This is a genomic window from Bradyrhizobium sp. UNPA324 (assembly GCF_006658635.1).
Classification (GTDB): domain Bacteria; phylum Pseudomonadota; class Alphaproteobacteria; order Rhizobiales; family Xanthobacteraceae; genus Bradyrhizobium; species Bradyrhizobium nanningense.
In genome coordinates this window covers 5,480,210-5,532,284 of sequence record NZ_LFJD01000004.1, presented here as the reverse complement: position 1 = coordinate 5,532,284, position 52,075 = coordinate 5,480,210, and the positions used below count along the sequence as shown (strand labels likewise).

Annotated in this window: 47 protein-coding genes, 2 tRNA genes, 2 rRNA genes and 1 riboswitch (2 of these 52 cut by a window edge); of the genes, 21 read left to right on the top strand and 30 right to left on the bottom strand. The window is 64.4% G+C overall.

Translation table 11 applies throughout. From position 1 onward, the window contains the following. From UNPA324_RS26570 to UNPA324_RS26555, 4 genes are all read right to left on the bottom strand, one after another. Window positions 1-1,254 (bottom strand): 23S ribosomal RNA (locus tag UNPA324_RS26570); it reaches 1,619 nt to the left of the window's first position. A 408-nt stretch (window positions 1,255-1,662) separates the two neighbouring features. Beyond that, window positions 1,663-1,738 (bottom strand) — tRNA-Ala (locus UNPA324_RS26565). 109 nt (window positions 1,739-1,847) lie between these two features. Beyond that, window positions 1,848-1,924, bottom strand: a tRNA-Ile gene (locus UNPA324_RS26560). Between the two features lie 188 nt (window positions 1,925-2,112). Next, window positions 2,113-3,601, bottom strand: a 16S ribosomal RNA gene (locus UNPA324_RS26555). Together the 16S and 23S rRNA genes with 2 tRNA genes alongside form the textbook arrangement of a ribosomal RNA operon. Window positions 3,602-4,594: 993 nt before the next feature. On the opposite strand from UNPA324_RS26555, the gene UNPA324_RS26550 reads away from it, so the two are divergent. The 3 genes from UNPA324_RS26550 (at window position 4,595) to UNPA324_RS26540 (ending at window position 8,778) form a co-directional block, all read left to right on the top strand. Further along, window positions 4,595-6,658: a M23 family metallopeptidase gene (locus UNPA324_RS26550; protein ID WP_128920447.1), complete on the top strand. Its 2,064-nt coding sequence runs from the start codon at window positions 4,595-4,597 to the stop codon at window positions 6,656-6,658. 152 nt (window positions 6,659-6,810) lie between these two features. Next, the gene (locus UNPA324_RS26545; RefSeq protein WP_141936713.1) at window positions 6,811-8,430 is read left to right on the top strand and encodes an NHL repeat-containing protein; all 1,620 of its coding nucleotides are present in this window, start codon (window positions 6,811-6,813) and stop codon (window positions 8,428-8,430) included. Window positions 8,431-8,514: 84 nt separating this feature from the next. Then, complete coding sequence (locus tag UNPA324_RS26540) at window positions 8,515-8,778, top strand: hypothetical protein (RefSeq protein WP_141936712.1); 264 nt, start codon at window positions 8,515-8,517, stop codon at window positions 8,776-8,778. A gap of 84 nt (window positions 8,779-8,862) precedes the next feature. Here the strand turns inward: UNPA324_RS26540 and clpB are convergent, their stop codons facing one another. After that, window positions 8,863-11,502, bottom strand: a complete 2,640-nt coding sequence (clpB, locus tag UNPA324_RS26535; RefSeq protein ID WP_128920444.1) for an ATP-dependent chaperone ClpB — start codon at window positions 11,500-11,502, stop codon at window positions 8,863-8,865. A 238-nt stretch (window positions 11,503-11,740) separates the two neighbouring features. Between clpB and UNPA324_RS26530 the strand changes: the two genes are divergently transcribed. Beyond that, window positions 11,741-12,544: an MOSC domain-containing protein gene (locus tag UNPA324_RS26530; RefSeq protein WP_141936710.1), complete on the top strand. Its 804-nt coding sequence runs from the start codon at window positions 11,741-11,743 to the stop codon at window positions 12,542-12,544. Between the two features lie 120 nt (window positions 12,545-12,664). Here the strand turns inward: UNPA324_RS26530 and UNPA324_RS26525 are convergent, their stop codons facing one another. After that, the gene (locus UNPA324_RS26525; protein WP_141936707.1) at window positions 12,665-13,417 is read right to left on the bottom strand and encodes a TIGR02594 family protein; all 753 of its coding nucleotides are present in this window, start codon (window positions 13,415-13,417) and stop codon (window positions 12,665-12,667) included. A gap of 216 nt (window positions 13,418-13,633) precedes the next feature. On the opposite strand from UNPA324_RS26525, the gene UNPA324_RS26520 reads away from it, so the two are divergent. After that, on the top strand, window positions 13,634-14,494 hold the full coding sequence (locus tag UNPA324_RS26520) for an alpha/beta fold hydrolase (RefSeq protein WP_128920441.1): 861 nt from the start codon (window positions 13,634-13,636) through the stop codon (window positions 14,492-14,494). Between the two features lie 115 nt (window positions 14,495-14,609). Here the strand turns inward: UNPA324_RS26520 and metW are convergent, their stop codons facing one another. Next, window positions 14,610-15,272 (bottom strand): methionine biosynthesis protein MetW, encoded by a 663-nt coding sequence (metW, locus tag UNPA324_RS26515; RefSeq protein ID WP_128920440.1) that lies wholly within the window; start codon window positions 15,270-15,272, stop codon window positions 14,610-14,612. 2 nt (window positions 15,273-15,274) lie between these two features. Further along, window positions 15,275-16,480, bottom strand: coding sequence for a homoserine O-acetyltransferase MetX (gene metX, locus UNPA324_RS26510; RefSeq protein WP_128920486.1), 1,206 nt, complete (start codon window positions 16,478-16,480; stop codon window positions 15,275-15,277). Window positions 16,481-16,571: 91 nt separating this feature from the next. Further along, window positions 16,572-16,651: riboswitch (SAM riboswitch) on the bottom strand. Window positions 16,652-16,807: 156 nt separating this feature from the next. Here metX and UNPA324_RS26505 point away from each other — a divergent pair. The 3 genes from UNPA324_RS26505 to UNPA324_RS26495 are packed head-to-tail and all read left to right on the top strand — an operon-like array spanning window position 16,808 to window position 19,725. After that, on the top strand, window positions 16,808-17,656 hold the full coding sequence (locus UNPA324_RS26505; protein ID WP_141936705.1) for a chorismate mutase: 849 nt from the start codon (window positions 16,808-16,810) through the stop codon (window positions 17,654-17,656). 36 nt (window positions 17,657-17,692) lie between these two features. After that, window positions 17,693-18,790, top strand: a complete 1,098-nt coding sequence (hisC, locus tag UNPA324_RS26500) for a histidinol-phosphate transaminase (RefSeq protein ID WP_128920438.1) — start codon at window positions 17,693-17,695, stop codon at window positions 18,788-18,790. Further along, window positions 18,787-19,725 carry a prephenate/arogenate dehydrogenase family protein gene (locus tag UNPA324_RS26495; RefSeq protein WP_128920437.1) on the top strand — a complete coding sequence of 313 codons (939 nt, stop codon included), beginning with the start codon at window positions 18,787-18,789 and terminating at the stop codon, window positions 19,723-19,725. Before hisC ends, UNPA324_RS26495 begins: the two co-directional genes overlap by 4 nt. Here the strand turns inward: UNPA324_RS26495 and UNPA324_RS26490 are convergent, their stop codons facing one another. From UNPA324_RS26490 to UNPA324_RS26475, 4 genes are all read right to left on the bottom strand, one after another. Next, window positions 19,726-20,157: a hypothetical protein gene (locus tag UNPA324_RS26490; protein ID WP_128920436.1), complete on the bottom strand. Its 432-nt coding sequence runs from the start codon at window positions 20,155-20,157 to the stop codon at window positions 19,726-19,728. It lies immediately after the preceding gene. Window positions 20,158-20,191: 34 nt separating this feature from the next. Next, window positions 20,192-21,760: a hypothetical protein gene (locus UNPA324_RS26485; RefSeq protein WP_181769522.1), complete on the bottom strand. Its 1,569-nt coding sequence runs from the start codon at window positions 21,758-21,760 to the stop codon at window positions 20,192-20,194. Window positions 21,761-22,037: 277 nt separating this feature from the next. Further along, a complete protein-coding gene (locus UNPA324_RS26480) occupies window positions 22,038-22,265 on the bottom strand; it encodes a hypothetical protein (RefSeq protein WP_128920435.1) in 228 nt (75 codons plus the stop codon). A 223-nt stretch (window positions 22,266-22,488) separates the two neighbouring features. Continuing rightward, complete coding sequence (locus UNPA324_RS26475) at window positions 22,489-23,673, bottom strand: DUF2125 domain-containing protein (protein WP_141936703.1); 1,185 nt, start codon at window positions 23,671-23,673, stop codon at window positions 22,489-22,491. A gap of 110 nt (window positions 23,674-23,783) precedes the next feature. On the opposite strand from UNPA324_RS26475, the gene UNPA324_RS26470 reads away from it, so the two are divergent. After that, a complete protein-coding gene (locus UNPA324_RS26470; protein ID WP_164936387.1) occupies window positions 23,784-24,395 on the top strand; it encodes a gamma-glutamylcyclotransferase in 612 nt (203 codons plus the stop codon). Here UNPA324_RS26470 and UNPA324_RS26465 read toward each other — a convergent pair. From UNPA324_RS26465 to ftsE, 4 genes are all read right to left on the bottom strand, one after another. Next, entirely contained in the window at window positions 24,392-25,165 is a 774-nt protein-coding gene (locus tag UNPA324_RS26465; protein ID WP_128920484.1) for a lysophospholipid acyltransferase family protein, read from the bottom strand. The two genes, UNPA324_RS26470 and UNPA324_RS26465, sit on opposite strands and share 4 nt — an antisense overlap. Window positions 25,166-25,200: 35 nt before the next feature. Further along, window positions 25,201-25,905, bottom strand: a complete 705-nt coding sequence (locus tag UNPA324_RS26460) for a YdcF family protein (RefSeq protein WP_128920432.1) — start codon at window positions 25,903-25,905, stop codon at window positions 25,201-25,203. A gap of 226 nt (window positions 25,906-26,131) precedes the next feature. Beyond that, window positions 26,132-27,100 (bottom strand): cell division protein FtsX, encoded by a 969-nt coding sequence (locus tag UNPA324_RS26455; RefSeq protein ID WP_141936701.1) that lies wholly within the window; start codon window positions 27,098-27,100, stop codon window positions 26,132-26,134. Further along, window positions 27,093-27,752 (bottom strand): cell division ATP-binding protein FtsE, encoded by a 660-nt coding sequence (ftsE, locus tag UNPA324_RS26450; protein ID WP_018646542.1) that lies wholly within the window; start codon window positions 27,750-27,752, stop codon window positions 27,093-27,095. The genes UNPA324_RS26455 and ftsE overlap by 8 nt, the downstream gene beginning before the upstream one ends. Before the next feature lie 211 nt (window positions 27,753-27,963). On the opposite strand from ftsE, the gene UNPA324_RS26445 reads away from it, so the two are divergent. Both UNPA324_RS26445 and UNPA324_RS26440 read left to right on the top strand, forming a co-directional pair. Beyond that, on the top strand, window positions 27,964-28,842 hold the full coding sequence (locus tag UNPA324_RS26445) for an MJ0042-type zinc finger domain-containing protein (protein ID WP_141936699.1): 879 nt from the start codon (window positions 27,964-27,966) through the stop codon (window positions 28,840-28,842). Between the two features lie 47 nt (window positions 28,843-28,889). After that, complete coding sequence (locus UNPA324_RS26440; protein ID WP_128920429.1) at window positions 28,890-29,264, top strand: response regulator; 375 nt, start codon at window positions 28,890-28,892, stop codon at window positions 29,262-29,264. Between the two features lie 142 nt (window positions 29,265-29,406). On the opposite strand, the gene UNPA324_RS26435 is transcribed toward UNPA324_RS26440, so the two are convergent. Both UNPA324_RS26435 and UNPA324_RS26430 read right to left on the bottom strand, forming a co-directional pair. Continuing rightward, window positions 29,407-30,543 carry a DUF4175 family protein gene (locus UNPA324_RS26435; RefSeq protein WP_128920428.1) on the bottom strand — a complete coding sequence of 379 codons (1,137 nt, stop codon included), beginning with the start codon at window positions 30,541-30,543 and terminating at the stop codon, window positions 29,407-29,409. Beyond that, a complete protein-coding gene (locus UNPA324_RS26430) occupies window positions 30,531-32,495 on the bottom strand; it encodes a TIGR02302 family protein (protein WP_141936697.1) in 1,965 nt (654 codons plus the stop codon). Before UNPA324_RS26430 ends, UNPA324_RS26435 begins: the two co-directional genes overlap by 13 nt. A gap of 178 nt (window positions 32,496-32,673) precedes the next feature. On the opposite strand from UNPA324_RS26430, the gene UNPA324_RS26425 reads away from it, so the two are divergent. Together UNPA324_RS26425 and UNPA324_RS26420 are read left to right on the top strand one after the other, a co-directional pair. Next, complete coding sequence (locus UNPA324_RS26425; protein ID WP_008567285.1) at window positions 32,674-33,057, top strand: carboxymuconolactone decarboxylase family protein; 384 nt, start codon at window positions 32,674-32,676, stop codon at window positions 33,055-33,057. Window positions 33,058-33,313: 256 nt separating this feature from the next. Continuing rightward, the gene (locus tag UNPA324_RS26420; RefSeq protein WP_141936695.1) at window positions 33,314-34,222 is read left to right on the top strand and encodes an NAD(P)-dependent oxidoreductase; all 909 of its coding nucleotides are present in this window, start codon (window positions 33,314-33,316) and stop codon (window positions 34,220-34,222) included. Window positions 34,223-34,419: 197 nt separating this feature from the next. Here UNPA324_RS26420 and lysA read toward each other — a convergent pair whose 3' ends face one another. From lysA to argH, 3 genes are all read right to left on the bottom strand, one after another. After that, a complete protein-coding gene (lysA, locus tag UNPA324_RS26415) occupies window positions 34,420-35,685 on the bottom strand; it encodes a diaminopimelate decarboxylase (RefSeq protein WP_128920425.1) in 1,266 nt (421 codons plus the stop codon). Window positions 35,686-35,708: 23 nt separating this feature from the next. After that, window positions 35,709-35,999: an LPS translocon maturation chaperone LptM gene (lptM, locus tag UNPA324_RS26410; RefSeq protein ID WP_128920424.1), complete on the bottom strand. Its 291-nt coding sequence runs from the start codon at window positions 35,997-35,999 to the stop codon at window positions 35,709-35,711. A gap of 93 nt (window positions 36,000-36,092) precedes the next feature. After that, window positions 36,093-37,490 (bottom strand): argininosuccinate lyase, encoded by a 1,398-nt coding sequence (argH, locus tag UNPA324_RS26405; RefSeq protein WP_141936694.1) that lies wholly within the window; start codon window positions 37,488-37,490, stop codon window positions 36,093-36,095. A 96-nt stretch (window positions 37,491-37,586) separates the two neighbouring features. Between argH and tlpA the strand changes: the two genes are divergently transcribed. Beyond that, window positions 37,587-38,252 carry a thiol:disulfide interchange protein TlpA gene (tlpA, locus tag UNPA324_RS26400; protein ID WP_128920422.1) on the top strand — a complete coding sequence of 222 codons (666 nt, stop codon included), beginning with the start codon at window positions 37,587-37,589 and terminating at the stop codon, window positions 38,250-38,252. Between the two features lie 6 nt (window positions 38,253-38,258). Here tlpA and UNPA324_RS26395 read toward each other — a convergent pair whose 3' ends face one another. The 6 genes from UNPA324_RS26395 to UNPA324_RS26370 form a co-directional block, all read right to left on the bottom strand. Continuing rightward, window positions 38,259-38,453: a hypothetical protein gene (locus UNPA324_RS26395; RefSeq protein WP_128920421.1), complete on the bottom strand. Its 195-nt coding sequence runs from the start codon at window positions 38,451-38,453 to the stop codon at window positions 38,259-38,261. Window positions 38,454-38,667: 214 nt separating this feature from the next. After that, a complete protein-coding gene (locus tag UNPA324_RS26390) occupies window positions 38,668-39,549 on the bottom strand; it encodes a 3-hydroxybutyryl-CoA dehydrogenase (protein ID WP_141936692.1) in 882 nt (293 codons plus the stop codon). A gap of 208 nt (window positions 39,550-39,757) precedes the next feature. Beyond that, a complete protein-coding gene (locus UNPA324_RS26385) occupies window positions 39,758-40,702 on the bottom strand; it encodes an electron transfer flavoprotein subunit alpha/FixB family protein (protein ID WP_141936690.1) in 945 nt (314 codons plus the stop codon). Further along, window positions 40,702-41,451: an electron transfer flavoprotein subunit beta/FixA family protein gene (locus UNPA324_RS26380; protein ID WP_128920418.1), complete on the bottom strand. Its 750-nt coding sequence runs from the start codon at window positions 41,449-41,451 to the stop codon at window positions 40,702-40,704. Before UNPA324_RS26380 ends, UNPA324_RS26385 begins: the two co-directional genes overlap by 1 nt. Window positions 41,452-41,578: 127 nt before the next feature. Then, window positions 41,579-42,151 carry a cob(I)yrinic acid a,c-diamide adenosyltransferase gene (locus UNPA324_RS26375; protein ID WP_128920417.1) on the bottom strand — a complete coding sequence of 191 codons (573 nt, stop codon included), beginning with the start codon at window positions 42,149-42,151 and terminating at the stop codon, window positions 41,579-41,581. Window positions 42,152-42,238: 87 nt separating this feature from the next. Next, window positions 42,239-42,433 (bottom strand): twin transmembrane helix small protein, encoded by a 195-nt coding sequence (locus tag UNPA324_RS26370; RefSeq protein WP_128920416.1) that lies wholly within the window; start codon window positions 42,431-42,433, stop codon window positions 42,239-42,241. Between the two features lie 296 nt (window positions 42,434-42,729). On the opposite strand from UNPA324_RS26370, the gene UNPA324_RS26365 reads away from it, so the two are divergent. After that, window positions 42,730-43,623 (top strand): YihY/virulence factor BrkB family protein, encoded by an 894-nt coding sequence (locus UNPA324_RS26365; RefSeq protein WP_128920415.1) that lies wholly within the window; start codon window positions 42,730-42,732, stop codon window positions 43,621-43,623. Here the strand turns inward: UNPA324_RS26365 and UNPA324_RS26360 are convergent. Both UNPA324_RS26360 and gluQRS read right to left on the bottom strand, forming a co-directional pair. Beyond that, the gene (locus tag UNPA324_RS26360; RefSeq protein WP_141936688.1) at window positions 43,550-44,821 is read right to left on the bottom strand and encodes an ATP-binding protein; all 1,272 of its coding nucleotides are present in this window, start codon (window positions 44,819-44,821) and stop codon (window positions 43,550-43,552) included. The genes UNPA324_RS26365 and UNPA324_RS26360 overlap by 74 nt on opposite strands. Before the next feature lie 105 nt (window positions 44,822-44,926). After that, window positions 44,927-45,799, bottom strand: a complete 873-nt coding sequence (gene gluQRS, locus UNPA324_RS26355; RefSeq protein WP_141936686.1) for a tRNA glutamyl-Q(34) synthetase GluQRS — start codon at window positions 45,797-45,799, stop codon at window positions 44,927-44,929. A gap of 184 nt (window positions 45,800-45,983) precedes the next feature. Between gluQRS and UNPA324_RS26350 the strand changes: the two genes are divergently transcribed. The 6 genes from UNPA324_RS26350 to UNPA324_RS26325 all read left to right on the top strand — a co-directional run bounded on the left by UNPA324_RS26350 (window position 45,984) and on the right by UNPA324_RS26325 (window position 51,551). Continuing rightward, window positions 45,984-46,631 carry a DNA-3-methyladenine glycosylase family protein gene (locus UNPA324_RS26350; protein WP_128920483.1) on the top strand — a complete coding sequence of 216 codons (648 nt, stop codon included), beginning with the start codon at window positions 45,984-45,986 and terminating at the stop codon, window positions 46,629-46,631. A gap of 142 nt (window positions 46,632-46,773) precedes the next feature. Beyond that, the gene (locus UNPA324_RS26345) at window positions 46,774-48,549 is read left to right on the top strand and encodes a flavin-containing monooxygenase (RefSeq protein ID WP_141936684.1); all 1,776 of its coding nucleotides are present in this window, start codon (window positions 46,774-46,776) and stop codon (window positions 48,547-48,549) included. Between the two features lie 130 nt (window positions 48,550-48,679). Next, window positions 48,680-49,657, top strand: coding sequence for a peptidyl-alpha-hydroxyglycine alpha-amidating lyase family protein (locus tag UNPA324_RS26340; RefSeq protein WP_141936682.1), 978 nt, complete (start codon window positions 48,680-48,682; stop codon window positions 49,655-49,657). 213 nt (window positions 49,658-49,870) lie between these two features. Beyond that, the gene (locus tag UNPA324_RS26335; RefSeq protein WP_141936680.1) at window positions 49,871-50,428 is read left to right on the top strand and encodes an HNH endonuclease; all 558 of its coding nucleotides are present in this window, start codon (window positions 49,871-49,873) and stop codon (window positions 50,426-50,428) included. Window positions 50,429-50,597: 169 nt separating this feature from the next. Beyond that, window positions 50,598-50,819, top strand: a complete 222-nt coding sequence (locus UNPA324_RS26330; RefSeq protein WP_128920410.1) for a dodecin — start codon at window positions 50,598-50,600, stop codon at window positions 50,817-50,819. A gap of 84 nt (window positions 50,820-50,903) precedes the next feature. After that, window positions 50,904-51,551, top strand: a complete 648-nt coding sequence (locus UNPA324_RS26325) for an HAD family hydrolase (RefSeq protein ID WP_141936679.1) — start codon at window positions 50,904-50,906, stop codon at window positions 51,549-51,551. 136 nt (window positions 51,552-51,687) lie between these two features. On the opposite strand, the gene UNPA324_RS26320 is transcribed toward UNPA324_RS26325, so the two are convergent. Beyond that, a protein-coding gene (locus UNPA324_RS26320; RefSeq protein ID WP_128920408.1) for an ABC transporter ATP-binding protein crosses the window boundary here: on the bottom strand, window positions 51,688-52,075 show its 3' portion. Its footprint extends 581 nt past the window's final position; 388 of the gene's 969 nt are visible here — the last part of the coding sequence; the start codon falls outside the window, past its right edge; its stop codon occupies window positions 51,688-51,690.

The following is a 52,075-nucleotide window of genomic DNA, read 5'->3' as shown; positions in this document are numbered from 1 at the left end:
AGCCCCGTTACATCTTCGGCGCAGAAACCCTTATTTAGACCAGTGAGCTGTTACGCTTTCTTTAAAGGATGGCTGCTTCTAAGCCAACCTCCTGGTTGTTTTGGGATTTCCACATCCTTTCCCACTTAGCCACGAATTAGGGGCCTTAGCTGTAGGTCCGGGTTGTTTCCCTCTCCACGACGGACGTTAGCACCCGCCGTGTGACTCCCGGATAGTACTCTCAGGTATTCGGAGTTTGGTTGGGTTTGGTAAGACGGTAAGTCCCCCTAGCCCATCCAGTGCTCTACCCCCTGAGGTATTCATCCGAGGCGATACCTAAATATCTTTCGCGGAGAACCAGCTATTTCCCAGTTTGATTGGCCTTTCACCCCTAACCACAAGTCATCGGAGCCTTTTTCAACAGGCACCCGTTCGGTCCTCCAGTGAGTGTTACCTCACCTTCAACCTGCTCATGGCTAGATCACTAGGTTTCGGGTCTAATACAACGAACTTGGCGCCCTATTCAGACTCGCTTTCGCTACGCCTTCGCCTATCGGCTTAAGCTTGCTCGTTAAATTAAGTCGCTGGCCCATAATACAAAAGGTACGATGTCACCCAGAACGTATCTTGGGCTCCATCTGTTTGTAGGTGTCCGGTTTCAGGTCTATTTCACTCCCCTCGTCGGGGTGCTTTTCACCTTTCCCTCACGGTACTGGTTCACTATCGGTCGCTGAGGAGTACTTAGGCTTGGAGGGTGGTCCCCCCGTGTTCAGACAGGATTGCACGTGTCCCGCCTTACTCGTGGATACATCATCGCATTACTCGTACGGGGCTATCACCCTCTGAGGCCCAGCTTTCCTGACTGGTTCCGATTGTCTTTGATGTATCACTGGCCTGGTCCGCGTTCGCTCGCCACTACTAACGGAGTCTCTGTTGATGTCCTTTCCTCCAGGTACTTAGATGTTTCAGTTCCCTGGGTTTGCTTGAAACCTCCTATGTATTCAGAAGTCTCATACCTTCTCTTGATAACCGGAAATCCAAAACCTCTTCGATCGAAATCTAAAGGTCTGGCGTCTTCCATTATCTGGTCGAACTCCACACCACAGTCTTTCGACCGAGGTCTTGGAGTTCCGGCTATCGAAGGTGGGTTTCCCCATTCGGAAATCCGCGGATCAAAGCTTCTTCGCAGCTCCCCACGGCTTATCGCAGCGTAGCACGTCCTTCATCGCCTCTCAGCGCCAAGGCATCCACCGAACACCCTTAAGGCACTTGATTGCTCTCATTATCAATGTCCACACACTCGGCAGAATGTTGTCCGTACGATTGCCAAGAAACCGAAGTCTCTAAGGCGCGCACCCTCGATGAATGCTACGTACAGCCGGACATTGACTAGAAAGACCAGCTTGCTTCGTAAGATCGTTCCGATAGCGAGGCGGTCAAGCTTCGCTAAAAGGATCATTTACAACTCGCTTGTCTTTCAAGTTTGACCTTGAAGGACGCACGAGCGCCGAAATGATCCGGAGATAATGAAGTCTCGCGTGGCAATTGCTTGCCGCGCGATCCAACTCGGATCGATCTCCTCTTTACGATGTCAGAAATCACGCAGCTTACTGTCTATCCAGACTAGTAAGTGCGAAGTGATGTTCGCGGACGACGGTACAGGATCTCGGTGATCAAACCATCTGGTGGAGCCAGACGGGATCGAACCGACGACCTCATGCTTGCAAAGCACGCGCTCTCCCAGCTGAGCTATGGCCCCGTAACCAGAAGACGAATGCTCGTTTGATTAGCCCGCCTTCGCCAAGGCTACGGCGCGGCAGCCTTCGTTACGAAGGGCTTGCCTAGCCGAAGCAGCGAAGCGCGAAGGCTGGTGGGCCTGGGAAGACTTGAACTTCCGACCTCACGCTTATCAAGCGCGCGCTCTAACCAACTGAGCTACAAGCCCCTAACGCTTATCCTGTTAAGGACCAGGGATTCTGCATGCTTGCAGCCCCAGCGCGTGTTCGTCCGCGAAGAAAGAGAAACGAAGACGGCGAAATCCCGCCAATGCAGCTCAACGATCTGGCGATCTGTTGGCCACTGATGTTTCTAAAACGGTTCGATAGAAGCAAGCTTCTGAAGAACCATCCTTAGAAAGGAGGTGATCCAGCCGCAGGTTCCCCTACGGCTACCTTGTTACGACTTCACCCCAGTCGCTGACCCTACCGTGGCCGGCTGCCTCCCTTGCGGGTTAGCGCACCGTCTTCAGGTAAAACCAACTCCCATGGTGTGACGGGCGGTGTGTACAAGGCCCGGGAACGTATTCACCGTGGCGTGCTGATCCACGATTACTAGCGATTCCAACTTCATGGGCTCGAGTTGCAGAGCCCAATCCGAACTGAGACGGCTTTTTGAGATTTGCGAAGGGTCGCCCCTTAGCATCCCATTGTCACCGCCATTGTAGCACGTGTGTAGCCCAGCCCGTAAGGGCCATGAGGACTTGACGTCATCCCCACCTTCCTCGCGGCTTATCACCGGCAGTCTCCTTAGAGTGCTCAACTAAATGGTAGCAACTAAGGACGGGGGTTGCGCTCGTTGCGGGACTTAACCCAACATCTCACGACACGAGCTGACGACAGCCATGCAGCACCTGTGTTCCAGGCTCCGAAGAGAGGGTCACATCTCTGCGACCGGTCCTGGACATGTCAAGGGCTGGTAAGGTTCTGCGCGTTGCGTCGAATTAAACCACATGCTCCACCGCTTGTGCGGGCCCCCGTCAATTCCTTTGAGTTTTAATCTTGCGACCGTACTCCCCAGGCGGAATGCTTAAAGCGTTAGCTGCGCCACTAGTGAGTAAACCCACTAACGGCTGGCATTCATCGTTTACGGCGTGGACTACCAGGGTATCTAATCCTGTTTGCTCCCCACGCTTTCGTGCCTCAGCGTCAGTATCGGGCCAGTGAGCCGCCTTCGCCACTGGTGTTCTTGCGAATATCTACGAATTTCACCTCTACACTCGCAGTTCCACTCACCTCTCCCGAACTCAAGATCTTCAGTATCAAAGGCAGTTCTGGAGTTGAGCTCCAGGATTTCACCCCTGACTTAAAGACCCGCCTACGCACCCTTTACGCCCAGTGATTCCGAGCAACGCTAGCCCCCTTCGTATTACCGCGGCTGCTGGCACGAAGTTAGCCGGGGCTTATTCTTGCGGTACCGTCATTATCTTCCCGCACAAAAGAGCTTTACAACCCTAGGGCCTTCATCACTCACGCGGCATGGCTGGATCAGGGTTGCCCCCATTGTCCAATATTCCCCACTGCTGCCTCCCGTAGGAGTTTGGGCCGTGTCTCAGTCCCAATGTGGCTGATCATCCTCTCAGACCAGCTACTGATCGTCGCCTTGGTAGGCCATTACCCTACCAACTAGCTAATCAGACGCGGGCCGATCTTTCGGCGATAAATCTTTCCCCGTAAGGGCTTATCCGGTATTAGCACAAGTTTCCCTGTGTTGTTCCGAACCAAAAGGTACGTTCCCACGCGTTACTCACCCGTCTGCCGCTGACGTATTGCTACGCCCGCTCGACTTGCATGTGTTAAGCCTGCCGCCAGCGTTCGCTCTGAGCCAGGATCAAACTCTCAAGTTGGACTTGAACTTTGAACCGGCTGATCACAACGTTTGACGAGGTCCCACCATTTTTCCATCGACCGAAGTCGATGAGCTGCCTGCGATTCACATCGCTGGCAACGATGGTGTTTCCTTTAAAACGTGTACCGCCGAAGTCTTTCGTCCGGTCTCGATCAGAAAAGCCGAAGCCTTTCAGAAGCGAGACCCGCAAGGACTCCGCCGTCCACGTTTCTCTTTCTTCATCTTCACTTGTCAAACAGCCCGAGACCGTGGAGGCCTCAACCTTCCTGAGAGGAAGGGTTCCGACACCCTTACCGACGATGGATGAACTCCAACCGACTTGTGTCGGCTGTTGTGTCACTCAACAAGGTGAGGAGCATCAGTGGCGCGTTCGCTCGCCTTGGTCAGTGACCCGGCGGCGCCGCGCTCAGTGGTTGGGGTTATAGGCCCCACCTTCCGGGCTGTCAACGCCAATCGTCAACAAATCGTCGCACAGTGGATCGTCGAAAATAATCGCACGTTTCCAGACAGTTAGACGGGCCGCAGTGAGCCGGGCCGCAGTGAGCCGAAGAAAAAACTGAAAAAAAGTTTGGCCTCCACGGGGCCTCGGAGGGGCTCCGAGGGCGGCTTGCCACGCCCCCTCCGGGCGGGCTCCGGCGCCCGGCCGTTCAGGAAACTTTTTCCATGACAGGCGCCGTACTTGAGCCACAATCCCGCGGCGTTCTGATAAGAGACAAGCTTGAATCGCGGGATGCCAGTGGGGGCTGCCGGCGGTTTTCATGGGGTCAGAGGAAGGCGATCTTGCAGATGACGCGGCCTTCCCCGGACATTCGAGAGACATCGAGAGAGCTTTACCCGTCCAGCTGTTCGTAATTTCGGCCGGCCCCATCCGAGGGGCCTCCTGAGCGCGAACGCCTGTGCGGCTTGCCTTTTTCCGGCGATCCCCCTTCAAGAGGGCGGCCAGGGAGACGGTTCGAAGCAGGCTTCTTGGGTCGTTGATTGGGGGACTTGAGTGAACCACAGGACGTCACGCGGCGCTTACGGGCGTGAGACCGGGATCATCGATCTCGGCCACGAGCCGCCGCTGTCCGTCGACGGTTCTGAAGCCGCCGTGATCGACCGCCGCCGCGTCTCGGTGCAATGGTTCAGCGGGACAATTCTGACCGGACTCTGCGGCGCAGCCCTGATCGGCGGCGCCGTTTTCGCATCTCTCGACGGCGAGATGACTTTCGCCAAGGTGCCGGAGCGGGTCGAGGGCGCGCTGCGCGGCGCCTTCGGCGCCGCCGATCGCGCCGCCACGCTGCACAAGAGCGACCGCCTGCCGCCGCCGAGCGAATCCACGGCGTCCCGCAACATCGTGCGCGTCTCCACGGTCGCCCGCGTCGGCAATCGCGACGTGATGCGGGTGCGCCCCTTCGTCCGCATCGCCGGCAATCTGTCGATGACGACGAGCGATCTGTCGGCGAAAATTCCGCCGTTCAACGCCCAGCGCCTGCTCACCGATGTCGGCTCCGATCCGAAGACGGCAGCTGAAGACCCGAACAATCCGGAAGCCGTCGAGCCCGACGCGGAAGTCTCCTTCGTCACCAAGGACCTGTCGCCGGTGCTGCCGAAGGCGAAGATTTCCGCAGTGGTGGCGCTCGACGACATCCTGATGCGGGTGCGCGACGCCGCCAATTGGCGTGGCAATGGCGGGGTGCGCTACGCCTCGCTCGCCAATGCCGCCGCCGACATCTCAGGCGCGACCGGCCCCTCCGACATCAGGACCGCCTACGCCGCCGAGGCCTCGCCGTCCGATCCCTATGCCGGCTTCGAGACGCGCGTGGTGCCTGAAAACGTCACGCTGCTGCCCAAGACCAAGGAGCAGATCACCGGCGGCAATCCCACCGGCGAACGTGTCCATCTGGTCAAGAAGGGCGACAGCGTCGCCGGCGTGCTGCGCGATCTCGGCGCGAGCGCCGACGAGATCAAGGCGATCACCGCGACGCTCGGGCCCCGCGGCCGCGACGGCGGCCTCAAGGAGGGCGAGAAGCTCCGCATTCTGATGGCGCCCGCAAGTCCCGGCGCCCGCCTCCAGCCCTACCGCGTCGTGGTCGCCAACGAGACCATGGTCGAGGCGATCGCGGCGCTGTCCGATCTCGGCAAATACGTCGCGGTCGACGTCTCCAGCATGAACACCGTCGCCGACGCTACGGCCAACCCCAACAGCGACGACGATGACGACGATGACGGCACCGGCGTGCGGCTGTACCAGAGCATCTACGAGACCGCGATGCGCAACAAGGTGCCGATGCCGGTCATCGAGGACATGATCAAGATCTACTCCTACGACGTCGATTTTCAGCGCAAGGTGCAGCCGGGCGATTCCTTCGACGTGTTCTACGCCGGCGAAGACGAGGGCGTGACGTCGAGCGAAAAGAACGACGTGCTGTTCGCCTCCCTCACCGTCGGCGGCGAGACCAAGAAATACTACCGCTACCAGAGCCCCGACGACGGCGTCGTCGACTACTACGACGAGACCGGCAAGAGCGCGAAGAAGTTCCTGGTCAGAAAGCCGGTCAACAACGCCATCATGCGCTCCGGCTTCGGCGGCCGCCGCCACCCGATCCTCGGCTATGTGAAGATGCACACCGGCGTCGACTGGGCCACCGCCTACGGCACGCCGATCTTTGCCTCCGGCAACGGCGTGATCGAGAAGGCCGGCCCCGAAGGCGGCTACGGCAAGTACATCCGCATCAAGCATTCCAACGGCTACGAGACCGCCTACGGTCACATGTCGGCCTTCGCCAAGGGCATGGAGGCGGGCAAGAAGGTGCGTCAGGGTCAGGTGATCGGCTTCGTCGGCTCGACCGGCCAGTCGACCGGACCCCACGTCCACTACGAGATCCTGGTCAACGGCCGCTTCGTCGATCCGATGCGCGTGAAGCTGCCGCGCGGCCGTTCGCTCGAGGGTCCGATGCTCGCAAGCTTCGAGAAGGAGCGCGACCGGCTCGAGGGCATGATGAGCGGCCGCGGCGGCGCCATCGCCCGCATGTCGGACGCGACAGGTGGGCCGCTGCAGGTCACCAACCGCTAGCCGCAACCGGCCGACATCGGCCGGACATCTCCAAACACGACCCGAATTCGAGGTTGATCGCGCGAGCCCGCTTCGCGGCGTCACAACGTCAAGTTTCGTTTGCCAAAGCGGCGTGAGGAGCGAATACTTTCCAAAAAATGGGAGGTCTCGCCATGAGGAACAGGCTCGCCTGCGCAGCCCTGGTCGCTGCGCTTTTCGCCGCCACGAGCGCATCGGCCGACAATTGGGAGGTCACGAAGCTCGTTTCCGGCTCGGCATTCCATGGCGTGCACGGGCTCGGCATCGACAAGGCCGGCCATCTGTTCGCCGGCAGCGTCGCCGGCGCGGCGCTCTACGAGGTCGACATCTCAGGCGGTACCGCCAAGGTTGCAATCCCTTCCCCCGTGGGCATGGCCGACGACATCGCGTTCGCGCCTGATGGCACCATGGCCTGGACCGGATTTTTGACCGGCGATCTCTATTCGCGCAAGGGCGACGGCCCGATCAAGAAGCTCGCGAGCGGCCTTCCCGGCATCAACTCGCTCGCCTTCCGCAAGGACGGCAGGCTCTATGCCACCACCGTCTTCCTCGGCGACACGCTCTACGAGATCGACGTCGAGGGCACCAAGCCGCCGCGCCAGATCATGGAGAAGATGGGCGGCCTCAACGGCTTCGAGTTCGGTCCCGACGACAAGCTCTACGGTCCGCTCTGGTTCAAGGGCCAGGTCGCAAAGGTCGACGTCGACAAGGCCGAACTGACCGTCGTCGCCGACGGCTTCAAGGTCCCGGCCGCGGTGAACTTCGATTCCAAGGGCAATCTCTTTGTGGTCGACACCGCGCTGGGCCAGCTCGTCCGGGTCGATCCCAAGACGGGCAGCAAGACCATGGTGGCGCAACTGAAGCCGTCGCTGGACAATCTCGCGATCGACGACAAGGACCGCATCTACGTCTCCAACATGGCCGACAACGGCATTCAGGAGGTCAATCCGGCGACCGGCCAGGCCAAGCAAATCATCATCGGCAAGCTCGCTTTGCCCGGCGGCATCGGCGTCACCTCGGAGAATGGCAAGGATACCATCCACGTCGCCGACGTGTTCGCCTATCGCACGGTGGACGGCGCGACCGGCGAGGTCACCGAGAAGGCGCGCATGCACGCCGCCGGCACCACGCTCGAATATCCCATGAGCGCGACGGCGAATGGCAACGACGTGGTGCTGTCGAGCTGGTTCACCGGCACGGTGCAGGTGATCGACGGCAAGACCGGCGCCACGCGCGACATGCTGCACGGTTTCAAGGCGCCGCATGATGCGATCGTGCTCGCCGACGGCAGCATCCTCGTCGCGGAGCTCGGCACCAAATCGCTGGTGCGCGTGAGCGGCGAGCACGGCAAGGATCGCACCACGCTGATTGGCGACCTCGAGGGCCCGGTCGGGCTGGTCCGCGGCAAGACCGACGAGGTCTACGTCACCGAGGCCTTTGCCGGCACGGTGTCACGGATCGACAGCAATGGCGAAAAGACCGTGCTCGCCAAGGAGCTGAAAATGCCGGAAGGCATCGCACGCGGCAGCGACGGTCAACTGATCGTGGCGGAAGTCGGCGCCAAGCGGCTGATCGCGATCGCGCCGGAGAGCGGCACGGTCACCGAGATTGCGGCCAATCTCCCGATCGGCTTGCCGAGTACGCCTGGCGGATTGCCGACGAATATTCCGACCGGTGTGGCGGTTGGAGCGACGGGGGCGATCTACTTCAGCTCGGATGTCGAGAATGCGATCTACAAGGTCGTGAAGAAGTAGGAATGTCGTGCACGGACCTGGCCCGGGAACCGGCACGCCGGTCCCCGGTTAGAACGCTGACTGAAGCCAGCAGGAGGATCGCCCATGACGCGCCTCTCACGCGACGATGTCATCAAGGCTGTGAACCGGGCCGACGACGTCACCATTGCCCAGATCATCGGGACCGGCGCGACCGTCGAGGAGCTCACTGAGGCCCAGGCTTGGATCGCCAATGATGAGCCAATGATCAACGATCTGCGCCCGCTGGCGCAGGGCCGGGTGCGTGAGCTCGTGGACATCCTTTCTCAGCTCGATGAAGACGACGACGAGCCAGGCGATCCTGGCTCCGCGTCGCGTTCGGTTAGTTAGCGAGCCAGCCGACAAAACAATACGCCCCGGAGAGATTGACCTCTCCGGGGCGGTTTGTCGTTTCAGGCGGCAAGCGCCGACCCTTCAATTCAGCTTCCGTTTCGCCACCGGCGCCTCGAACTGGGTGATCTCGGCGGTCTGCGGCGCCTTGCCGTTGAAGGTCAGGACGTTGCCTTCGGACGAGATGGCAACGTTATCGCCGTCCCTGACATCGCCGGCCAGGATCATCTCTGCGAGCGGGTCCTGGAGGTGGCGCTGGATCACCCGCTTCAGCGGACGTGCGCCGTAGGCGGGGTCCCAGCCCTTGGCGGCGAGCCAATCGCGGCCGGCGGCGTCGAGCGTCAGCACGATCTTGCGATCGGTCAGCAGCTTCTGCAGCCGCGCGAACTGGATCTCGACGATCCGGCCCATCTCGCTCTTCTGCAAGCGGTGGAACAGGATGATCTCGTCGACGCGGTTGAGGAATTCGGGGCGGAAATGCCCGCGCACCATTCCCATCACCTGGTCGCGCACGGCCGAGGTGTCCTCGCCCTCCGGCTGGTTCACCAAATACTCCGAACCGAGGTTCGAGGTCATGATGATCAGCGTGTTGCGGAAGTCGACGGTACGGCCCTGGCCGTCGGTCAGGCGGCCGTCGTCCAGCACCTGCAACAGGACGTTGAAGACGTCAGGGTGCGCCTTCTCGATCTCGTCGAACAGCACCACCTGGTAGGGCCGGCGCCGCACCGCTTCGGTGAGCGCACCGCCCTCGTCATAGCCGACATAGCCCGGAGGCGCGCCGATCAGCCGCGAGACCGAGTGCTTCTCCATGTATTCGGACATGTCGAGGCGGACCATCGCGGTCTCGTCGTTGAACAAGTACTCCGCCAAGGCCTTGGTCAGCTCGGTCTTGCCGACGCCGGTCGGCCCCAGGAACATGAACGAGCCGGTGGGGCGGTTCGGGTCCTGCAGGCCCGCGCGCGAGCGGCGCACGGCGGTTGCGACCGCACGGACGGCCTCGGCCTGGCCGACGACGCGCTGGCCCAGCTGCTCCTCCATCTTGAGCAGCTTTTCCTTCTCGCCTTCCAGCATCTTGTCGACGGGCACGCCGGTCCAGCGCGAGACCACCTGCGCGATGTGGTTGGTGGTGACCGCCTCCTCCACCATCTCGCCGGAGTTCTCCTTGGCCTCGATATCGGCCAGCTGCTTCTCGAGCTGCGGGATCCGGCCATAGGCGAGCTCGCCGGCCTTCTGGAATTCGCCGCGCCGCTGCGCGTTGGCGAGTTCGACCCGCAAGCCGTCGAGCTCGGCCTTCAGCTTCTGGGCGTCGGAGAGCTTGTTCTTCTCCGCGCTCCAGCGCGCCGTCAGGCCCGCCGACTTCTCCTCGAGCTCGGCGAGGTCCTTCTCCAGCGTCTGGAGCCTGGACTTGGAGCCGGGATCGGTTTCCTTCTTCAGCGCTTCCTGCTCGATCTTGAGCCGGATGATCTCGCGGTCGAGCGAATCCAGCTCTTCCGGCTTGGAATCGACCTGCATCTTCAGCCGCGCTGCGGCCTCGTCCATCAGGTCAATCGCTTTGTCCGGCAGGAAGCGGTCGGTGATGTAGCGGTTGGACAGGGTCGTCGCCGCCACCAGCGCGGAATCGGTGATCCGCACGCCGTGGTGCTGCTCGTACTTGTCCTTCAGACCGCGCAGGATCGAGATGGTGTCCTCGACCGAGGGCTCGCTGACGAAGATCGGCTGGAAACGCCGCGCCAGCGCGGCGTCCTTCTCGACGTGCTTCTGATACTCGTCGAGCGTGGTCGCGCCGATGCAATGCAGCTCGCCGCGGGCAAGCGCCGGCTTGAGCAGGTTGGAGGCGTCCATCGCGCCGTCGCCCTTGCCGGCGCCGATCAGCGTGTGCATCTCGTCGATGAACAGGATGAAGGTGCCCTCGCTCCCGGTCACCTCCTGGAGCACGGCCTTCAGCCGCTCCTCGAACTCACCGCGATACTTCGCGCCGGCAATCAGCGCGCCGAGATCGAGCGACAGCAGCTTCTTGTCCTTCAGGCTCTCCGGCACGTCGCCATTGACGATGCGCAACGCGAGGCCTTCGGCGATGGCGGTCTTGCCGACGCCGGGCTCGCCGATCAGAACGGGGTTGTTCTTGGTCCGGCGCGACAGCACCTGGATGGTACGGCGGATCTCCTCGTCGCGGCCGATGACCGGATCGAGCTTGCCGTCGCGCGCCGCCTGGGTCAGGTCGCGGGCATATTTCTTCAGCGCATCATAGGCGTTCTCGGCGGTCGCGGAGTCCGCGGTGCGGCCCTTGCGCAGCGCCTCGATCGCCGCGTTGAGGTTTTGCGGGGTGACGCCGCCCTTGTTCAGGATGGTACCGGCCTCGCTGGTCTTCTCCAGCGTGAGCCCCAGCAAAAGCCGCTCGACGGTGACGAAGCTGTCGCCGGCCTTCTCGCCGGCCTTCTCAGCCGCGTCGAAGGTGCGGGCGAGCTCGGGCGCCAGATAGATCTGCCCGGCGCCGCCACCCGAGACCTTCGGCACCTTGTTCAGGGCGTCCTCGGTCGCCTTGAGAATTGCGCGGGAATTGCCGCCGGCGCGGTCGATCAGGCCGGAAGCCAGTCCCTCATTGTCGTCCAGCAGGACCTTCAGCATGTGCAGGGTGGAAAACTGCTGGTGCCCCTCGCGCATCGCGAGCGACTGCGCGGACTGGATGAAGCCCCTGGAGCGTTCGGTATATTTCTCGATATTCATCTTTTCTGTCCCTCGGCCTGCCCTTGGGGCCCTTTCAGGCACCCCAATACGGCATCTTCATTGGGTTTCCGCTGGCCGCATTGAGGATTCTCAAGCGGGAACGGTGGGTTTTTGCCGGCTTGGCGCCGGCCTGAGGCAGATGTGGGAAGCGGTCCGGGAGATCGAAAGAGGCGAATTCACAATTTCGTGCGCCCCTGGGCTGCTTGGCGCGGACCCGCCGAATCCCCTAAGTAGCGGCATGACCCCCACTGCAAAGTCAGCCAGCCAGCCCGCCGAGATCGCCGGCCTCTACCGTTACCCGATCAAGGGCCTGACGCCGGAGCCCCTGCGCCGCGCCCCCTTGCGAGCAGGCCAGACCCTGCCCGCCGACCGCCGCTACGCCATCGAGAACGGCCCAAGCGGCTTCGATCCCGAGCAGCCCGAGTGGAAGCCGAAAATCCAGTTCCTGATGCTCGCACGCAATGAGCGGTTGGCCGAGCTCGACAGCCGCTTCGACGACGCCACCAATGTCTTGACCATCCGCAAGGGCGGCCAGACCGTCGCCAGCGGGGACCTGGAGACCGCGTCCGGGCGCGCCGCTATCGAGCGCTACTTCGCGGAGAACTTTCAGCCGGAGCTCAAGGGGCCGCCGAAGCTGCTGTCCGGCCGCGACCACAGCTTCTCCGACGTCGCCCGCAAGGTGGTTTCGATCATCAATCTCGGCAGCGTCCGCGCCATCGAGACCATGCTCGGCGGCACCGCCGTGCATCCGCTGCGCTTCCGCGCCAATCTCTACGTGAAGGGCTGGCCGGCCTGGTCGGAGCTCGATCTCGTCGGCCAGACGCTTGCGATCGGACAGGCGCGGCTGAAGGTGGTCAAGCGCATCGTCCGCTGCCCCGCCACCAATGTGGACCCGGTGACGGCCAAACGCGATCTCGAAATCCCGCCGATGCTCTCGCGCCATCTCGGCCACATGGATTGCGGCATCTATGCCGAGGTGATCGAAGGCGGCGAGATTGGCATCGGTGATGCAATCGCGGTGGAAGAGCCGAAGCTGGTGTGACGGGACACTGGCCCCGCGCACTCCGTCATTACGAGCGCAGCGAAGCAATCCAGAGATCTATCCGCTGAGGCAGTCTGGATTGCTTCGTCGCTTCGCTCCTCGCAATGACGAGGCCTCAGCTCAATTCGGCATCACATACGCATAAATCCGGCCGCGCGAGATCGGCGCCTCGCGGACGCGGTTGCCGTTGTTGCCGGAGATCATGATCGGATTGCCCTGCGCGTCGATGCCGGTGATGATGCCGACATGGCCACCCCGGCCGCCGCGTGACATCACCGCGATGGCACCGACCTGCGGACCTGAGACGCGCGTGCCGTAACGCGCAAACGAGCTCGCCATATCTGATCCCGTGCCCTGATGGCCGGTGTGCTGCAAAACCATGTTCATGAACCGCGCGCACCACAGGCTGCCGCGCCCGGTCGGATTGCCGCCGATGTAGCGGCGCGCCTCGGAGACGAGGCCCGATCCACCGCCAAAGCCACCGCTGCTCGTGGCGTCACTCGCGATGCTGCCGTTCGCGCTCATGGCCGCTCGACGGCTACCGCTCGTGACCATTCGACCGCCGCCGCTGATGATCGTTCCGCCATTGCCGCCCGTGGCCACGCCGGGGCTATTGGTGTTCGGATCATAGCTGGCAAAGGTGTTGCCGAAGCCGCTCGCCTGCAATTGCGCGGCGCTGCGCTCGAAGCGCGAGCTGCGTGCATGGTGGCGGTCATGATGATGTCTGGCGTGGTGCACGTAGGCGTGCCGCTCTGCGCTATGACGATGATGCGGCCGCGCTGAGGCCGGAGAAACGAATGCGGCAAATGCCGCGGAGAAGAACGCCAGCGCAATAACACAACGCGACAGGCGAGACGCAAACAACTCAAACATTCTTCATCCTTCGTTGACACCCCACTTCCCATCGGCCCGTGCAAGAGCCGACATCCGCCTGGCCGTTAAGCCGCCGGATGTGGCGAGAAAAAGACGCGGGTGGCCTGCGAATAGCTGCGATGATTTTGCGCCGGACCTGGTCCAATGCTGCCGCATTGCGGACAACAGCATTAACTGCGATCCTGCAAAGGCGGCTTGAACAGAGGGAAACGGTTAATGCCCCACGCCACGACCAGGGACGACGTCCGCATCTATTTCGAGGAGGCGGGTCAGGGAACGCCGATCATTTTTCTGCACGAGTTCGCGGCCGACTACACCAATTGGGAGCCGCAGATGCGTTACTTCTCGCGCGGCCATCGCTGCATCACCTATTCAGCGCGCGGCTACACGCCGTCGGACGTGCCCGAGGGCGAGGTCTACAGCTACACGCATTTCTACAGCGACGCGCTCGCGGTGCTCGATCATCTCAAAATCGAGCGCGCGCATCTCGTTGGCCTGTCGATGGGCGCCTACTCGTCTCTGCAGATCGGATTGAACGCGCCGCAGCGCGCGTTGTCGATGACGCTGGCTGGCGTCGGCTCGGGTTCGGAGCTCGAGAACCTGGAGGCATGGCGCAAGCAGTGCCGCGCCAATGCCGAGCAATTCGAGACGCTGGGCTCGGCGGAAGTGGCAAAAGTCACGCGCGAGGCGCCGAGCCGGATTCCCTTCCTGGTGAAGGATCCGCGCGGGCACGCCGATTTCTACGCCGCTCTGGCGCGGCACGACGCTCAGGGTTCGGCGCGCACGATGCGCGGCTTCCAGGGCGGCCGCCCCTCGATCTATACGATGACGGAGGCGATCCGAGCCGTCGCGACGCCGGCGCTGATCATCTGCGGCGACGAGGACGATCCGTGCATCGGGCCGAGCCTGTTCTTGAAGAAGCACCTGCCGGCCGCAGGGCTCGCGATGTTTCCGAAGTCCGGCCACGTGCTCAATCTCGAAGAGCCGGCGCTGTTCAACGAGAGCGTAGAGCGGTTCATCACGCTGGTGGAAGCCGGCCGCTGGCCGGTGCGGGATCCGCGGTCGCTGGCGCAATAGCGCGAAGGCGCCGCCACATACTCCGTCATCGCGAGCGCAGCGAAGCAATCCAGAGTCTTTCCACGGAGACGGTCTGGATTGCTTCGTCGCAAGGGCTCCTCGCAATGACGAGAAACTATTTCCCCCCGCCGCGGCTCAGCAGAAACACCGCCTGCTCGCCGAACATATTCCACACCCACCAGGGCAGATTCAGCGGCACCGGGCGGCCGTAGAGATCGAGCGCCACCGAGCGCTCCATCTTGACGTTGATCTCGTCGCAGAGCTGCACGAAATCCTTGATGGTGCAGAAATGGATGTTGGCGGTGTCGTACCAGGTCGCCGGCAGATTCTCGGTACGCGGCATGTGGCCGCCGATCAGGAGCTGGAGCCGCATCTTCCAGAAGCCGAAATTCGGGAACGAGACGATGGCGCGGCGGCCGATGCGCAGCAGATTTTCCAGCACCACCCGCGGCTGCCGCGTTGCCTGCAGCGTCTGCGACAGGATGACGTAGTCGAAGGCGTCGTCGGGATAATTGACGAGGTCGGTGTCGGCATCGCCCTGCACCACCGCAAGACCCTTGGCGACGCAGCGGTTGACCCCCTCGCGCGACAGCTCGATGCCGCGGCCGTCGATGCCGCGCGTCTCCAAGAGCTGAAGCAGGTCGCCCTCGCCGCAGCCGACGTCGAGCACTTTCGAGCCCGGCTTGACCATCTCGGCGACCAGGAGATGATCGGCGCGAAACTGACCAGACTGCCCCGCCGCAAGGCCGCCCAACGGCAGCACTTCCTGTACAGACATCGCTAGCCGTCCTTCTTGCCGCTGAGCCCGCGCGCCTTGCCTGCCGATTGCAGGAAGGCGCGGGAGATGTCGAAGAATTCGGGAACGTCGAGCAGGAAGGCGTCGTGACCGCGATCGGTCTCGATCTCGGCGAACGACACCCGCGCGCTCGACGCATTCAGCGCATGCACCAGCGCGCGCGATTCCGAGGTCGGAAACAGCCAGTCGCTGGTGAAGGAGACGACGCAGAACCGGGTCGCAATTCCCGCGAACGCCTTTGCGAGCACCCCGCCATGGTCGGCGGCGATGTCGAAATAGTCCATCGCGCGCGTCAGATAGAGATAGGAATTGGCATCGAAGCGCTCGACGAAGGAGGAGCCCTGGTAGCGCAGATAGGACTCGACCTGGAAGTCGGCGTCGAACGAGAAGGTCGGCAGCTCGCGGTCCTGCATGCGCCGGCCGAACTTGCGATGCAGCGCCGCGTCCGAGAGATAGGTGATGTGCGCCGCCATCCGCGCCACCGCGAGCCCGCGATGCGGATGGATGCCGTGATCGGCATAGCCGCCGCCGTGCCAATCGGGATCGGCCATCACGGCTTGGCGGCCGAGCTCGTGGAAGGCGATGTTCTGCGCCGAGTGCCGCGTCGCGCAGGCGATCGCCAGCGCGGAGAACACGCGGGAAGGATAGGCCGCGGTCCATTGCAACACCTGCATGCCGCCCATCGAGCCGCCCACGACCGCGAACAGCGTGTCGATGCCGAGCCGGTCGATCAGCATCGCCTGCGCACGCACCATGTCCGGAATGGTGATGACGGGGAAATCGAGCCCCCAGACCTTGCCGGTGGCGGGATTGATCGACGCCGGCCCGGTCGAGCCCATGCAGCCGCCGATCACGTTGGAGCAGATGATGAAGTAGTGCTTGGGGTCGATCGGGCGGCCGGGGCCGACCAGGGTTTCCCACCAGCCGGGCTTGCCCGTGACGGGATGGACATTGGCGACGTGCTGATCGCCGGTCAGCGCATGGCAGATCAGCACCGCGTTGGAGCGACCGGCGTTGAGCTCGCCATAGGTCTGGTAGGCGATCTGGAACGGTGAGAGATCGACGCCGCAATCGAGCCGCAGCGGCTGCTCGGTGCCGAAATGTGCTACTTGCGAGCTCGGATGATCCACCTCATGCGACCGCTCGTCGGCGCTGATCGCAGGACTCGGTATCGACTTGACGCCACCCATCTGACCATCGACCTCGTTTGCGATCAAACGCTTGACCGCCACTTGCATCAGGCCATGAAAAACCCGGCCTGAACGATAGGTTCGGCCGGGATCGGAAGCGTCCCCGGCCTGTTTAGCGAGTTTTTTAACGTGGCTGCAAGCCGGCCGGCTCAAATGACCACGGAACGGGCAAAAGCTACCGTCTTGGGCGGTTTTCGTCAAGTCGCGGGGCCGGATCGACCTAATTCGCCGCTGTCGCGCGAGACGAAAAGGACGTCATTTCTCTTTGCTTTCGCCGCCCCGACTGCCTAATCAGGACATCCCCATCGGAACGATCAACAGCCAGCCATGTCCCAACGTCCGCCCGCGCCACCATCGCTGCAGGAACTGCGCAAGGAGATCGACGCGATCGACGAGGGCATGCATCGCCTCCTGATGCAGCGCGGCGACATCATCGACCGGCTGATCCAGGTCAAGCAGACCCAGGAGGTCGGCTCGGCGTTCCGCCCTGCGCGCGAGGCTTCGATGATGCGCGAGCTCGTGCAGCGTCATCGCGGCATCCTGCCGCTCGACACGGTCGAGAGCATCTGGCGCGTCATCATCTCGACCTTCACCTATGTGCAGGCGCCGTTCTCCGTGCACGCCGACGTCTCGGCCAGCGAGCCGGCGATGCGCGATTCCGTGCGCTTCAATTTCGGTTTCACGGTGCCTTACGTCGCCTATTTCAGCGCGCAGGCCGCGGTCGAGGCGGTGGCGAAATCCAAGGGCGACCTGGCGCTGGTCTCGGCGACCTCGAGCCGCACGCCATGGTGGCTGGAGCTGGAAGCGAACGGGGCCCCGAAGATCATCGCACGGATGCCCTTCATCGAGCGTGCCGACCATCCGGCCGCATTGCCGGTGTTCGCGATCTCGCGGGTCCCCGACAGCGCCCTGGTGACCGAGGTCGAGACCTTCAGCGTGCGCGTGTCGGGGTGGAACGCCGAGGTCGCGCGCGCTTTGTCACCGCTCGCCGAGATCGTGGCGGTGCCCGACACCGCCTTTGACGGCGCGGCACTGCTGGTCTCGGTCACGAGCGCGACCAGCATCGACAAAATCAGGGCTGCCCTGATCGAGGCGGGGGCCTCGGTGCGCTCCGTGGCCCTCGTCGGCAGCCACGCAACGCGCTATACGGTGCCCCCGACCGGGGCGAAATCGTAAACCGCGCGCCACGCCCCGCCATTTTCGGAGTTCAAGATGTCCCGCCCCGTGCCGAATCCCGGCATTCTCGATATTGCGCCCTACACGCCCGGCAAGAGCCCGGTGGCGGAGCCTGGCCGCAAGGTGTTCAAGCTCTCGGCCAATGAGACGCCGTTCGGGCCCTCGCCCAAGGCGATCGAAGCGTTCAAGCGCGTGGCGGATCATCTTGAGGACTATCCGGAAGGGACCTCGCGCGTGCTGCGCGAGGCGATCGGCCGCTCGTTCGGGCTCGATCCCAACCGCATCATCTGCGGCGCCGGCTCGGACGAGATCCTCAATCTGCTCGCCCATACCTATCTCAGCCATGGCGACGAGGCGATCTCCACCACGCACGGCTTCCTGGTCTACCCGATCGCGACCATGGCGGTCGGCGCCAAGAACGTCATCGCGCAGGAGAAGGACCTCACCTGCGACGTCGATGCCATTCTCAAGGCGGTGACGCCGAAGACGAAGCTGGTCTGGCTCGCCAACCCCAACAATCCGACCGGCACTTATGTCCCGTTCGACGAGGTCAAGCGGCTGCGCGCCGGCCTGCCCTCGCACGTGCTCCTGGTGCTGGATGCCGCCTATTGCGATTACGTCTCGCGTAACGACTACGAGATGGGGATCGAGCTCGTCGCCACCACCGAGAATACGGTGGTGACCCACACCTTCTCCAAGATCCACGGCCTCGCCGCGCTGCGCATCGGCTGGATGTTCGGTCCCGAGCACATCATCGACGCCGTCAACCGCATCCGCGGCCCGTTCAACGTGTCGACGCCGGCGATGTATGCCGCGGTCGCCGCGATCGAGGACACCGCGCACCAGGCGATGTCGAAGCAGTTCACCGAGACCTGGCGCAACTGGCTCACCGAGGAAATCGGCAAGCTCGGATTGAAGGTGACGCCGAGCGTCGCCAATTTCGTGCTGATCCACTTCCCGACCGACAAGGGCAAGACCGCTGACGACGCCGACGCCTTCCTCACCAAGCGCGGCCTCGTGCTGCGCGGCTTGAAGAACTACGGCCTGCCGCATTCGCTGCGCATGACCATCGGCACCGAGGAGGCCAACCGCCTCGTGGTCGACGGCCTGCGCGACTTCATGGCCGGCAAATGAGCAGCGCACCGCACTTCCGGCGCGTCGCGCTGATCGGCTTCGGCCTGATCGGCGGCTCGATCGCGCGCGCTGCCAAGCTCCAGGGCTTGGCCGGCGAGATCGTCACCACCGCGCGCTCGGAGAAGACTCGCGCGCGGGTGCTCGAGCTCGGCATCGTCGACAAGGTCGTGGCGACCAATGTGGAAGCGGTGAAGGATGCCGATCTCGTCATCCTCTGCATTCCCGTCGGCGCCTGCGGGCAGGTGGCGCAGGAGATTGCCGCGCATCTGAAGCCCGGCGCCATTATCTCCGACGTCGGCTCGGTGAAGGGCGCCATCGTCAGGGACATGGCACCGCATCTGCCGAAGACCGTTCATTTCGTGCCGGCGCATCCCGTCGCGGGCACCGAGCATTCGGGACCGGATTCCGGTTTCGCCGAGCTCTTCCTCAATCGCTGGTGCATCCTCACCCCGCCCGAAGGCGTCGATGCGGCTGCGACCGATCGCCTGCGCGCATTCTGGGCGGCGATGGGCGCCAAGGTCGAGGTCATGACGCCGGATCACCACGACCTCGTGCTCGCCATCACAAGTCATCTGCCGCATCTGATCGCCTACACCATCGTCGGCACCGCCGACGAGCTGGCGCAGGTGACGGAGTCCGAGGTGATCAAGTTCTCCGCCGGCGGCTTTCGCGATTTCACCCGCATCGCGGCCTCCGACCCGACGATGTGGCGCGACGTCTTCCTCGCCAACAAGGAGGCGGTGCTGGAGATGCTCGGCACCTTCACCGAGGATCTCGCCAAGCTCACGCGCGCAATCCGCCGCGGCGACGGCGAGGCGCTGTTCGACCACTTCACCCGCACCCGCGCCATTCGCCGCGGCATCGTCGAGATCGGCCAGGATTCGGCGGCCGCGGATTTCGGCCGCCAACATGGCCAGCTCGGCAAGAAGCCGTAGCTACGTGCCAGCCGTGAATATCCGGCCGACGAGACCTGCGACGATCTGCATGCACACGCCGAGCGCCCACGAGAAGCCGAGGACAAGGTTCCAGCCCCCGTCCGCGGCCTCGTCGAACACGAACGAGTAGAGCGCGAGCAGGCCGGCTCCGGCCGCAAAGAACGTTCCCGCAGCGCTGACGAGATCGATCGCGGCAGACCGGTGCACCGGTCGCTCCCGTGGGGACGGCCAGCGCGGCAGGTCAATCCCGAGATAGGCGCCGGCCACACCGAGCGCGATCAGCATGGCCGCGAATTCGACCGTGTCGAACCACGCGAGCTCGACACGCATCAAGAGCGCAGCGACGAAGGTCGCGCCAACCGCGCCCGTCATGGCAAGGCCAAGCCGGGCAACGATCTGCGCGAGCCGAAGGATCAGAAGGCCGTCAGACAATCGTCACCCTCGCTTCGCCGTATTCGCTTCATGATCAGAACGGATAGTAACGGATCTGCGTCATGACGACGTTGTCGTCGGTCTTCGGCGCACCACCGACACCGGCGAACGCGAAGCGTTGCGTGTGGGAATACTGCACGCCGGCTTTGAGCGTGCCGTAATTGCCCTGGTAGATGGTGTCGTAGATCCCGGCCGTGATTTGGCGGACCTCCTTGGTATTGCCGTTGCAAGTCGCGGCCGGCGAGCTCTCGATGTTGCAGCCGGTGTTGTTGTAGAGCGGATTGCCGTAGCCGAACGGCACCGTGCCGACATTGGCGAAATTCGCCTTGGCCTTCTCCAAACCCGCGTAGCTGTAGACGTCGAGGCTCGGCGTCGCGTGCCAGATCAGGCCGACTGCGGCCGCCGTGATGGTCAGCGGCAGGAGGGTTCCGTCCTGCGCCACTGCCGCATCCGGGAATGGCGTTGCCGTGAAGCGGCCGAGCACGCCGTGCGAGCCGTAGAGCTGCAGATCGAGGGTTTTCGGAATCAGCTCGGCATAGATGTGGCCACCGAAGCTGCCGGTATTGTAGGTGTGGTTGGCATCGTTGAAGCGATCGAACAGCTGGCGATAGAGCGCCCAGGCCTCGACATGGAGCTTATAGGGACCGAGCCGCGGATCCCAAGCCGCCTTCGCCGTGACGTCGGGCACCTGGTTCAGGCTGACATTGTTGAGGTTGTTGAAGAAGCTGCCGCCCGGCCCGGTCAGATTGACCTGGAGGTTCGGATTGAGCACGCCTTGCGGGCCGACCGCGGGCGTGCCGACGGCCGGCACGTTGCCGCCGAAGAACGCGGTTTGCGCGTTCTCGACGGACGCGGCGATCTTGAACTCCGGTCCGATGTCCTGCCAGATGCGCAAGCCAGGTTGGCGCGCCGCCAGGAATCCCGGAACGGATTCGAAATCGATCACGCCGGGCGCATCGACACCGCGCGGGTCGATGCCCGACTTGCTCGGCGCGTTCAGCGACCATGATTGTCCGGCGAGGACGTGGAGGCCGAGGTCGCTGCGATCGACCTCGAGGCTGAGCTGCCGCATGCGCGGGTTGAACGAGTTGGTCGCAACCGAGCTCGCCGTCTGCGCCGCGCCTTCGAAGTCGATTTCGCCGTAGCCGGCAAGGTGCGTGTCAGCGCCGACATTGCCTTCGGCCAGCACCGAGAACCGGCTCTGGCGCGCGGAGAAGCGCGTTTCCGGAATGTTGAAATTGCGGCTCTGCTGATAGGGAATGAAATTGTAGACCGAACCGGTGTCGGAGGCGAGATTGCGCGAGCGGTAGATGCCGGTGAGATCGACCCAGCCGCCGAATGTCAGCGTGATGCCCTTGTAGCAGACCTTGCCGGCCGCACAGGGATCGACGGGCAGCGCTTTGTATGTTGCAGGCATCGGAGCCGCCTTTGCCTGCGCTTCAACCTGCCGCGTCTTGCGCGCCTCCGAATCCACGCGCTGCTGCAGCTCTTTCAGCTTGGCCTTGAGCGACTGGATTTCGGTTGCGACATTGTCGTCGGCATGCGCCGCGCCCGAACAGGCAGCGAAGATGCCCAGCATCAGTCCGCAAGTGATGATCCGCACTTGAACTTCCCTCCTCTTGGGAAGCAGGTTCGTTTCCTTGCACCGTCTCCGGCGCCTGCGTGCTTCCCTGATGTGGAGTGACTGGAAGGCGGCTGCGTTTATTCGCGGCGAGGCGCATGTTGTGCATCACGTTTTCCTGACGATCATGCTTGGAATATTTGCGTAGCCCGACCGATCCGCATGCGCGATTGTCGCCATTGTCCAGGGCCATGCGCATTGGGCCCGGCCGGGGCATGGCCGGGCCCACTTTCGCGACGGGCAAATCGATGCGCGGCTGTCATTTGCCCTTGGTCGCGCGCATCACCGTGGGACGCGGTGATTTCGAGGAGGGAACGAACGCCATCGTCTCCCGCGTCGAAGGATTTGCGAGGCTGCGATCGCCATTCGGATACATCGAGGCGTAAGCCGCCGGCTCCTGCATTTGCCACTGCCACTGCGCAAGCGCCGGCGTCACGGACGCGGCCGAGATGGCAATTGCGGCAACGAACAGCTTGGACTTGGTCATGATATCTCTCCTGCCTGGGCGGACCGCTTCATCGCGCGGCCGACATGGAGAGAGAGCGGAGTTTCTGGCTCCGCATTCCCGCGCGTGCAATCACGATCCGGGGAAGGAATCGTGACGACGATTTGGCGACGCCGTAGCCCGGATGAGCGCAGCGATATCCGGGATTTCGTGCGCCGCAGCAGCGGCCCCGGATGTCGCTACGCTCATCCGGGCTCCAAGGCGCCTAGTACAGCGGCGGGATCTGGCCGACCTTGACCGGGCCGAGCAGCACGGCGCCGTCGACGAACTTCAGCGGGAAGCTGCGCGCCTTCTTGCCTTCGAGCGTACTCTCGGTGCCGATCGAATTGATGCCGGCGGCAACGCCGGCATTGGCGTTCTGCTTGATGACCTTGCCGAGACCGGGAACGGCGCGATCGAGCGCACCGAACAGATTGTTGAGGTCCTGCGACTTCACCCCGGGCGCGACGCGATCGAGCGTTGCCTGCGGCACGCCCTCCTCCAGCATCTTCTCGATGCCGAGCGCGGGGATCGCGCGCTCGAGGCCCGTCACGGTCATCTGCAATTCACCGTCGAGCCGGCCGTTGGCCGAGAGGCCGAGCGTGCCGGCCGCAACCGCAATCATCTCACCCTGCTGGATCCGCGACTGCACGATCTCGATGTGGCCGCCAGCGGCCTGAATCTCGCGGAAGCGCTGCGGCCAGGGCTTTGGCGTGAGGTCGGAGAGGCCGGTGACTTTGGCGCGCGTGTCGGCCTCGAACGGCTCGGCGAGCAGGGGATGAACGCCCTGGATGCTGCCCTGCGCGACGTGGAGCACGGTTTCGATCACGGGATGGTCGGCCGGCGAGCCGTCCGCAAGGCGGCCGTGCAGCTCGATCTGCTTGGCGCGCGCAAGCGGCACCTGCACGCTGCCGTCGAGGCGATTGAGCGAGGGATCGTCGAACACGATGGAGGCGCGGTCCGGCACCGAGGGCAGGCCGACAACGCTGCTGCGGCCCTTGCTCCAGTTCACCACGAAGGTGTTTTGCGTGACGCCGTCGGTCAGCGTCGCGGGCGCGGAGAATTCGGCGATGACGAGCTTGGGATCGTACACCTGGGCGACGACCAGGATGTTGTCGAGCTTGGCCATGAAGGGCGTCTTGCTCGCATTCTGTGAGACCAGGGCGACGCTGGCGCCCGAGCACTGGACCTCGAAGCGGAACGGGAAGCCGGCGATCGAGCGCTTGGCGCAATCATAGATGCGGCCGGACTTCGCCTCCTGCGCCCGCCAGGCGTCTGCGGCCACTTCGGCCTGTGAGGCCGCATAGAACCAGAAGCAGCTCCACGCGACGGCAAGGATCAGGACGAGAACGGGTGCGATGAAAAGGCCCCAGCGGGAGCGACGGCCTGTGGCTACGGTCATATTGGACATGCGGCGACCCTTTGGCCCCAGATTCAGGCAAATGTAAGCGTGGTCGGTCTGCGACGAAAGACGGAGAATTCGCTTCGCTTGGGCCTTTCATTCTGATAGCCGTGCCCGAAATGTCGGAAATTACCCTCCCCTCCGTCACCACGGCCAAAGGCGACCTCTGGGTGTTCGGCTACGGTTCGCTGATGTGGCGGCCGGGCTTCGACTTCGAGGAGCGCGTCCCGGCGCGGCTGGTCGGCGAGCATCGGGCGCTCTGCGTCTATTCCTTCGTGCATCGCGGGACGCCGGAGAAGCCGGGCTTGGTGCTCGGGCTCGACCGCGGCGGCGCCTGCCGCGGCATTGCCTTCCGCGTCGCTGAAAAGAACCGCACCGAGGTCGTCGCTTACTTGCGCGCGCGCGAGCAGGTCACCTCGGTCTATCGCGAGGTGATGCGCTCGGTATGGCTGGAGAACGACGCGCGCCAGCGCGTCTCCGCGCTCACCTATGTTGTCGACCGCGGCCATGCGCAATATGCCGGCCGGCTGTCCCTCGCCGAGCAGCACCGCCATGTCGTCCAGGGCCATGGCCAGTCGGGCGCCAACCGCGACTATGTCACCGCAACGGTGAAGGCGATCGAGGCCGAAGGCTTTCGCGACACGCAGCTGCATCAGCTTGCATTGATGCTACATGGCGATGCGCATTCCCTGCACGCGCCTGCGCCAGTGGAAGACCGCGAGAATCGCTAGCGCTCCGCCGGCGTATAGCTCGGCGCCGAGCCGATCAATTGCTCCTGCTCCTTGCGCCCGGCTTCGACGAGGCGGCCGGTCGCGCCTTCGATGGCGGTTTGCACGCGGGAGAGAAACTCGTCCTTAGGCAGGCCCGGCGGCAACGGATCGAGGAACTCCACCACGAGCGTGCCGGGATAGCGCATGAAGGTGCGGCGGGGCCAGAACAGGCCGGAGTTGAGCGCGATCGGCAGGCACGGCACACCGCAGGACGAATAGATCTGCGCAAAGCCGGTCTTGTAGTCAGGCTCGGCGCCAGGCGCGCGGCGCGTGCCTTCCGGAAAGATGACGAGTTGCCGGCCGCTGCGTACCGCCTCGCGCGCCCGCCGGGTCATGTCCAAGAGCGCCTTCACGCCGGCATTGCGATCGATCGCGATCATCCCGGTCTTGACCAGGAACTGACCGAACACCGGGATCTGCATCAGCTGACGCTTGAGGATGAAGATCGGGCGGTCGAAGAAGCCCGGCAGCACGAACGTCTCCCAGAACGACTGGTGCTTCGCCACGATCACGAGCGGGCCCTGCGGAATCTTCTCCGTACCCCGGAATTCCACCTTGATGTTGCAGACCACGCGCATCAGGACCAGCGTCGCCTTCGCCCACCATTCGGCGACCGTCAGCATCGCGCGTGGCGGCAACGCGAAGGTCGGCAGCGCCACGATCGCGAGGCACACCAGCACGGCGTAGAACAGCACGTTGAACACGAGCGAGCGCAGGAAAATCAGGAACATCGACGGTCCGATCAATTTGCCGGTCAATTGGCTTGTCAATTGGCTTGGGCGGTGGCGGGCCGCCTCGGCTGCTGACCTGCAGGCTGCTCCGACATCTCGGGCGAAAGGTCAATCCCGAAATCCTCCAGCCGCACCCTGAGCTCGGCCGCGATGTACTTGACATATTCCGACAACAGCAGCCGCAAGGTGGACGCCGAGGTCCACCACGGCTCCTCGCGCCATTTGTCGCCGACCACCGCGAACGGGATCAGCGTGGTCTGCGGCATCGCATGCGAGAATTCCACCAGCGCGCGCGGCATGTGGTAGTTCGAAGTGACCACGATCAGCGACTTGAAGCGACGGCCCTCGGCCCAGCGCCGCGCCTCCGCCGCGTTGCCGCGGGTCGAGAGCGCGGTGCGGTCGAGATCGACGCAACAGGTCATGAAGGACTGGTTCTCCGGCAACGTCCTGGAGATGTCGCTCGCTGTCGAGGTCGGATGCACGCCGGAGATCAGCAGCCGCCTGCCGTAGCCGGCAGCGAGCAGCTCCATCGCGTCCGACACCCGCGAGGAGCCGCCGGTCAGGACCACGATGCCGTCGGCCTTGCGGCTTGGTGCGATCTCGGCGCCACGCAATTGCGACAGGAACGCGATGAAACCCGCCGCAGCGCCGACAAAGGCGAGCGCAATCGTCGATACCAATGCCGCGCGCAGCCAGCCGCGCGGCAAGTTCGGCAATCGATCGTCGGTCGGCGAGGTCATGTGATGTCGGTAATCCCTTCCCTGAAGTGATTTTATGACGTTTTGAGGCGAAGTGGAGTCTTACGTCGGCGGCGGTGCGCTCCCCCGCCCCGCTTGCGGGGAGAGGGTTGGGCTGAGGGGGAGTCTCCGCGGGGACGGAGGCAGTTGGACTCGTGGGGAGTCCTCCTCACCCGGAATCCGCGCGTATTCCGGCCTCTTCCCGCAAGCGGGGAGAGGCGAATAAACCTCAATCCACATCATTCAAGGTCGCAAACAACGTCTGGCGCGAGGCCACTGCGGTGATGGCGCCGATCAGCACGGCCTGGACCGCGAGCACGATGTAGCCCGACGGCCGCAGCGAGAAGGTGCCGAGCAGCGCGGCGAACTGGTCGCCGACGGGGGTACCGGAAAACCAGCCGGCGATCGACTCGGAGAAGCCGAATACCAGCATGGCGGCGCCGCCGCCGATCACGCCGCCCTCGAGGCCAAGCCTGAGGAAATGACGCAAGAAATGATTGGCGATGTAGCGGTCGCCGGCACCGACGAAATGCAGCACCTCGACGATCGGGCGGTTCGCCGCCATGGCGCCGCGGGTCGCGAACGAGACGGAGATAATCGTGGCGACGATGACGAGCGCGAGGATGCCGAGGCCGGCGAGCACGGTGGCGTTGGTCATCGAGCGCATCCGCTCGATCCAGGCGCGATGATCGTCGACGCTGGCGCCCGGCGCGACCTGCGCCACCCGTGCGCGCAAGGCGCCGAGATCGAGCAGCGTGCCGGGTTGCACCCGCGCGATGATCATGCGCGGCACCGGCAGATTGTCCATCGACAGCCCCGTGCCGAGCCAGGGTTCGAGCAGCTTGCCGCTCTCCTCCTTGCTGAACGGCTTGACCTCGACGACGCCGGCTTGCGCGCGCATCGCCTCCGTCACCGCGGCGGTGTCGCGTTCGAGATCGCGGCCGGCCTGTGGGCGAACCTGGATGGTGATCTCGCTCGCGACGTCCGACTGCCATTCCGCGGCGGAGGCGCTCACCAGCAGCACGGTGCCGGTGGCCATCGACGCGAGGAAGGTCATGATGGCAACGACGGCGACCAGCGCCCGGCCCTGGATCGAGGCACGCGGCACGATCGGCGACATGTTGCGCGCCTTGGCCGGCAGCTGCGGACGTTCTTGTCCGAGGTCGACCAGCACGCCGCGCTCGTCGGTCCTATTCATAGACGTGCAGCCGTCCCTGGTGCAGCACCAGCCGCCGTGCCTCATACTGGTCCATCAGGCCGATGTCGTGGGTCGCGATGATGACGGCGGTGCCCGATTTGTTGAGCTCGATGAAGAGCCGCAGCAGGCGGCGTCCGAGCGTCGGATCGACGCTGCCGGTCGGCTCGTCCGCAAGCAGCAGCTGCGGCCGCGAGATCACGGCGCGCGCGATCGCCGCGCGCTGCTTCTCGCCGCCCGACAGGATCGGCGGCAGCGCGTCCATGCGGTCGCCAAGCCCGACCCAGCGCAACAGATCGATCACCTCCTTGCGGTAGCTCGACTCGCTGCGGCCCATGACGCGGAACGGCAGGGCAACGTTCTCATAGGTCGTCATGTGGTCGAGCAGGCGAAAATCCTGGAGCACGATGCCGATGCGCTTGCGCAAATCGGCGATCTCGTCCTTGCCGAGCTGCGAGATGTCGTGGCCGAACAGATTGACGAGGCCCCGCGTCGGCCGATGCGACAGGAACAACAGGCGCAGCAATGAGGTCTTGCCGGCACCGGACGGGCCGGTGAGGAACTGGAACGAATGCGCCGGGATCTGGAAGCTGAGGTCGCGCAGGATCTCCGGCCCCAGACCGTAACGCAATCCGACATTTTCGAACCGAACCAAGCTCAGCTCCGTTCGAGAGGGGGCGCAGGTCGCGTGGCTGCGCTCCGCCATGCGCGATCATCGGGTTTTGCCGCCGTTATGGTTTCCGGTTCGTTAACGGTCGGCCTGTAGCATATTTGGTAGCAGCCTGATCGCCCGGTTCTCTCCCCGGCGCGGTCATGGTCAAAAGCTCGTTCAAGTCCTGGTTCATGCATCAAGGCTCGTCTCGTCCATGCATATCGTCTGCCCCCATTGTATGACATCCTACGCCATCAAGCTCGCGAGCCTTGGGGCGAACGGACGGGCGGTCCGCTGTTCCCGCTGCAAGGAGACCTGGATCGCCCATGCCGAGGATGCCATCGAGGAGGCGTCCGTTCCGGCCATGGCTGCAGCCAGCCAGGCCGACGACCAGTCCGACCTCGCCGAGCAGTGGGATTCCTATGCCAAGGGCGACAGCGCCGCGGATGCGCCCATCGTCGACAGCCCCTCGATCGCCAGTGACTGGCCCGATGAAGAAGCCAAGGAAACCGAGGACGAGTGGTCAGCGGCGGCCCGGGAGGCCGAGGAGGAGGTCGCCGGCGCGCAGCATCACTCCTGGTTCCGCGGCCTGTTCCGCCGGCCCGGGGCGCGGGTCAGCCGCCCGGCCGCCACAATTGCTCCGCGAAAATCCACTTTCGGCCTGCCGACCGCCTGTGCCGCCATGGGGGCGCTGGTGCTGGCGCTGGTGATCTGGCGTGGCGACATGGTGCGGCTGCTGCCGCAGACGGCAGCGTTCTATAAGCTGGTCGGGCTCGAGGTGAACCTGCGGGGCCTCGCCTTCAAGGACGTCAAGCTGTCCAGCGAGACCGTGGACGGTAAGCAGGTGTTGGTGATCGAGGGCGTGATCGTCGGCGAGGGCAAGAAGCCGCTCGACATCCCGCGGCTGCGCTTTGCCGTGCGCGACGCGCAAGGAGCGGAGATCTACGCCTGGAATACCGTGCTGGAGCAGACCGTGCTGCGGCCCGGCGAGCGCGCCTTCTTCCGCTCGCGTCTCGCCTCGCCGCCGCCGGAGGGCCGCAATATCGACGTTCGCTTCTTCAACCGGCGCGACATTGCCGGCGGCAGCGTATAATCCGCCTCGCAAGGTCCCGCGCGGGAGTTGATCCCAAGGTTTGTCTCATGCCGAAGATCCTGATCGCCGACGACGAGGATTCGATGCGCACGCTGGTGGCGCGCGCCATCGCCATGGACGGCCACGAGACCGTCACCGCGCAAGACGGCGCCGAGGCGCTGGAGATCCTGAGTCGCGAGGACGGCGCCTTCGACCTGCTGCTCACCGACATCCAGATGCCCGTCATGGACGGCATCGCGCTGGCGCTCTCCGCCGCGCGCGATTTTCCCGATCTGACCATCTTGCTGATGACCGGCTTTGCCGACCAGCGCGAGCGCGCCTCGAACCTCAATGCGCTGGTGCACGACGTCGTGACAAAGCCGTTCTCGGTCGCCGACATCCGCACCGCGGTGGCGGACGCGCTGGCGGCGAGGAAGGGGTAGCCCGAAGCTATCGCCTTATACTCCGCTGTCATGCCCCGGCTTGACCGGGGCATCCAGTACGCCGCGGCCCCTCGGATGACTCACTGGCTTCTCGGAATACTGGATCGCCCGGTCAAGCCGGGCGATGACACCGCGTGCGACGCTAAAAATCCTTCAGAAGCCGCTCGATGTAATCGAGCTCGATCTGCGGGCGCGAGCTGTCGCCGAGGCGGCGGCGGAGCTCTTCGAGGATACGCCGGACACGCTGGGCGTCGATCTCGCCGGGGATCTTGACGGTGTAGTCGTCGCTGAGATCGCGGCCGTGAAGCGGGCGCCCCAGCGGATCGGTCTGATTGCCGCCGCTCTGCTGACGGCCGGCCCGATTGCCGGGACCATCGTTCTGCCCGTCGCCATCGCCCTGCTGCATCGCTTCGGCCATCTTCTGCGCGCCCTTGCGCATCGCCTCGAGAGCCTTGCCCTGCGAGTCCACGGCACCGTCGGCATTGCCCTCGCCGAGCTTCGAACCGGCATCGCCCATGGCGCCGTCGGCGGCGTCGAGGCTGCCGTCGTCATCGCCCTGGTCACCGTCCTGATCGCCGTTCTGGTCCCCCTGCTGGCCTTTCTGTCCCTGCTGCCCTTTCTGGCCCTTTTGTCCCTTCTGCGTGAGGCCGCGCTTGGCGAGCTCGTCCTGCAGCTTCTTCAACCGGTCGCGCAGCGACTGCTGATCCTGCTGCAGGTCCGACATCGACTGGTCGCCCTGCTTGCCGCGCGAGCGGTCACGCCGGGCATCCTGGCCCTGCTTGAAGGTCTTGTCGCGCAATTGCTGCTGCTTGCGGATCATGTCGCTGAGCTCGTTGAGCGCCTGCTCCATCTCGCTCTCGCCGGATTGTCCGGGCTGCGCCATCTGGAGATTTTCCATGATCTGCGCGAGCTGCTCGAGCATGCGCTGGGCCGCCTCGCGATTGCCCTCGCGCGCCGCCTTCTCGATCTGCCGCAGCAGGTCGTCGAGATCGCGCTGCGTGATGACGTTGCGATCGCGGCTGGAGGACTGGCTTCGCTCCGTCGCCCGCTTGTATTCCTCGAGCTTCTGAATGGCGTCGGACTGGTTGCTCAGGCTCTTGCCGGACTCCTTCTGCCTGAGGCTGTCGCCGGAATCCTGCATCGCCTTTTCGGCACCGTCGAGCAGCGCGTCGGGATCCTGATCCAGCTGGGCAAAGGCCGGCGAGACGCCGCCGAGCAGCAAGGCGAGGCAGGCGACCGACATCGCCTTCAAGACTGGCACGCGTGCTAGCTTCCGCATTTCCGGTCCCGCGTAAACTGGTTGGTCTTGTCGTCCCCCGCCTTGTTGGCACGGCTGTTCGCCGACTTCCGATAAGCTTGAAGCTGCTCGCGCAAGACATCCTGCTGCTGCGCCAGCTCGGCGAGCTGCTCGGGCGTCGCATGCTGGGTCTTTTGCCGCAGCTCGATCGCCTTGTCGAGGATGAGCTGGACCTCGGCCGGGAACGGCTGCCGGGCGCCAAGCGGATTCTGTTCAGCGCGCCGGGCGAGGTCGCGCACCTTGCCGGCCATCGCCTCACGCAGCTTCTGCGTCAGCACCCTGAGCTCGTCCTCGCTGGCACCGCGTTCCAGGGCCGCCTTGAGCGCGTCCTGCGCCGAGCGCAGCGCGGCGTTGACGCTGCCAGCGACACCGTCGTCCTCGATGGTGGTCGCGAACGCCCACATGCTCGCCACCACATTGCGTAGCGCATCGTCGGTGCGGGCAGCCTCGAGCTGGGTCGCAAGGCTCCGAAGGCCGAGATAGCAGCCGGCGTCCGGCGTGAACAATTCGGGTGCGATCATCAGCGCGTCGAGCGCGGTGTAGACGTCCGAATTCCTGTTGGCGTCGAGCGCGAGGATGCGGCGCTGCTCGATCAGCGCGCGCGCCAGCGAGTTGGTGAAGAGACGCTCGGGCAGGCGCATGTTGAAGGGTTCGCTTTTAGCCTCATTGCCGGCCTCGTCCTTGGCGGTGAGCGTCAGCGTGACGTCGGCGCCGGCATAGGGGTCCTCGCTGAGGTCCTTCACCGTCTGGCCGACGCCGTTGCGGGTGCGCGCGTTCGGCAGCACGAGCGGGAATTTCGGCGGCTCGAACAGCGGCCGCGCCGCAGCCTTGCCGTCGGAAGCCTTGCCGTCGGAAGCCTTGCTGCCATCCTTGGCCGCATCCTTGCCGTCGTCGGGACGCAAGCCGATGTGGGCCTCCGCGCCGGTCACGCCGTAATCGTCCTCGACCTTGTAGGAGAGCTGGAGTCCGCCACGCGCCTGGCGCTCGGGATCCTTGGCGAGCGAGATCGTCGGCGGGCGGTCCGGCGTCGCCGCGAACGCCCATTGCGGTTGGCCGGAGGGCGCGCGGACATGCGCGGTGCCGTCAGCGGTGATGCTGAAATGCTTCTCGTTGGTTCCCTTGGGCGCGGCCTCCGCGGGCGCGACCTCCTTGAGGCCGCCGGAGACGGTGACATCCAGACTGCCGCCGGAAGAGCGCACGATCAGGGTCGAGCCGGCGGGAACGGCGAGCGGACCGGAGGCCGGTAGCGCCGCAGCCTCTTTGTTGGCGGCAGACAGGATGACGGGCGGCTTGCCGGTGTAAAGCGGCGGCGTGACCCAGGCATCGACGCGAACATTGGCGGGGGCCAGCACGCCATTCCAGTCGAAGGCAGCCCCAAGCCGCATTCCGCGCTCGTCACCGGCGGCGAAGAAGGTCGCAACCAGCATCACCATGACCAGCGCGCGCAGCGCCCAGGGATCATGCAGCGCGAGCCGCGGATGCGGCAGTCCGGCACGGATCCGCTTGATCGTGGCCAGTGTACGTTCGCGCTGCGCCTGCCACAGCGCCTGTGCGACCGGATCCTGCGAGGACAGCGTGTCGGTCAGCGTCGTGGCCGGACGATGACGGATGCCGGAGCCACGATCGAGCCGGCTCAGTGCCTCTTCGCGGCCCGGCCAGCGGAAGCGAATCAGGGGCAACAGGGCGGCAATCGCAACGCCGGCGAAAACGAGAAGACCGATGGCACGGGCAATGAAAGGCAGCGCCAGCCAGAGGCCGGCCCAGGACACCACCAGGAACAGGCCGACGACGGTCAGAAGCCGCGCCAGATGTGGCCAGGCACGCTCCCACGCGATGGCATAGACGGCCCGATCGAGGGCCTGCGCCAGCTTCAGCCGCGACAGAGCGTCACTGTTGCGGATCGGGTCTGACGGGTCGGGGGTGACGCCGTTCAATCAACTCTCCAGGTTCCCCGGTCGAGAGAAGCCTATCACAACGGCAGCACTGAGGCATCCGTTCCGGTACGGGAGATACCCCTTTTCCCGCATAACACGAGGACGTGACTGACCCGGCCCAACCCCGTAATTTCCGCGCGCCACCTGAGGAAGACGCAAGGAAGGTAAGGGAAACGCCATGGACAAGAAGATGCACGACAAGGGCCTGGAAGTCCGCAAAGCGGTGCTGGGCGAGGCCTATGTCAACAATGCCCTGAAGAACGTCGACGATTTCAACCGTCCGTTCCAGGAGATGCTGAACGAATATTGCTGGGGCACGGTGTGGGGCCGCGAGGAGCTGCCGCGCAAGACCCGCAGCATGCTCAACATCGCCATGATCGCGATCCTCAACCGCCAGCACGAATTCCGCGCGCATCTGAAGGGCGCGCTGACCAACGGCGTCACCCGCGACGAGATCCGCGAGATCCTGATGCAGGTCGCGATCTATGGCGGCATGCCCGCCGCGGTCGACAGCTTTCGCATCGCGCGCGAAGTGTTCGCGGAGATCGACGGAAAGGCGTGAGGCCGGCTCTCTCCCCTGTCGTCCCGGACAAGCGCCAGCGCCGATCCGGGACCCATAGCCACAGGGAGATGTGGTTACGGAGACTCGGAGTGACCGCTTTCGCGCAACGCTCCTCCCTTGGGTTATCGCGACGAGCGCAAGCGCTCGCGCGCCGATCCCGGATCGGCGCGCGCTTGAAGCGCGCTTGTCCGGGACGACGGCGGAGGGCGGAGCGTGCATCTTTCACAACAACGAATAACAAGCACAAGGAAACACCATGGACATCGGATTCATCGGCCTCGGAAACATGGGTTTCCCGATGGCGCGGCGGCTGATCGAGGCGGGTCACAGGCTCGTCGTGTTCGACACGCGCAAGGAGGTCATGGACAAGCTCGTTGCGCGCGGTGCGACGGCCGCGACATCACCGAAGGACGTCGCCGATCAGGTCGAGACGGTGATGGCGAGCCTGCCCTCGTTGCAGGCTTCGCTCGAGGTTGCAACGGGACCGAACGGCGTGATCGAGGGCAAACGCGCAAGACGCTTCATCGACCTCTCCACCGTAGGCTCGGCGATGGCCGTAAAGATTCACGGCCTGCTCGCCAAACGCAGCATCGTGCAGATCGACTGCCCCGTCTCCGGCGGCGTCGGCGGCGCCGAGAAGGGCACGCTGGCGGTGATGGTGTCCGGGCCTAGCGCCGAGTTCGAGCTGCTCAAGCCGGCGCTCGACGTCATCGGAAAAGTGTTCTTCATCGGCGAGAAGCCGGGCGCGGCACAGACCATGAAGCTCGCCAACAATTTCCTGTCCGCCACCGCGATCGTGGCGACATCGGAAGCCGTGGTGATGGGCGTGAAAGCCGGGCTCGATCCCGCCGTGATGATCGACGTCATCAATGCCGGCTCCGGCATGAACACGGCGAGCCGCGACAAGTTTCCGCGCTCGGTGCTGCCGCGCAGCTTCGATTTCGGCTTCGCCACGGGACTGATGGTGAAGGACGTCCGGCTGGCGCTGGAGGAGATGAAGCAGCTCGGCCTGTCGATGGAGGTCGCCGACGCGGTCGGTCGGTTGTGGGAGACCGTCATAGCTGCAGAAGGCGCCGAGTCCGATTTCACCGCGGCGATCAAGCCGATCGAAAAGAAGGCGGGCGTCGTGGTGGGCGGAGCGAAGGGCGGATTGGCGGGGAAGTAGCGCTACATTCTCCGCTGTCGTCCCGAACAAGCGAAGCGCAGATCCGGAACCCATAACTACAGGACAAGGTTTGGCGAGGACTCGTAGTTACAGCTTAGCCGAACAACTCCGCCCTGTGGCTATGGGCCCCGCGTTCGCGGGGACGACACCGAATTTGTTCAGCTAGCGTCGCATCTCACGGTCAGACTACGACACAATCACAGCCACGGTGCCGGCTGATCCATCGCAATCAGCTGCTCGACCTCCACGCGTGGGCGCACCACGGCGTACTGATCGTCCTTCACCAGCACTTCCGGCACCAGTGGCCGGGTGTTGTAGGTGCCGGCCTGCACCGCGCCATAGGCGCCGGCGGTCATGATGGCGAGGAGATCGCCGGGCGCGGGCATCGGCAGCGTGCGGTCGAGCGCGAGATAGTCGCCTGTTTCGCAGACCGGGCCGACGACATCGGCCAGGATGGTGGCGGCGCCCTTTGGGGCTTGCGTCACCGGCAGGATGTCGTGATGCGCCTCGTACAGCGTCGGGCGAATGAGGTCGTTCATCGCAGCGTCGATGATGACGAAATTCTTGCCGTCGCCGTGCTTCACATAGATCACCTTGGCAACGAGGATGCCGGCATTGCCGACGATCATGCGGCCGGGCTCGAACATCAGCGTGCAGCCGAGATTGTGGCTGACACGCTTGACCATGGCGGCATAGGCCGCCGGCGCCGGCGGCGCCTCGCGGTCCATATAATAGGGAATGCCGAGACCACCGCCGAAATCGACGTGGCTGATGGTGTGGCCATCGGCGCGCAGCGTCTGAACGAATTCGGAGAGAATGCGGAACGCCGTCTCCATGCCGGAGAGGTCGGTGATCTGACTGCCGATGTGCACGTCGGTGCCGGTCACCTCGATGCCCGGGAGTTTCGCGGCGCGGGCATAGACCTCGCGCGCATGCACGATCGGGATGCCGAACTTGTTCTCCGACTTGCCGGTGGAGATTTTTGCATGCGTGCCGGCGTCGACGTCGGGATTGACGCGCAACGAGATGCGCGCGGTCTTGCCCATCTCGGTCGCAAGCCGCGACAGCAGCTCGAGCTCGGGCTCGGACTCGACGTTGAGGCAGAGGATGTCGGCGGCGAGCGCGGCGCGGAGCTCCGTTTCGGTCTTGCCGACACCGGAGAACAGGATCTTGTTCGGCGGAATGCCGGCGGCCAGCGCGCGCTTCAATTCGCCGCCCGAGACCACGTCGGCGCCGGCTCCGAGCTTCGCCAGCGTGCGCAGCACCGACTGGTTCGAGTTCGCCTTCATGGCGTAGCAGACCAGCACCTTCTCGCCGGCGAAGGCATCCGTGAAGACGCGATAATGCCGCTCCAGTGTCGCGGTCGAATAGCAATAGAACGGCGTGCCGACGGTCGCGGCCAGCTCGGACAGGTTCACCGCCTCGGCGTGCAGCACGCCGTTGCGGTAGTCGAAATGGTTCATGGCTTAGGCTCGGTTGTCCCGGCTTATTTCTTGCCGGGAGGTTCGTCCAGGAGCGGGTCGAGAATAAACGGTTTCTTCCGGCCCTTGGCCGCCGCGGGCGCGGCTTCCGCACCGTAGGTGGGATTGAACACGCTCGGCGTCCGCTGGGCTTCGGTCTCGGTATCGACAGGCGCGGCACCGTTGGCCGTGGGCGCATTGGCGGTCGGCGGCAGATCCAGCGGCCCCTTGCGGCCGCAGCCGGCCAGCGCGAGCGCCGTCAGGCTCAAGACAATGATGGCCCACCCCGAACCGGCCGGGCGAAACTTTGACGTCACGACGAAATCCCCACTACGCGGGCCGCACCATACAGAGATTGGCGCGCTCTGGCGAGAGCCGGATGACCATGAAACATCAGCGAAATTTTGCCCTCAGCCCAATTTTCGCTCTTTTTCCAGCCGCTTCAGCCAGGCCTTGGCCTGGGACGCCACGTTCTTCGGCGCGGTGCCGCCGAAGCTGGTGCGACTCTTCACCGACGATTCGACCGAGAGCACGCCGAACACGTCCTTGGTGATTTTTGGCTCGATCGCCTGCATCTCCTTGAGCGGCAGCTCGTGCAGCGCCACGCCGCCTTCGGCGGCCTTGGCGACGATGCGGCCGGTGACGTGATGGGCCTGGCGGAACGGCATCTTCAGCGTCCGCACCAGCCAGTCGGCGAGATCGGTCGCGGTGGCATAGCCCTCGCCAGCAGCGGCCTTCATCCTGGCTTCGTCGGGGACGAGGTCGCGGACCATGCCGGTCATGGCGCGGATCGCAAGCGACAGCGCGGCAAAACCCTCCATGGCGCCCTGCTTGTCCTCCTGCATGTCCTTTTGATAGGCGAGCGGCAGGCCCTTCATCACGATCAACAGGCCGTTGAGCGCGCCGATGACGCGGCCGGTCTTGGCGCGCACCAGCTCGGCGGCATCCGGATTGCGCTTCTGCGGCATGATCGAGGATCCCGTGGTGAACTTGTCGCTGAGCCGGATCATGCCGACCAGCGGCGAGGTCCAGATCACGATCTCCTCGGCAAAGCGCGACATGTGCACCGCGCAGATCGAGGCCGCCGACAGCGTCTCCAGCACGAAGTCGCGGTCGGAGACGGCATCGAGCGAGTTCGCCATCGGACGGTCGAAGCCAAGCGCCTTCGCGGTGGCATGGCGGTCGATCGGGAACGAGGTGCCGGCCAGCGCGGCGGCGCCGAGCGGGGATTCGTTGAGGCGCTTGCGCGCATCCTGGAAACGGCCGCGATCGCGCGCGGCCATCTCGACATAGGCGAGCAGATGGTGGCCGAAAGTCACCGGCTGTGCGGTCTGCAGATGCGTGAAGCCGGGCATCACGGTTGCAGCGTGCTCCAGCGCGCGCTCCACCAGCGCCTGTTGGAACGCGGCGAGCGCCGCGTCGGTCTCATCGAGGATGTCGCGGACATAGAGACGGAAATCGGTCGCGACTTGGTCGTTGCGCGAGCGCGCGGTGTGCAGGCGGCCGGCGGCGGGGCCGATCAGCTCGGACAGGCGGCTCTCGACATTCATATGGATGTCCTCGAGCGCGCGCTTGAACTCGAAGCCGCCCTTGCCGATCTCTGACAAAATCGTGTCTAGACCCTTGCCGATATTTTTCGCATCAGAACCCGTGATGATGCCTTGGCTGGCGAGCATCGCAGCGTGGGCCTTGGACGCGGCAATGTCCTGGGCAAAGAGGTGACGATCGACGTCGATGGAGACGTTGATCTCTTCCATGATCTCATCGGGACGTTCCGAGAACCGGCCGCCCCACATCTTGTTGCTCATGATCCCCACGCCTTGATTTGCCGCACGTTTGCTGGCCGCCGCCAGCCGTATTAAGAGGCCCCTGATAGCCATATCTGCGACCGGATGACAAACGATATGCTCGACAAGAAGCCCTCCGCCACGCGCCGGGTCCCCCTCGTGATCGTCACCGTGGCGATCGGAGGCCTGGCGGGTTTTGCCGCGTTGTACGGGCTGGGCCTGGGGCGGTCGCCCGCAGGCGATCCGACCTGCCGGCCAGCGGTGGCCACGGCGAAAAAAATCGCCCCCCTCGCCCATGGCGAGCTGGCGGCGCTGACCATGGCGAGCGCCCCGCTGAAGCTACCCGACCTGGCTTTCGAGGACGCCGATGGCAAGCCGAAGAAGCTATCGGATTTCCGCGGCAAGACGCTGCTGGTGAACCTCTGGGCGACCTGGTGCGTGCCGTGCCGGAAGGAAATGCCAGCGCTGGACGAGCTTCAGGGCAAGCTGTCGGGCCCGAATTTCGAGGTGGTGGCGATCAATATCGACACGCGCGACCCCGATAAGCCGAAGAACTTCCTGAAAGAGGCCAATCTGGCCCGATTGAGCTATTTTAGCGACCAGAAAGCCAAGGTTTTTCAGGATCTTAAGGCCATAGGCCGGGCCCTGGGTATGCCGACCTCGGTGCTGGTCGATCCGCAAGGCTGCGAGATTGCGACGATCGCGGGGCCGGCGGAATGGGCGAGCGAGGACGCGCTCAAGCTGCTCCGGGCCGCCACCGGCAAGGCCGCCGCAGCGCTTTAGAAAGGGTCAGGCGGTGACGTTGAGATTGCCGCCGACACCAGGGCCGACATTGGCGAGCGAGGGCTGACCGGCGCCGAGCAGCGTCAGGACCGTGGACTTCTCCATGTCCGCGTTCTGCTTGGTCAGCGTCGCCGCAATATTCGACTGCAGCGCGCCTTGCTGAGCGGTCAGCATGGTGCTGACCATTGCCATCATGTCCATTACGCGAACCCTCGTATCGGCCGTAACCTAGGCGCGAGGGGTTAACGGGACATGAAATGTTACAAGGTTGTGGGGTGGCCGTGTCCCGGACAAGGTGCGGCACGAAGTGACGCGCCGCAGAGCCGGGACCCATGCTTCGGCGCGCTTGGCTTCTGGGCCCCGGCTCTGCAGCGCATCGCTGAGGCGCTGCGCAGCGTCCGGGGCACGAGAGTATCTACCGCGTCGGAACCGGCTTGGCGCCGCGGTAATCGTAGAAACCGCGCTGGGTCTTGCGGCCGAGCCAGCCGGCCTCGACGTATTTCACCAGCAGCGGGCACGGGCGGTATTTCGAATCGGCCAAGCCCTCATGCAGCACCTGCATGATGGAGAGGCAGGTATCGAGGCCGATGAAATCGGCAAGCTCCAGCGGGCCCATCGGATGGTGCGCGCCGAGCTTCATCGCCGCGTCGATCGCCTCGACATTGCCGACGCCTTCGTAGAGCGTGTAGATCGCCTCATTGATCATCGGCAGCAGGATGCGGTTGACGATGAAGGCCGGGAAATCCTCGGAGACCGCGACCTGCTTGCCGAGCTTGGCGACGAATTCCTTGGACGCCTCGAAGGTCGAATCATCGGTGGCGATGCCGCGGATCAGCTCCACCAGCTCCATCAGCGGCACCGGATTCATGAAGTGAATGCCGATGAAGCGCTCGGGCCGGTCGGTGGCGGCGGCAAGCCGTGTGATCGAGATCGAAGACGTATCGGAGGCGACGATCGCCTCCGGCTTCAACACGGCGCAGAGTTCATGGAAGATCTTGCGCTTGACCTCTTCCTTCTCGACCGCGGTCTCGATCACGAGGTCACAATCGGCGAGGTCGTCGAGCTTGTCGGCGGGCGTGATACGCGCCATCGCCTTGGTCTTGTCGTCCTCGGAGACGGCCTTCTTGGAGACCTGGCGCGCCAGATTGCCGTTGATGGTGGCCATGCCCGACTTGAGGCGGTCGGCCGAAACGTCGTTGAGCACCACGTCGAAGCCGGCGAGCGCCGCAACATGGGCGATGCCATTGCCCATCTGCCCCGCGCCGATCACGCCGACCTTCTTGATCACTGCCGCCATCTTGTCATCCACCGGAACGGCGCGCATGTCGCGCCTGCCTATCCCCCGAGCCGGGAGGTCTGATTTGATCAGAAGCTTGATTTAATCAGAACCCGGGCTCGAAACCTAGATTGGATCGCTTCGAAGGCGTGCCCCGCGCCAAAGAAAACGCCTCAGAAAAGCAACACCGGCCGGAGTTTATACCTCCGGCCGGTGTTTTTGGCCTGTTTTACTTGCCGAGCTTGCCGAGTTCGGCCGTCAGCTCCGGAACCGCCTGGTAGAGATCGGCGACCAAACCGTAATCGGCAACCTGGAAGATCGGCGCGTCCTCGTCCTTGTTGATCGCGACGATCACCTTGGAGTCCTTCATGCCGGCCAGATGCTGGATGGCGCCGGAAATGCCGACCGCGACATAGAGCTCGGGCGCCACGACCTTGCCGGTCTGGCCGACCTGCCAGTCGTTCGGCGCATAGCCGGCGTCGACCGCCGCGCGCGAGGCACCGACACCGGCCCCAAGCTTGTCGGCGAGCGGCTCGATGTATTTGGCAAAATTCTCGCGGCTCTGCATGGCGCGGCCACCGGAGACGATGATCTTGGCCGAGGTCAGCTCGGGACGGTCGCTCTTGGCGACCTCCTCGCCGACGAAGGACGACAGGCCCGGATTGGCGGCCGCCGCGACGGTCTCGACCGGCGCGCTGCCGCCCTCGCCTGCCGCGGCGAAGGTGGAGGTGCGCACCGTGATGACCTTCTTGGCGTCCTTCGACTTCACGGTCTGGATGGCGTTGCCGGCATAGATCGGGCGCTCATAGGTGTCGGGGGCGACGACCTTGATGATCTCAGAGACCTGCATGACGTCGAGCAGCGCGGCGACACGCGGCATCACGTTCTTGAAGCGCGAGGTCGCGGGCGCGACGATCGCGTCATAGCCGGAAGCCAGCGAGACGATCAGCGCGGCCAGCGGCTCCGCAAGATCGTGCGCGTAGAGGTCGCCGTCGGCGAGCCGCACCTTCTTCACGCCGGCGAGCTTGGCAGCGGCATCGGCGGCAGCCTTGGCGTTCTGGCCGGCGACCAGGACCTCGACATCCGCGCCGAGCGCGGCTGCCGCGGTCAGGGCCTTGTTGGTCGCATCCTTGAGCGACGCATTGTCGTGTTCGGCAATCAGAAGCGTCGTCATCAGAGCACCCCGGCTTCGTTCTTGAGTTTCGACACCAGCTCGGCGACGTCCTTGACCTTGACGCCCGCCTTGCGGCCCGCCGGTTCAGTCGTCTTGAGAACCTCGAGACGCGCGGCAACGTCGACGCCGTAATCGGCGACGGTCTTGTCCGCGATCGGCTTCTTCTTCGCCTTCATGATATTGGGCAGCGAAGCGTAGCGCGGCTCGTTGAGACGCAGATCCGTGGTGACGATCGCCGGTCCCTTCAGCTTCACGGTCTGCAGGCCGCCGTCGACTTCGCGGGTCACCTTGAAGTCCGAGCCTTCGACCTCGAGCTTCGAGGCGAACGTCGCCTGCGACCAGCCGAGCAGCGCAGCCAGCATCTGGCCGGTCTGATTGGAATCGTCGTCGATCGCCTGCTTGCCGAGGATGATGAGGCCCGGCTGCTCTTCTTCCGCGACCTTCTTCAGGATCTTGGCGACCGCGAGCGGCTCGACTGCGCCTTCCGCTTTCACCAGGATGCCGCGGTCGGCGCCCATGGCAAGACCCGTGCGGATCGTCTCCGACGCCTGCGCCGGCCCAATGGAGACCACCACGACCTCGGTCGCCTTGCCGGCTTCCTTCAGGCGCAGCGCTTCCTCGACCGCGATTTCGTCGAACGGGTTCATCGACATCTTGACGTTGGCGAGTTCAACGCCCGATCCATCGCCCTTGACGCGGACCTTGACGTTGTAATCGACCACCCGCTTTACCGGCACTAAGACCTTCATCGATCCTCTTTCACTCAATTTGGGAGGGGGGTTATCAACTGGCGCGGAACCTAAAGGCCTGATCTGCCCCGGTCAACGCGCGAACGGGCCTAAATTTGGCCTTCTGAAATGCAGAGCGCTCGGTGGGTCAGCGGTTCTGGCCCGGAACCCAGAGCACGTCACCGGCACCATTACCGTTGGCGGTCCGGCTGGCCACGAACAGGAAGTCCGACAGGCGGTTCATATATTGGATGCCAGCCGCGCTGACCTGCTCGCCGGGCCGGGCGGCCAGTTCCACGATGACCCGTTCCGCCCTGCGGCATATCGTGCGCGCCACATGGAGATGGGCAGCGGGCGGCGTGCCGCCGGGAAGCACGAAGGAGGTGAGCGGCTCAAGCTTGTCGTTGAGCGCGTCGATGTCGCGCTCGAGCCGCTCGACCTGGCTCGCCACCACCCGCAGCCGCTCCGCCTTGCCTTCACGCTCGGGCACCGCGAGATCGGCGCCGAGATCGAAAAGATCGTTCTGGATGCGGCCGAGCATCGCGTCGAACTCGGGCAGCCCTTGCGTATGGAGCCTGACCACGCCGATCGCGGCGTTGGTCTCGTCGACGGTGCCATAGGCTTCGATGCGCAGATCGTATTTCGGACGCCGCTCGCCGGTTCCGAGCGCCGTCGTGCCGTCGTCACCGGTCTTGGTGTAGATGCGGTTCAACGTGACCATGGGGACCTCTTAAAGTTGGGGCATGATCCTGTCGGAAAGCCGCTTCACTCTTTGCGCTAACGCGGCCCTTCGGGTTCGGATCATGCCCTAGCGTCCCATCGCCCAGACCGCGAGCATCGCGATGATGATCGCCACGAACTGCAGCAGCACGCGCCAGCGCATCAACTTCTGCGAGGTGTTGGGCGATCCGCCGCGCATCATGTTGACGAGGCCGAGCAGCAGCACCAGGGCGACAGCACCGGCTGCCGCCGGCAGGATGAAAGTGGTCAGGAGAGATGCCATTGGGGGGTGATAACACCGTGCGCGCCGGTCCGCCATGGTGCCGCGGCAGTCTCCGGCGTCATTCCGGGGCGACGCGAAGCATCGAGCCCGGAATCCATCGGGCCACCTATGCTGCGGCGGAATGGATTCCGGGCTCGCGCTACGCGCGCCCCGGAATGACAATGAGGCGCTTCGCGAACTGGCTTTTGGGCCGATAATGTCAGATGGTAGCGCGATGATTTTCGATTTGCGCTCATCGCGTGTTCTCCTGGCCTCTCCCTACGTGCAGGGAGAGAGAGCAGCGGTGTAGGTGCCACGTGAAAGCGATCCGCTACGTCTACGTCGTCGTGATGGATGCGTTCTACACGTTCCTGGCCGATGACGGCTGGGCGATTGCAAGCCACATCGCCCTGTCGACGCTGATGGCGCTATTCCCGTTCCTGATCGTGCTGACCTCGCTCGCCGGCTTCTTCGGCTCCAAGGAACTCGCCGACCAGGCCGCCAGCCTGATGCTGCAGATCTGGCCCAAGCAGGTCGCCGATTCGATCTCGGGCGAGGTCCATGACGTCTTGACCACGACCCGCACGGGCGTGCTGACCATCGGCGCGGTGCTGTCGGTCTATTTCGCCTCCAACGGCGTCGAGGCGCTAAGGATCGCGCTCAACCGCGCCTATGCCGTGGTGGAGATGCGGCGCTGGTACTGGCTGCGGCTGGAATCGATCGCCTACACGCTGATTGCGGCTTTCACCGCGCTGGCGATGGCGTTCCTGATCGTGCTCGGTCCGCTCCTGATCGAAGCGGCGCGACGCCATATCCCGCTGTTCGTCGAGTCCAACGAGAGCATCCTCACCTGGCTGCGCTACGGCATCACCATCAGTGCGCTGGTGGTGGCGCTGATCATCCTGCATGCCTGGCTGCCGGCAGGACGGCGCGGCTTCTTTCAGATCCTGCCCGGCATCGTCTTCACCATCGTGGCGTCGCTGATATCAGGCATCGTGTTCGGACAATATCTGGCGCGCTTCGCCAACAATTACGTGACGATGTATGCGGGGCTTGCCTCGGTGATCATCGCGCTGGTGTTTCTGTACTTCATCGCCGCGATCTTCGTTTACGGCGGCGAGCTCAACGCCGCGATCATCAAGTCGCGGCTTCCTCACGGCGTGTCGCTTCAAGCAGCGCAGTCGCTAGCGCCCGCGGAGACACAGGCTTGACCAGGAAGGCGTCGGCGCCAGCCTCGCGCGAGGCCGCCTCGTCTTCGCCGCGACCGGACACCCCGATGATCGGGATCCGAGCCAACGGCGCCTCCATGGTACGGATCCGCCTGATGGCCTCGACGCCGTCGATGCCCGGAAGCACCATGTCCATCAGCACCGCATCGAACGCGCCTTGCGCCAGCCGGCCGACGGCGTCTTCGCCGCGCCCGATGAACTCGGCATGATGGCCGAGCTCGGTCAAGATCGTGTTGAGCACGACGCGCCCGAACGGATTGTCCTCGACGCTGAGGACGCGCAGCGCGGCGACCGCCTCTGCCTCGGCTTCGCCCTTCGTCTTGCTGGATTTGCCCGGTCCCGTGGCATCCAGTGACACCGTCAGGGTGAAGGTTGCGCCGCCGCCGCGGCGCGGAGCGACGGTGATGTCGCCACCCATCGCCCGCGCCAATTGCTTGACCGAGGACAGCCCTAAGCCAGCGCCGCCGAAGCGCGAGGCAATGGTGACATTGGCCTGGGTGAACGGGCGGAACAGCCGCTTGATCTCGGCCATGGTGAGGCCGATGCCGCTGTCGGACATCGCGAAAGCAATGCCGACCCTGCCTTTGCCTTTGGCGTTGCCCTTCTCTTTGCCCTTGGCGGGCTCGACCGCGAGCGCCACGCCGCCCTGGTCGGTGAATTTCACGGCATTGTCGATCAGGTTCTCGAGCGCCGCGCGCAGGCGGACGGGATCGCCGACCACGAGGCCGGGGAGCTTGTCGGAGATCTCGACCTCGGCCTGGAGGCCCTTGGCCGCGGCGCGCCCCGCAAGCGAATCGCCGGCGCTGCGGGCAAGCGTGCGCAGATCGAACAGGTCCTGCCGCAGCGTACTGCCGCCCTTGCCGGCCCCCTTGCCGCTTCTGGCGGCATCGACGAACAGCGTGGCAAGGCTCGCCAGATGCTCGGCACCGGCCTTGATGGTGTCGGCCCAGCGCCGCTCCCGTTCGCCGAGATCGGAGGTCGCGAGCAGGTCGCTGATCGCCAGAATGCCGGTCAGGGGGGTGCGGACCTCATGGGCAAAGGCGGCGAGCGCCGCCTGGACCACGTCCGGTGCGACCGTCCTGGTGCTGCGCTTGCGCACCTGTCCAGCCGCCCCGGACCGCTTCCGAGGCGGTCGCCTGGACGTCTTCGTGGTGCGCGCTGGGCGCTTCTTCGCCGCCATGAATCCCCTTCGAAGTATCCCCTTCGGGCCCCCGGGCTGTTTGCCGAGCATGGCACGGCGAAATACCTGGAGTCACGGCGACGTTTCGCTAACCCCCAGAGAAACTTAACCTAATCCCACCAGCTGGCGGATGCCGGCAGGCGTGATGCCGGCCGCACGCAAGGCGCGCAGACCGGTCGAGCGGCTCGATTTCGACAGCTTCCGCCCCTCACCGTCGCAAATCAGCCGGTGATGGCGGTAGGCGGGTTCGCCCAGGCCGAGCAGGACCTGGAGCAGGCGATGGACGGAAGTCGCGTGAAACAAATCCTGGCCGCGCACGATCTCGCCGACGCCCTGGAGCGCGTCGTCGACGACGACGGATAAATGGTAGCTGGTCGGTGTCTCCTTGCGTGCCAGTATCACGTCGCCCCAGGCCTCCGGTCGCGCCGGGACGGTGCCGCGCTCGCCATCGGGCCCCTCGCCCAGCTCATTCCAGGTCAGGCCGGTGGCGCGCTGGCAGGCCGCCATCATGTCGAGCCGCAACGCGTAAGGCATGCCCGATGCGACGAGACGGTCGCGCTCGGGCGCCGAGAGCGACTTCGCCTCGCCAGGATAAAGCGGCGCGCCATCGGGATCACGCGGCCACGGACCATTCGTCTCGCGCAGGGAAACCAGCTTTGCGATCTCGGCCCGGCTTTCGAACGCGGGATAGACGAGGCCAAGCGCCGACAGCTTGTCCAGCGCGGCGCGATAAGCGGCGAGATGCTCCGACTGCCGCCGCACCGGCGTCTCCCAGTCGATCCCGAGCCAGGCGAGATCCTCATAGATCGCCGCCTCGAATTCCGGCCGGCAGCGCGTCGCGTCGATGTCCTCGATCCGCAGCAACAGACGCCCGCCAGTCTCGCGCGCGCGGTCGAAATTCAGCAGCGCCGAATAGGCGTGGCCAAGATGGAGCAAACCGTTGGGGCTCGGGGCGAATCGGAAAACGGGTGGTGCCATGCGAAAGAACTCGTCATGGCCGGGCTTGTCCCGGCCATCCACGTTCTTCGGTATCACACTGCGAGCGTGCCAAGGTCACGGACTTACGGACACGGTCTCCCATGCTAAACATGCTCGCTGGCTCGAGAGACGTTGATGGCCGGGCAGGCCGACGCATGATGCCGGAGAGAGATTGCCGATCACCATGACCATCCACCTCGAAACCCAATCCGATCTCGAAGAGGCCGTCCACGCGCTGATCAAGCGCGATCCGCGCCTGAAACCGGTGTTCGAGATCGCGGGCATGCCGGCGTTGCGGCGGCGCGAGCCGGGTTTTGCGGGGCTTGCCCACATCGTCTGCGGACAGCAACTCTCGACCGCGAGCGCCGCGGCGATCTGGGGACGGCTGTCGGCAGCCTTCGATCCGTTCGACCATGATGCGGTGCGCCGCGCCCGCGCCGACCGGCTGGGGCGGCTCGGCCTCTCGGCCGCCAAGATCAAGACGCTGAAGCATCTTGCGCGCGAGATCAACGCGCAGCGGCTGAACCTCGACGTGCTGGCCGAGGAAGACGCCGACGCCGCGCATCATTCGCTGATCGCGCTGCCCGGCATCGGGCCCTGGACCGCGGACGTCTATCTCCTGTTCTGCCTCGGTCATGGCGATGCCTGGCCGGCCGGCGACCTCGCCGTGCAGGAGGGCATCAAGATTGGCCTCGGCCTGAAGGCGCGGCCGACGGAGAAGCAGATGGCGCCACTCGCCGAGCCCTGGCGTCCCCTGCGCGGCGCGGCGGCGCATCTGTGGTGGAGCTATTATCGCGCGGTGAAGAAGCGCGAGGGCGTGCTCTCGGCCTAGCACCACGTCACCCTGAAGGCGCGCATTCTCAGCGAGCAGAGCCACATGCTCTCACGGCTCGGGTAAAGCGCTTTTGACGCTCACTGATCCGGTATAGCGTGCGCCCACAGAGGAAACGCCGCGAAGACGGCCACGAGGTCGCATGCTGGATAGGACGAAGGATATCGCCGCATCCGCGCAAGCCTGGCTTGACGCGTTCGAGCATTTGCTGAGCAAGCCCGAGCCCGCCGCATTCGACGACCTCTTCCTCGCCGACAGCTTTTGGCGCGACGTGCTGGCGCTGAGCTGGAACCTGCAAACGCTCGCCGGCCGCAAGACGATTGCACAAGCGCTGGCCGCGCTCGCGCCCAAGGCGGCACCGGCCAATTTCAAGATCGCACCCAACCGCGCGCGGCCGCGCTGGGTGACGCGCGCCGGCACCAACAGCATCGAAGCCATCTTCAATTTCGAAACCGCGATCGGGCGCGGCAGCGGCATCGTCCGGCTCGTCCCTGACGCCGCCGACGGCGACCGTCTGAAGGCATGGACGCTGCTCACCGCGCTCGACGAATTGAAGGGCTTCGAGGAGCAGCTCGGCACTTCGCGCCCGCGCGGCCAGGCCTATTCGCGCGATTTCCGCGGGCCGAACTGGCTCGATCTGCGCAACGTCTCGCGCGACTATGCCGATCGCGACCCGGCCGTGCTGGTGGTCGGCGGCGGCCAGGCCGGGCTCGCGATCGCGGCGCGGCTGAAGCAGTTGCAGGTCGATGCGCTGATCGTCGATCGCGGGATGCGGATCGGCGACAATTGGCGCAAGCGCTACCATGCGCTGACATTGCATAACCAGGTGCAGGTCAATCACCTGCCCTATATGCCGTTTCCGCCGAGCTGGCCGACCTACATCCCCAAGGACAAGCTCGCCAACTGGTTCGAGGCTTACGTCGATGCGATGGAACTGAATTTCTGGACTGGCACCGAATTCGAAGGCGGCGCCTATGACGAGGCGAAGGGATGCTGGACGGTGACACTGCGGCGCGCCGACGGCAGCAAGCGGACCATGCATCCGCGCCATGTCATCATGGCAACCGGCGTCAGCGGCATTGCCAACATTCCGGACATCCCGACCCTCGACAATTTCCGGGGTACATTGGTGCACTCCAGCCGCTACGAGGACGGCGAGATCTGGATCGGCAAGCGCGCGATCGTCATCGGCACCGGCAACAGCGGCCATGACATCGCGCAGGATCTGTATTCCAGCGGCGCGGAGGTGACGCTGGTGCAACGCTCACCGACGCTGGTCACCAATATCGAGCCGTCGGCGCAGCTCGCTTATGCGACCTACAACGAAGGCACGCTCGAGGACAACGACCTGATCGCGGCCTCGATGCCGACGCCGCTTGCGAAGAAGACGCATGTGATGCTGACCGAGCAGTCGAAAGAGCTCGACAAGGAGCTGCTCGACGGCCTTGCCCGCGTCGGCTTCAAGCTCGACTTCGGCGAGGCCGGCACCGGCTGGCAATTCAAATACCTCACCCGCGGCGGCGGCTATTATTTCAACGTCGGCTGCTCCAATCTGATCGTCGAGGGCAAGATCAAGCTCAGGCAGTTCGACGACATCGAGGGTTTTGTCGCTGACGGCGCGCGGATGAAGGACGGCACAATCGTGCCAGCCGATCTCATCGTGCTCTCCACCGGTTACAAGCCGCAAGAATATCTCATGCGGAAGCTGTTCGGCGATGCCGTCGCCGACCGCGTCGGCCCGGTCTGGGGCTTTGGCAACGGCTTCGAGCTGCGCAACATGTACGCGCGCACGGGTCAGCCCGGTCTCTGGTTCATCGCCGGCAGCCTGGCGCAGTGCCGGATCAACTCGAAATTTCTCGCGCTCCAGATCAAGGCGATCGAGGAAGGGATTTTGGGGCGTGAGGTGGGCACGGCCTGAACCTCTCGTGATTTGCGGGCGCAGCGAAGCAATCCAGAGTCTTTCCGCGGAGCCAGTCTGGATTGCTTCGCTGCGCTCGCAATGACGGTAGGGGTACAGACGAGCACGAAAGACCGAAGGAAGGGACACCATGCCAGCCATTCTCGGCACCGGCGAGCACCGCTACCGCGTCGTCGACAACTTCGCAAAGCTCCCCGACGGCTGGCAGCTCACCGACGTCGCCTCCGTCGCGGTCGACAGCCGTGACCAGATCTACGTCTTCAACCGCGGCACCCATCCGATGGTGGTGCTGGACCGCCAGGGCAATTTCCTGCGCAGTTGGGGCGAAGGGCTGTTCTCGCGCGCGCATGGACTGCACATCGATGCCGACGACAATCTCTATTGCACCGATGACGGCGACCACACCGTGCGCAAATGCACCACCGAAGGCAAGGTGCTGCTGACGATCGGCATTCCCGCAAGACCGTCACCGTTCATGAGCGGCGATCCGTTCCACCGCTGCACCCACACCGCACTGTCGCCGAAGGGCGAGATCTACGTCTCCGACGGCTATGGCAACGCGCGCGTGCACAAATTCACGCCGGACGGCAAGCTGATGACGAGCTGGGGCGAGCCGGGCACCGATCCCGGCCAATTCAACATCGTGCACAATATTGCCACCGATGCCGACGGCTGGGTCTACGTCGCCGACCGCGAGAACCATCGCGTCCAGGTGTTCAACGGCGAAGGCAAATACGAGACGCAGTGGAACAACCTTCACCGCCCTTGCGCGCTGTGCTGCTGCGGCGGGGGGAAGAGCCCGACCTTCGTGATCGGCGAGCTCGGCCCCGGCATGGCCGTCAACCGCAAGGTGCCCAATCTCGGCCCGCGGCTATCGATCGTGGACGCCAAGGGCAATCGCATCGCGCGGCTCGGCGGCGAGGACGGTCCCGGCGTTGCCAGCGGAAAATTCCTGGCGCCGCACGGCATCGCGCTGGATTCGAAGGGCGACATCTATGTCGGCGAGGTCGGCGTCACCGACTGGAAGACCAGCTTCCCGGACGAGGCGATGCCGGCTGCAGTGCGCGCCACGCGCTGCTTGCAGAAGCTGGAGCGGGTACGGGAGTAGCTGCCGCGGCACGCCGCGCCCCCCAGGATAAGGCGGTTCCGCGCCCGCCGCGTGCTTCCCCAGATCGCGGCTTTTTGAGCGCCGTCGCCACCCCGGCGCCGCATTGCTTGCGCCTGAATAAGTCGCTCAACGGGCTTCACAATCCCGTCACGCTGCATGTAGTATGTCAGTACATGCTGCTTCGCAGCGTATATTGGAGGCCGGGAGCGTTACTTGAACGCACATGTCTCGCAAGGCAGTTGGCCGGTGTTGGTGCTGAATGCGGACTTCCGGCCGCTGAGTTACTACCCGCTGTCTCTTTGGTCGTGGCAAGACGCGATCAAGGCGGTGTTTCTCGACCGCGTCAACATCGTCGCTCACTACGATCAGGCGGTCCACAGTCCCACGCTGCAGATGCAGCTGCCGAGCGTCGTCTCGCTCAAATCCTTCGTCAAGCCGACCACCCATCCGGCCTTCACCCGGTTCAACGTCTTCCTGCGCGATCGTTTCGTCTGCCAATATTGCGGCTCGCCCGAGGACCTCACCTTCGACCACATCATCCCGCGCAGCAAAGGCGGCCAGACCACCTGGGAGAACGTGGTCGCGGCGTGCTCGCCGTGCAACTTGCGGAAGGGCAATCTGACGCCGGCACAGGCAAGAATGTTTCCGCGCCAGAACGCGTTCGCACCGACAGTGCACCAGCTCCACCGCAACGGCCGCCTGTTTCCGCCGAACTACCTGCACGACAGCTGGCTGGACTATCTCTACTGGGATACGGAGCTGGATCCGTAGCGGCGCGCCCAAAATGATCGCGGCGAAGACCATGCCGATCAAGGGCACGATCGGCATGCCGGTCGGAACCTGAGGCGTCCATGCCCGTTCAGACTCGACGCCATGCGCGCTCGCATGCGCGTTCCACCGAACGCGTGCGTCGTCCGCAAAATGAAAAGGGGAAAGACCCATGCCCGCAACCGAGAGTGATCACGTCTACAAGATCCTGGACCTCGTCGGATCGTCCGAGACCTCGATCGAGGACGCGATCAAGAATGCGATCAGCCGCGCCGCCAAGACCGTTCGCGAGATGAAGTGGTTCGAGGTGGTGCAGACGCGCGGCCACATCGAGAACGGCACCGTCCGCCACTATCAGGTGACGCTGCGCGTCGGCTTCACGCTGGAGGGATGACGCGGCAGGCGCATCGCGGCGATCGGGCACCATGCCGGATTTGTCGCCTGGGCTCGGGCGGGATATGAGTGCGGTCAGGGCCGGATGTTCGGCCGATCCGCGAGTGCCGCCGTGACCGACGCAATCAAGCTCGTCCTGTTCGACATGGACAATGTTCTCTGCGCTTACGACAGGCCGACGCGCGTCGCATATCTGGCGGAGCTTGCGGGAGCGACCAGCGAAGCCGTCCACGAGGCGATCTGGGACAGCGGGTTCGAGTTGCTCGGCGATTCCGGCGCGCTCGAGGCCGCCGACTATCTGCAAGGCTTTGGCGAGCGCATCGGCTATCCGCTCTCGCTCGCGGAATGGGTGGAGGCCCGGCGCCGTTCAATGCAGGCGGATCGCGCGATGCTGGAAATTGCGGGCGGCTTGCGAAAGACCGTCGATATTGCCGTCCTGACCAACAATACCACGCTGGTCGCCGACCACATCGACACGCTGCTGCCGGAGCTGCGTCCGCTGTTCGGCTCCCGGATCTACACCTCGGCCCAATTCAAGACGGCCAAGCCGGACCCGGACTGCTATCGGCTGTGCCTCTCGGAGCTCGAGGTGAGGCCGGAGACCGTCCTGTTCGTCGACGATCTCGCAGCCAACGTCGCCGGCGCGCGCAAGGCCGGCCTGTTCGCGCATCATCACACGTCCGTGCAGCGATTCAAGCAGGCCCTGTCGGAGCACGGGCTGCCCTTAGGGTGAATATATGTAGGGTGGGCAAAGGCGCGTTTGCACCGTGCCCACCATCTTTCCTCCTCGCAATTGGCACGTGGGCACGCTTCGCTTTGCCCACCCTACGGGTTCTGATCTCATCACGGCTAATCTGCGTTTCGCGGTATCAGGCCAGATGACAGGCCACGAAGTGCCCGCCCGCTCCCTCCTTCAGCACCGGCGCGCTTTCCGCGCAGCGCGGCTGGGCGATCGGGCAGCGGGTGTGGAAGTGGCAGCCCGACGGCGGCTTCATCGGACTCGGCACGTCGCCCTTGAGGCGGATGCGCTCGCGCTTGAGTTTTGGATCGGGCACCGGCACCGCCGACAACAGCGCCCTGGTATAGGGATGCTGCGGGTTGCGGTAGAGATCGCTCGCTTTCGCCAGTTCGACGATGCGGCCGAGATACATCACCGCGACACGGTCGGAGATGTGCTCGACCACCGAGAGGTCGTGCGCGACGAAGAGATAGGTGAGGTTCAGCTCGGCCTGGAGGTCTTCCAGGAGATTGATGACC

Excerpts from the sequence above, each read along its gene's own strand:
- UNPA324_RS26495 (WP_128920437.1), top strand. The coding sequence starts at position 18,787 with ATGAGCAGCGCACCGCACTTCCGGCGCGTCGCGCTGATCGGCTTCGGC.
- UNPA324_RS26370 (WP_128920416.1), bottom strand. The coding sequence starts at position 42,433 with ATGGCATCTCTCCTGACCACTTTCATCCTGCCGGCGGCAGCCGGTGCT.
- UNPA324_RS26360 (WP_141936688.1), bottom strand. The coding sequence starts at position 44,821 with ATGGCGGCGAAGAAGCGCCCAGCGCGCACCACGAAGACGTCCAGGCGA.
- metX (WP_128920486.1), bottom strand. The coding sequence starts at position 16,480 with ATGGGTGGCGTCAAGTCGATACCGAGTCCTGCGATCAGCGCCGACGAG.
- UNPA324_RS26435 (WP_128920428.1), bottom strand. The coding sequence starts at position 30,543 with ATGCGGAAGCTAGCACGCGTGCCAGTCTTGAAGGCGATGTCGGTCGCC.
- UNPA324_RS26340 (WP_141936682.1), top strand. The coding sequence starts at position 48,680 with ATGCCAGCCATTCTCGGCACCGGCGAGCACCGCTACCGCGTCGTCGAC.
- UNPA324_RS26395 (WP_128920421.1), bottom strand. The coding sequence starts at position 38,453 with ATGGACATGATGGCAATGGTCAGCACCATGCTGACCGCTCAGCAAGGC.
- UNPA324_RS26480 (WP_128920435.1), bottom strand. The coding sequence starts at position 22,265 with ATGACCAAGTCCAAGCTGTTCGTTGCCGCAATTGCCATCTCGGCCGCG.
- UNPA324_RS26375 (WP_128920417.1), bottom strand. The coding sequence starts at position 42,151 with ATGGTCACGTTGAACCGCATCTACACCAAGACCGGTGACGACGGCACG.
- clpB (WP_128920444.1), bottom strand. The coding sequence starts at position 11,502 with ATGAATATCGAGAAATATACCGAACGCTCCAGGGGCTTCATCCAGTCC.
- UNPA324_RS26440 (WP_128920429.1), top strand. The coding sequence starts at position 28,890 with ATGCCGAAGATCCTGATCGCCGACGACGAGGATTCGATGCGCACGCTG.
- UNPA324_RS26425 (WP_008567285.1), top strand. The coding sequence starts at position 32,674 with ATGGACAAGAAGATGCACGACAAGGGCCTGGAAGTCCGCAAAGCGGTG.
- UNPA324_RS26455 (WP_141936701.1), bottom strand. The coding sequence starts at position 27,100 with ATGAATAGGACCGACGAGCGCGGCGTGCTGGTCGACCTCGGACAAGAA.
- UNPA324_RS26475 (WP_141936703.1), bottom strand. The coding sequence starts at position 23,673 with ATGTCCAATATGACCGTAGCCACAGGCCGTCGCTCCCGCTGGGGCCTT.
- UNPA324_RS26540 (WP_141936712.1), top strand. The coding sequence starts at position 8,515 with ATGACGCGCCTCTCACGCGACGATGTCATCAAGGCTGTGAACCGGGCC.
- UNPA324_RS26525 (WP_141936707.1), bottom strand. The coding sequence starts at position 13,417 with ATGTTTGAGTTGTTTGCGTCTCGCCTGTCGCGTTGTGTTATTGCGCTG.
- tlpA (WP_128920422.1), top strand. The coding sequence starts at position 37,587 with ATGCTCGACAAGAAGCCCTCCGCCACGCGCCGGGTCCCCCTCGTGATC.
- UNPA324_RS26505 (WP_141936705.1), top strand. The coding sequence starts at position 16,808 with ATGTCCCAACGTCCGCCCGCGCCACCATCGCTGCAGGAACTGCGCAAG.
- hisC (WP_128920438.1), top strand. The coding sequence starts at position 17,693 with ATGTCCCGCCCCGTGCCGAATCCCGGCATTCTCGATATTGCGCCCTAC.
- UNPA324_RS26390 (WP_141936692.1), bottom strand. The coding sequence starts at position 39,549 with ATGGCGGCAGTGATCAAGAAGGTCGGCGTGATCGGCGCGGGGCAGATG.
- argH (WP_141936694.1), bottom strand. The coding sequence starts at position 37,490 with ATGAGCAACAAGATGTGGGGCGGCCGGTTCTCGGAACGTCCCGATGAG.
- UNPA324_RS26465 (WP_128920484.1), bottom strand. The coding sequence starts at position 25,165 with ATGTTCCTGATTTTCCTGCGCTCGCTCGTGTTCAACGTGCTGTTCTAC.
- UNPA324_RS26385 (WP_141936690.1), bottom strand. The coding sequence starts at position 40,702 with ATGACGACGCTTCTGATTGCCGAACACGACAATGCGTCGCTCAAGGAT.
- UNPA324_RS26345 (WP_141936684.1), top strand. The coding sequence starts at position 46,774 with ATGCTGGATAGGACGAAGGATATCGCCGCATCCGCGCAAGCCTGGCTT.
- lysA (WP_128920425.1), bottom strand. The coding sequence starts at position 35,685 with ATGAACCATTTCGACTACCGCAACGGCGTGCTGCACGCCGAGGCGGTG.
- metW (WP_128920440.1), bottom strand. The coding sequence starts at position 15,272 with ATGTCTGTACAGGAAGTGCTGCCGTTGGGCGGCCTTGCGGCGGGGCAG.
- UNPA324_RS26420 (WP_141936695.1), top strand. The coding sequence starts at position 33,314 with ATGGACATCGGATTCATCGGCCTCGGAAACATGGGTTTCCCGATGGCG.
- gluQRS (WP_141936686.1), bottom strand. The coding sequence starts at position 45,799 with ATGGCACCACCCGTTTTCCGATTCGCCCCGAGCCCCAACGGTTTGCTC.
- UNPA324_RS26460 (WP_128920432.1), bottom strand. The coding sequence starts at position 25,905 with ATGACCTCGCCGACCGACGATCGATTGCCGAACTTGCCGCGCGGCTGG.
- UNPA324_RS26350 (WP_128920483.1), top strand. The coding sequence starts at position 45,984 with ATGACCATCCACCTCGAAACCCAATCCGATCTCGAAGAGGCCGTCCAC.
- UNPA324_RS26470 (WP_164936387.1), top strand. The coding sequence starts at position 23,784 with ATGTCGGAAATTACCCTCCCCTCCGTCACCACGGCCAAAGGCGACCTC.
- UNPA324_RS26445 (WP_141936699.1), top strand. The coding sequence starts at position 27,964 with ATGCATATCGTCTGCCCCCATTGTATGACATCCTACGCCATCAAGCTC.
- UNPA324_RS26380 (WP_128920418.1), bottom strand. The coding sequence starts at position 41,451 with ATGAAGGTCTTAGTGCCGGTAAAGCGGGTGGTCGATTACAACGTCAAG.
- UNPA324_RS26325 (WP_141936679.1), top strand. The coding sequence starts at position 50,904 with ATGTTCGGCCGATCCGCGAGTGCCGCCGTGACCGACGCAATCAAGCTC.
- UNPA324_RS26330 (WP_128920410.1), top strand. The coding sequence starts at position 50,598 with ATGCCCGCAACCGAGAGTGATCACGTCTACAAGATCCTGGACCTCGTC.
- UNPA324_RS26545 (WP_141936713.1), top strand. The coding sequence starts at position 6,811 with ATGAGGAACAGGCTCGCCTGCGCAGCCCTGGTCGCTGCGCTTTTCGCC.
- UNPA324_RS26530 (WP_141936710.1), top strand. The coding sequence starts at position 11,741 with ATGACCCCCACTGCAAAGTCAGCCAGCCAGCCCGCCGAGATCGCCGGC.
- UNPA324_RS26520 (WP_128920441.1), top strand. The coding sequence starts at position 13,634 with ATGCCCCACGCCACGACCAGGGACGACGTCCGCATCTATTTCGAGGAG.